This window comes from Nioella ostreopsis, assembly GCF_004000255.1.
GTDB classification, from domain to species: domain Bacteria; phylum Pseudomonadota; class Alphaproteobacteria; order Rhodobacterales; family Rhodobacteraceae; genus Nioella; species Nioella ostreopsis.
Genome location: NZ_RCIQ01000030.1, coordinates 1 through 41,253 on the forward strand (window position 1 = coordinate 1; position 41,253 = coordinate 41,253).

Sequence of the window (41,253 nt, forward strand, 5' to 3'; positions counted from 1 at the left end):
CAAACAAAACCCGCAAGCGCTTTTTTGCAGAAATATGAAGATTTTTCGCAAGAGTCGTGAAATCTTAAATAATTCAGATAGTTAGATCACAAACCACACAAGATGTTCCGCGCCAACGGGGCTTTCGATGCTGCTCTGCGGCATCAACCTGCCGACTCGCCTTCCAACATTTTGGGTTATCCCCCGACTTACCCCCAGTTTCTGGGATTCACCGGGGTGAATCAGGTCAGGATCGAGCGACTCGGCGGGTCATCCAGAGGGCGCGCATCGCCACGACCCCCACGGCAATCGCCAGATAGACCAACGATTGCACGGACCAGACCTTCTCCTGCATCACGAAATGCAGACCGCCCAGGATCACCGCCACATAGGACAGCCGGTGCAGCTTGTGCCAGCGCATCCCCATCCGGCGAATGGCGGCTTTGGTCGAGGTCAGCGCCAGCGGCACCAGCATCAGGAAGGCTGCCATGCCGATGGTGATATAGGGACGCTCCACCAGGTCCTCGGCGATCTGCCCCCACAGGAAGGACATATCCAGCGCCAGCCATGTCAGCAGGTGCAGGCAGACATAGCCGAACCCCAGCAGCCCGAAGGCGCGGCGGAACTTCAGCAGGTTCAGCCCGGCATAGCGGCGCAAGGGCGTGACCAACAGCGTGGCGATCAGGAATTGCAGCGCGATCACCCCAAGCTCATGCTCCAGCGCCTTGATCGGCTCCACCCCGAGCCCGCCATTGATGCCAAGCCACAACAGCCAGGCCGCGGGCAGGAACCCGAGGATATAGAGCGGCCATTCCGGCAGGCGGCGCAGGGTCTGGTTCAGGGTGTCGATCATGTCGGCGCCTCAGAAATACTCGGACAGGTCCATGCCCTCGTACATCGAGGCGACCTCATCCTCGTAGCCGTTGAACATCAGGGTCGGGATGCGCCGGGCAAAGAGCCCGCCACCGACGCGCCGCTCACTTGCCTGGGACCAGCGGGGGTGATCCACTTCGGGGTTCACATTGGAATAGAAGCCGTATTCGCGGCGGTTCTGCATGTTCCAGGTGGTGGGCGGTTCCTCATCGGTCAGAGTGATGCGGACGATCGACTTGATCGACTTGAACCCGTATTTCCACGGCACCACCAATCGGATCGGCGCGCCGTTCTGGTTGGGCATCGGTTCGCCATAAAGACCGGTCGCCATCAGGGTCAGCGGGTGCATCGCCTCGTCCAGGCGCAGACCCTCGCGATAGGGCCAGTTCAGGATCGGGCTGCGTTGGCCGGGCATTTCCTCGGGCCGCACCAGCGTTTCAAAGGCCACATACTGCGCGCCCTCCTGCACACCGACGCGGGTCAGCAGATCGGCCAGTTCGAACCCGTTCCACGGGATCACCATCGACCAGGCCTCCACACAGCGGAACCGGTAGATGCGCTCTTCGATGGTCATGCCCTCCAGGATCTCAGCCAGCGAATAGACACCGGGATTGTCGACCATGCCATCAATCTCGATCTGCCACGGGTCGGTGGTCAGCATATGGGCATAGGCGGCGGGGTCGGTCTTGCCGGTGCCGAATTCGTAGAAGTTGTTGTAGCTGGTGATCTCTTCGAAGGTATTGGGTTCCAGCGCCTCCTGCGCGCGGGCCTGCCCGCCAATCAGACCGGCCCCCATCACCGCCCCAGCGCCCGCCATCAGTTGACGGCGGTTCATGAACAGACCCTTGGGGGTCACGTCCGCATGGGTCAGGTCGTTTTTCCAGCGATAGGCCATTTGGTCCTCCTGCATTTGCTTGCCGCGACACTGCCAAAGAGATGGTGCGCAACAAAGCGAAAGCAGCGGGCCTCACGGCATTGTTGGAATGTCGTGACCACGGGGAAAAACTTCGTGCATCGGGCGTGAGGTGCCATCGGCCATCACCAGACGCACATGGCGCCGGCGCATCAGGCGGGGTTCGGCAACCCCTACGGAATGGGCGATTGTCTCGACTTCCTTGATGATTCCCTTGGCATATCGTGCCACCCGATCCTCTTTCACTTCGACCACCAGGCCCTTCTGAAAGCGCGGATTATGGGTGGTGATCCCGGTCGGGCAGGTGTTTTTGTTACATTTCAACGCCTGGATACAGCCCAGCGAGAACATGAAGCCACGGGCGGATGTTACAAAATCGGCCCCTGCCGCCAGCGCCCAGGCCACATCGCCGGGATTCACCAGCTTGCCGGAGGCCACCAGCCGGATACGATCCTTCAGCCCATGCCGGTCGCGCAGGTCAGAGACCATCAGCAGGCTTTCACGGATCGACATGCCGACAAGGTCCATCAGCGGCATGGGCGAGGCCCCGGTGCCGCCTTCCCCGCCATCGAGCGTGATGAAGTCGGGGGCGCTGTCTTCGCCACGTTCTATGATGAGGGCGAACAGGTCCTCGAACGGCTCGGCCCCGCTGGCAACCGTCTTGATGCCGACCGGCTTGCCGGTGACCTCGCGGATATGGGCGATCATGTCCAGCAGGTCGCCCCAGTCGTCGATCTCTATATGTCGGTTCGGCGAAAGACTGTCCTCGCCAGGAATGATGCCCCGGATCTGCGCAATCTCGGGCGTGATCTTCTCGGCCGGCAGAATGCCGCCCTTGCCGGGCTTGGCCCCCTGGGCGAGCTTCAGCTCGAACATCTTAACAGCGTCATGGGCGGCCATCTCTCGCAGCTTGTCGTCGTTCAGGCTGCCATCGGGATTGCGCACCCCATATTTGGCGGTGCCAATCTGAAAGACGATGTCGCAGCCGCCCTCAAGGTGATAGGGCGACAGCGCGCCCTCGCCGGTGTTCATCCAGATCCCGGCTTTCTTCGCCCCCCGGCTCAGCGCCTGCACCGCCGGTTTCGAAATCGCGCCATAGCTCATGCCCGAGATGTTGAAGAACGACGGCGCCATATAGGGCTGCCGCGCCGTGGGGCCGATCATCATCGGCTCGGTCGAGGCATACTGGTTGTCCAGCGGCGGAAAGGCGGCATTGACGAAAATGGCCGTGCCGGGAATGGTCAGATCGCGGGTAGACCCGAAGGCCAGCGTGTTGGACCCCCCATCGGCGGCGTGGCTAACCCAATGTCGCTGTGCCCGGTTGAACGGCAGTTCTTCCCGGTCCATGGCAAAGAAATACTGCCGGAAGAATTCGCCAAGCGCCGTGAACAGCCCCCGGAACCGGCCAATGACCGGGTAGTTGCGCCGGATCGCGTCATGGGTCTGGGTCCGGTCATAGATCGCCAGCACAAGCACCACCAGCACCAGCACCCCCACGATCAGCAGAAAGACCTGCGCCAGAAGCTCCACAAAGGTGAACATGCGACCAATCCTTTTCCTCGGGCAAGACCGGCGCAACTCTGCACGCGCTTCAAAGGGGTTTCAATCGCGCAGGACCGCACACGCAAGATCACATGTTCACCACGAAGTCGTGATTGGATTTTGCAAAACGTCGTGGCTTAGGGCGAATATCCGCGACGACAAGCCCTGTTTTTAAGGGTTTTTCCAGAATCCCGAGTCATCCGGCGCGCCATTGCCCGCGTATCTCCAGTCACATTCAACCTGACAGGAGATCATCATGATCCGTCGTACTTTCCTTGCTACCACCGCTGCAATCGCGCTGTCCACCACCGCCTTTGCCGGTGGCCATTCCATGGATATCGTCGATACCGCCGTGGGCGCGGGCACATTCAATACTCTTGTGGCTGCCGTACAAGCCGCGGGCCTGGAAGAAACCCTGCGTGGCGAAGGCCCGTTCACCGTCTTCGCACCCACGGACGAAGCCTTTGCCGCCCTTCCCGAGGGCACTGTCGAAACCCTGCTGATGGAAGAAAACCTCGATCAGCTGGTCGCGATCCTCACCTATCACGTGGTGCCCGGCGCAGTCATGTCCGGTGACCTGTCCGACGGCATGATGGCGACCACCGTCCAGGGTGGCGAAATCGAGATCGGCACCACGGACGGCGTGACCGTGAACGGCGCCAATGTGATCGCAGCCGATATCGAAGCCTCGAACGGCGTGATCCACGTCATCGACGCGGTGATCCTGCCAACGATGTAAGCCATTGGGCCCGCCTCCACCGGCGGGCCCTTTCCATTTCCGACTTAAGGGAGGACAGACCCTTGAACCGCCGTCAATTCTTCGCCACCACCGCAGGGGCCGCCGCCGCAACGCTGGCCAGCCCCGCGATCCTTTCCGCACAATCCGCGACCATCGTCGACCTCGCCGTCGCAACGCCCGACCTGTCCACACTGGTCACCGCCGTTCAGGCGGCGGGCCTGGTCGACACGCTGTCCGGCCCCGGCAACTTCACCGTCTTCGCCCCCACGAACCGCGCCTTCGAGCATCTGCCCCATGGCGTTCTGCAAGGCCTGCTGCATGACATCCCGGCGCTGACCAATGTGCTGACCTACCATGTGTCGGCCGCCTACTACCCGGCCTCCGCCATCCTCGGCCAACGCGGCCGCATCCCCACCGTTCAGGGCGGCTATATCAGCGCCAACGGGCAGGGTCATGGCGTGGTCCTGAACCATTCCGCCACCGTCACTACCGCTGACGTGATGGCCTCGAACGGGGTCGTCCACATCATCGACGCCGTGCTTCTGCCAGGCTGAGACCGTCCCCAACGGCTTACGGCAGAAGAAAGCGCCCCCGGAGATCTCGCTCCGGGGGCGCGGACATGCAGCGTTTCACCGGCCAGGGTCATCCCGGCCACTTGGCTCACATCGGCTCCGACCTTCACCAGGATCGATCACAGCCAGACCAGACGCGACCCGATAGAGCCGCAGGTCAAACCTCTCGATCAGACAATGCCCGCTATGCGGACTTTGCTGCCGTCCGGCAATTCTCCTTTAAGGCCCGCAAACGCACGTCCGCTGCTACGCTGGCGGTATTTCAGCTATGCTTCGATAGTGGGAATTCCGGACGCTTCCGCTTGCTTGAAGTAATTGTCAGCCCCCCGACTTTCAGCGGGCAGGCGCAGCACTGCATCGCAAATCGAAAGCAAGCGTTCCGATATTGGGTAGAAGATCTCCTCATTAAGATCGTCCACCGGCGTCTTGCCCCAGCCGAGCGCTATACAGGCTGCGCGACCCATTCGCCGATCATTGGAATATGGCCGGCTTCGAAGAACGGCCAAGATGCGTTCTCCAGCGTGCGTTGGTTCGCCGCCATTTTTCCGGATCGTCCCCGGTCCCTCAGCGATAGGGGCCTGAAATCAATATCAGCATGACGCGCCCTTCCTTTGAAGTTGTTCGATTACGATGTGCTGGAGAAGGATGATCGTCTTGGCATCGCGGATGTCGCCGGTGTGAATCATCTCCATGGCTTCGCGTAGGGGGACTTCGATCACCTCGATGTCCTCGCCTTCGGCGTATTCCCCTCCGCCCTCGGCCTTCTGATCACCCAACCGGTAATTGCCTTTGAAAAAGGCCAGGTACTCCGTGACGGAGCCAGGACTCATGTAAACGTCGTACAAGTGGGTTAGGGTATCGACCTGGAAACCGGTCTCCTCGATCAACTCGGCTCGCATTCGCTCTTCCGGTTCGGCGCCATCGAGTAGACCGGCAGGTGTTTCCACAAGCGACTTCAACCCGCCGTTGAGGAATACAGGCAGTCTGAACTGTCGGGTCAAAACAACACATTCAGTTTCAAGGTTGTATAGCAGGCACGTCGCCCCATTCCCGCGATCATACGTTTCGCGTGTTTGCTGCTGCCACTCACCACTTCTCCGGCGCACCTCATAGCGGAATTTGGTCAACTTGCCCCAATCATCGGATAGAACTTCCTCCGAAATGGGCCGGAATGTCTCGTCACTTGTCATGCAGCTTGCTCCTTCTCGTCCGCGCAGATATCGTGCATAAGTGTGCAGAGTCAAGAAAAGTCGTGCAATGCTGAGCCATGAACGCAAAACCCATCTTCTCTCGATACTGTCTGAAAGCGGCAGCATCGTCGCAAAGGAAGTCAGCCGAAATTTAGGCGTGTCAGAAGATACGATCCGACGCGATCTGCGCGAGCTGGCAAAGGATGGGCGCCTTAAGCGCGTGCACGGCGGAGCGGTTCCCAACGCTCCTGCGCACGCACCCTTTTCGCGTCGGGTCGGCCTTGCCACACCGGAAAAAACCGCCATCGGAAAGCACGCGGCTGCGATGGTGGGCACTGGCCATGTGGTTTTTGTCGATGGAGGAACGACCGCGCTTCAGCTGGCGCGTCACCTCCCAGAGACGTTGAACGCGACGATCGTCACCCATAGCCCGAATGTGGCGCTGGAACTGCTTAACCACGCGAATCTGGAAGTCGAGATCGTGGGTGGCAAGCTCCTTCGTCATTCCGTTGTGACCGGCGGTGCGGCCACCATCGCTTGGCTGGATCGCTATCGCCCTGACATCTGCTTCATCGGTGCGACCGGCCTGCACCCGGATCAGGGCATCACAACGGGCGTGAGCGAAGATGCCGAAGTCAAGCGCGCGATCATTGCTAGATCAGGTTCAGCACTCATCCTCGCATCGTCGGAAAAATTTGGCGCAGTCTCTTCTTTCGAGATCGCGGGGTGGGATGACGTAGACGGCTTGATTGTCGCGGAAGATGCCAAGGCGAGAGCTAATGAACTCTTTGCCCACCTCGGATGCGAGATACATTGCGGCGAGAAATCTTGAAGATATGAAGAGCGGACATTCATCCAAGCCGCAGCATTGGTCAAGTTGGGCTCAAACCTCCCATTCCCAAAATCAAAGGCCCCGCCGAAGCAGGGCCTACTCAAAAGTCTGTTCAATGCACCACGGCGTCATCCGGCTTGGGCCGGGTCGAGGCTGACACCCGGTCGCCCACGATCAGCCCGTCGGCCCCGGCGCTGACATGCACCGTATCGCCGTCCTTCACCTCACCGGCAAGGATCATCTCGGCCAGCTGGTTCTGCAGGGCGTTCTGGATCACCCGCTTCAAGGGTCGCGCCCCGAAGACCGGGTCATAGCCCTCATCCGCCAGCCATTTCCGCGCGCCATCGTCCAGATCCAGCGTGATCTTGCGATCGGCCAGACGCTTTTCAAGGCGACGCAGCTGGATGGTCACGATTCCATCCATGTCGTCCCGCGTCAGGCGGTCGAAGATGATGGTCTCATCCAGACGGTTCAGGAATTCCGGCCGGAAATGGGCGCGCACGGCATCCATCACGTCCCGCTTGGCGGCGGAACTGTCGGCCCCGTCGGGCAGCTGGCTCAGCGCCTGCGCGCCAAGGTTCGAGGTCAGCACGATGAGCGTCTGCTTGAAGTCCACCGTGCGCCCCTGCCCGTCGGTCAGCTGACCGTCATCGAGCACCTGAAGCAGCACGTTGAACACATCGGGATGCGCCTTCTCGACCTCGTCGAACAGCACCACCTGATAGGGCCGGCGCCGCACCGCTTCGGTCAGCACGCCGCCCTCGTCATAGCCGACATAGCCCGGAGGTGCGCCGATCAGACGGGCGACGGAGTGCTTCTCCATGAACTCGCTCATGTCGATGCGCACCATCGCCTGGTCGTCGTCGAAGAGGTATTCGGCCAGCGCCTTGGTCAGTTCCGTCTTGCCCACGCCGGTCGGCCCGAGCATCAGGAAGCTGCCCAAAGGACGGTTCTCGTCATTCAAGCCCGCCCGCGCCCGACGCACGGCATTGGATACGGCACGCACGGCGGTTCGCTGACCGATCACGCGCTTGCCGATTTCCTCTTCCATGCGCAGCAGTTTCTCGCGCTCGCCTTCCAGCATCTTGGACATGGGGATGCCCGTCCAGCGCTCGACGACACTGGCGATCTGTTCGGGCCGCACGGCCTCTTCGACCATCAGGTCATTATCCTGCTGTTCCGACTCCGCCAGTTGCTTTTCCAGCTGCGGGATGACACCATAGGACAGCTCCCCGGCTTTCGCCAGATCGCCCTGCCGCTTGGCCTGATCGAGCTCCGCCCGCGCATGGTCGAGCTTCTCCTTCAGCCCACGGGCCGATTCGAGCTTGTCGCGCTCCGCCTGCCATTGCGCCGTCATCTCTGCCGATTTCTGCTGCAACTCGGACAGATCCTTCTGCAGCTTCTCCAGCCGGTCCTTGGACGCGGTATCATCCTCTTTTTTCAGCGCCTCGGCCTCGATCTGCTTTTGCAGAATGTCGCGGTCGAGCGCGTCGAGCTCCTCGGGCTTCGAATCCACCTCCATCCGCAGACGGCTGGCGGCCTCATCGACAAGGTCGATGGCCTTGTCCGGCAGGAAGCGGTCGGTGATGTAGCGGTGGCTCAGCTGCGCGGCGGCCACCAAGGCAGCGTCCGAAATCCGCACGCCGTGGTGCAGCTCGTACTTTTCCTTGATCCCGCGCAGGATCGACACGGTGTCCTCCACCGTCGGTTCTTCCACCACAAGGGGCTGGAACCGGCGGGCAAGCGCCGCATCCTTCTCCACATATTTGCGGTATTCATCGAGCGTCGTGGCACCCACGCAGTGCAGCTCGCCCCGTGCCAGCGCCGGCTTGATCAGGTTCGCCGCATCCATCGCACCATCGGTCTTGCCCGCGCCCACAAGCGTGTGCATCTCGTCGATGAAGAGGATGATTTCGCCCGCCGCCGCCGTGATCTCGTTCAACACGGCTTTCAGCCGCTCCTCGAACTCACCCCGGTATTTGGCACCGGCGATCAGCGCGCCCATATCCAGCGCCATCAGCGTTTTGTTCTTCAGGCTTTCGGGCACGTCACCATTGACGATCCGCAAGGCCAGACCTTCCGCAATCGCCGTCTTACCGACGCCGGGTTCCCCGATCAGCACCGGGTTGTTCTTGGTCCGGCGGCTCAGCACCTGCATGGCGCGGCGGATTTCCTCGTCGCGGCCGATAATGGGGTCGATCTTGCCCTCGCGCGCCGCTTCCGTCAGGTCGCGGGCGTATTTCTTCAGCGCCTCATAGCTGTCTTCGGCCCCGGCACTATCCGCCGTGCGGCCCTTGCGCAGGTCGTTGATCGCGGAATTCAGCGCCTGAGCATTCACGGCGCCTGCATCCAGCGCGTCCTTGGCCTTGGATTTCACCATGGCCAGCGCGGTCAGAATGCGTTCGACGGCCACGAAACTGTCGCCCGCCTTTTCGGCCAGCTTCTCGGCCTCGGTCAGCACCTTCACGGTCTGCCCGTCCATGTAAAGCTGCCCGGAATCCCCGGTCACCTTCGGAAGCTTCGACAGCGACAGGTCGACCGACTCCGCCACCCGCTTGGCGTTGCCGCCCGCCCGGGTGATGAGGTTCGAGGCCATGCCCTGATCGTCGTCAAGAAGTGCCTTCAGCAAATGTTCGGGAACCAGTTTCTGATGGTCTTCCCGTTGTGCGATTGTCTGCGCGGCCTGAAGGAACCCGCGCGCGCGGTCGGTGAACTTCTCCAAGTTCATGCCTAGTCTCCTTTTCAAAGCGCCTGACTGTGACCCCGCCCGGTATCCGGCACGAGGGCCTTTTGCAGGCCTTGTCAGGTAGATGGGGAGGCACACGCCCCATCACAAGATCGCGACGAAGGATTCATTTTCGAAAAATTCTTCCCATTTCTTTTGAACCGGGCGGCCACCTCGCCCGACACATGACCATAAGCCATACCCGGAACCTCGCCATGACCCGCATCGCCCTGACCCAAGTCGCCTATGACGCCCGCCGCGCCTGCTTCCATGCCCGCGCCGTGCTGGACGACCGCGCCCCGGTCGACTGCCGCTGGCACGGCCCGCAAGGGGCCGCGTTCTCGCGCATCGCCTCCGGTCTCTCGCAGGCCGCCCTCCGCCACCGGCGGTAACAGTTTCCCCAAGGCGCAGCCGCCTGCCCCCCGTCCCTCAATGGCTGCGCCCTCAGACAGGATGACCCCCGTCCCTCAAGGTCTCCTGCTGCCCGGCCCGGTCGCTTCCCCCCGTCGCGACCGGGTCGTTTTCTTTCCAAATTCCCAACGGGTGCGCTAGACTGGGCCATGAACCGCCTGGATCAGATCCGCTCCCAGACCCGTCCCGCCTGGATTTTCGAAGGTCAGGCGCAGCATCTTGGCATCCTGTTTTTCATGCTGGCAGGGGTGTATCACCTGCTGCCAGAGCCCACGGACGCACATCGCATCCTGCTGCTGACCCCAAGGGGATGGGCGCTGACCTCGGTCTGGCTGGCGGTCGCCCATCAGGTCGTGGTTGCCATCGGCTTCCGCACGGAACTGCATCTGCACCTGCTGACCCGCCTCTTTGGGGACAAAGCCTTCGCGACTTGGGCAATGATCTTCCTGCCGCTTCTGGCGTTGCGCCCGCTGACGGTACTGGCCGCGGGGCTATCAGACACCGGCAGTCTGGGCCTGTGGCGTCCGGGCGAGATCGTGATCGGCGCGGCGCTTCTGATCCCCGCGGGCTATGCGCTCTGGTCCACCTTCCGCTATTTCACCCTCGAACGCGCTCTCGGCGCCGATCATTTCTATGATGAAATCGCAGAGATGCCGATGGAAACGCGCGGCGCTTTCGGCTGGACCCCGAACGCCATGTATGGGCTGGCTTTCCTCGGCCTCTGGGGCATCGCGCTGCTCTGCGGCTCCTGGGCCGCGCTGGTCGCGGCTGCCTTCCAGCACGCCTATATCTGGGTCCATATGTACACGGTCGAAGGCCCTGACATGCGCCGGATCTACGGGGTTGAAGACAAGGCGGCAGAAGACTAGTCAGGCGCAACGCCCCAGATTGCGAGGATCCCCCGATGCGTGATGACCGCCTGATCGCCGCCCTTGACGTGCCCAATGCCCTGCAGGGGATGAAACTGGCCGAAGAGATCGGCGATGCCGTCAGCTTCTACAAGATCGGTCTGGGGATGCTGACCGGCGGCGGGCTGGCCCTGGCCAATGAGCTGAAGCAAGAGCACGGCAAACGCATCTTCCTCGACATGAAACTCTTCGATATCGGCGCAACGATTGAAGCCGCCGTGCGCGGGCTGGCGCAGTTCGAACTGGATTTCCTGACCGTCCAGGGCGATCCGCAGGTGGTGCGCGCCGCGAAAGAGGGCGCAGCGGGCAGCGGCCTCAAGATCCTCGCCGTCACCGTCCTGACCTCGCTCGACCGGGCCGATCTGGACGCCAACCTGATCAAGCCGGGCGATGTGCAGGAGATCGTGTTGCAACGCGCCGCGAATGCGTTCGAGGCCGGGGCCGATGGCGTCATCGCCTCGCCGCATGAGGCCGCACTGATCCGTGCCCTTCCGAATGCCAAAGGCCGCCTGATCGTCACCCCCGGCGTGCGCCCGACAGGATCGGCCAAGGGCGACCAGAAGCGCGTGGCCACCCCGGCGCAGGCCATCACAGACGGGGCCGATCATATCGTGGTGGGCCGCCCGATCTGGACGGCAACGGACCCCCGCGCCGCGGCACAGGCGATCCTCGCTGAACTGCCCTGACCCAACCCCGAGCCGAGGGGCGGAGCTCCCGCAGGCGAGATATCGTCTTGCGCCGTCAGGCGCGCAATCTGGTCAGGTTCAGTTCTCGTTGATGTCGTGGTCGAAGGTCTTCACCTGATCGCGATAGACACCAAGGAACCTGCGCAAGAGCAGCCAGACCACCAGCGACACCACCGCAAAGCTCAGCAGCAAGACCGGGATTGACCCGGCCAGAAACGCCGCCGGTGCGCCGCCGATCAGCAGGATCAGCGCGATGATCCCTGCGCCGATGCCGAAACCGAGCAGCACGAAGGTGGGCAGGATCACCTCGCCGAAGGCCAGCAGGATCGCCAAAGCCCCCCAGGCCCACCAGGTGTTCCAGATATCCATCAGCTCCGGCCCTTCAGCATCTGGAACGCCTTGCCAAAGGCATCGGCGGCATCGGCGGGCACGACGATGGTCTGCGTTCCGTTGCCCTGGGCAATCTGCCCCAAAGCCTCGACCTGTTTCAGCGCGATCTGGTATTGCGCGGCCTCCAGCCCGTTTTCAGCGATCGCAGCCGCCACGGCACGGGTGGCATAGGCTTCCGCATCGGCAAGGATCTTGCGCGCCTCTGCGGTTTTCTCGGCCTCGTACAGTTCCGCATCGGCGTTCAGCTCGACCGCGCGCTTGCGGCCTTCGGCCTCGGTCACCTGCGCGCGGCGGGCGCGCTCGGCGTTCAGCTGTTGCAGCATCGCGTCACGCGTCGCCTGATCCAGGTTCACGTCCAGCAGTTCGGCGCGCGTCACCTCGATGCCCCAGTCATCCACCGCCTGTTCGACGCTGTGCTTGATCTCGGAAATCAGCTGATTGCGGTTCGACTGAACCTCGTCAAGGTCCATCTTGCCGATCTCGGCCCGCACGATCCCCGCCACGGTCGTGGCAATCGCAGCGTCAACATCGCGGATCCGGTAGACCGTCTTTTCGGGTTCGAGAATGCGGTAGAACACCGATGTTTCGACCTGCACCAGAACGTTGTCTTTGGTGATTGCGTCCTGCTGCGCATTGGGCAGCTGCCGTTCCAGGATCGAGATCTTGTGCGCCACCCGGTCGAGGAACGGCACGATGAAGTTGATCCCCGGCCCCAGCACCGACCGCAACCGCCCGAACCGTTCGACAACGAATTTCTGGCTTTGCGGCACGATGCGAATGCCAAGGTAAATGCAGAGAATGATGAACCCTGCCAGCAGCAGGATCACAAGATTGCCGCCCAGAAGGGCGTCGAGAATGGCTTCGATATCCATGGTATTGGTATCCTCGTTCTTCATACGCGGAACTATGCAGTCGGGTTGAAAAATGGTCTAGGGCGTATGTGGGCCGGTTTGGCCGCAAGAACAAGGCCGATTTGAGCAAGGCCCGGTCAGGGCCAGCTTGTGACGGCCCCGTGCCGGAGCGCAATTGCGACCCAAACCACACCCCCTTGTCAGAGGATGGCAGGCACGCTGATGCAGTCCTTTAGGGACATTTCAGGCCACAGCCTTCCCAGCCAGCTTCGCAACGATCCGCCCCGGCACCTGCCGCGCGCTCATCGCGCGGGGATAGGGCAACTCCTCCATCTCCGGCACGTCGCCATAAAGCGCCTCGAACTCGGCGTAGTTGTCGAAAGCCCTACGCGAAACGTTGTCGATAAACGTCTCCGCAGGGGCGCCATTGGCGAGGATGATCTCGTGTTCCTCGGTCTCGATATGGAAGACCGTGTAAGTCTCGCCCATTTCGGCCAGAGGCACGCGACGGATGGTCGTCCCGTTCACCAGCGCCCCCGCGTGGCAGATCACGCCCTCCACCAGCATCCCGTGATCCGCCGTCACCGTCAGGTCGGAATGCGGCACATCCTTTCCCAAAGACCTGGCAGCAAACCGCACCGGCATCAGCCGTTCGGCAGGACCGAACCGGGTCATAACCGTCTGGCGACCGATCCATTTGATGCGTCGGATCTGCCCGTCCGCCGTCAGCACCTCATCGCCGATCCCCAAGGCCTCGACAACAACGCAACCGGACCCTGTAGCGATTTCGGTCCCGGCCCAAAAGCAATGCGCAAGGTTAGACTTCACCAGCATTGTCGCGGACACGCTGTCCGGCCAATCTCCTGGACTCGGGTCCGTTCCTGACGTCTGCGTATCGTCAAGCGATACAAAGATGTAGTTCGAAGAATTGCTAGTACTTTGAAACAGAAAGATCCGTCCGACCGGCGCCCCGTCGTAATACCCCTGGTAGACCCAGTCACCGATCAGAAGCGTGTCGGAATAGGTTTCACCGACTTCAAACGTATCGGCGACCGCCCCGCCCAGTTCGGTGAACTCCGGATCCTGCGGCTGAATGATGTTCGAGCTGGGTGTCAGAGTTCCGCTGACAAGATCGCCGCTAAGTGAGAAAAACATGTAGGAATAGGCTTGGAACGGCATGAAACCCCCCGAAAATAGGTTACTTCCCCTGCACTATGGCGGACCTCCCCTGCTCGCACAACCTCAGATTGACCCTTATGCCATTACTGCCCGGATCAGCAAGAGTAGGGTGGGCAGTTCTGCCCACCGCCCCATCGGTAGGCGTAAGGTGGGGCACCTTACCCACCAATTCGCCCGCAAGCGGCGCGCTTTATCTCTCCGCCCTGAACACCCTCGACACTGCGCGAGACCCAACCAATCGCCTCCCCGGTGGGCGGTGAGGCAGGACTGTCGCGCCGGTGGCGCGGCGTATGACTGCCGAACGCGATTCCGCGGCGGCTTCGCCTTGACTTCGAGCAGGGGTTTTGGACCGACTGTCGCTCTCACCCGCCCCCTGCTTTGACCCGCGGTCTGGCCAGGCCCGGGCCGTTTGGCTGGGTGCCCAGGACTCCCGCCAATCCCGGTTTTGTCTGCACAGGGGGTGTACGGGGGGTGTACGCCTGGTGCACGGGGGACACCCCCCTGTTTTCGGGGTTCCCGACCCCCGCCATCCATGCTTGTCTGACGCACAAGGAGGATCCCATGAACGGTGCCCAATCCCTTGTGAAAACCATGCTGGCCAGCGGTGTTGACGTCTGCTTCGCCAATCCCGGCACGTCCGAGATGCATTTCGTTGCGGCGCTGGACAGCCACCCGGACATGCGCTGCATCCTGTGTCTGTTCGAAGGCGGAACCTCTGGCGCTGCGGACGGGTATTTCCGCATGTCGGGCCGCGTTGCAGCCACCATGCTGCATCTCGCGCCGGGGTTTGGGAATGCGTTTTCCAACCTGCACAATGCGCGCAAGGCGGGCAGCGGCATTGTCAATATCATGGGCGAACACGCGACCTATCACCTGGCCTATGAGAGCCCCCTCAAGGGCGATACCGAAGGCATTAGCCGCACCATAAGCCATTGGACTCGCAGCTCTCTTTCCTCGGCCGATGTGGCAAGCGACGGGGCAGATGCGATCCGCGCGGCGCGCTCGATGAACGGCCGGATCGCCACGATGATCCTGCCCGCCGACACGGCCTGGGGCGACGGCTCCGCCCCGGTGGCAGCCGCCGCTCCGCCAGCGCTTCACCGCCCGTCGGATGCGGCGCTTGATGCGGCGGCCGCAGCTCTGAAAACCGAAGGTGCAGCCCTGCTTCTGGGGGGTCAGGCCACCCATGGCCCGTTGTTGCATCTGGGGGCACAGATCGCACAGGCGGCAGGATGCCGGATCATGACGCCCCTGCACAGCCCGAGGCTGGAGCGCGGCGCCGGAACGCCCCCGGTGGAACAGCTGCTCTACCCCGTCGATGCCAATGCCGCGCTGCTGAAGGACGTCCGCAGCCTCGTCGTCTGCGGCACCCATGCGCCGGTGAATTTCTTCGCCTATCCCGGCAAGCCCTCACTGCCCACCCGCGCCGACATCCATGTTCAGGAGCTGGCAGATGCCACCATGGATTTAGGCTATGTTCTGAATGGTTTGGCCGACAGGCTCGGGGCACGGTCCGAGACTGTGGAGCCGGTCGACCTAGCCCTTCCCGACCGCCCCGACGGCCCCCTGACCCCGGCAAGCGCGGGGGCCCTGATCGCGCGCGTCATGCCCGAAAACACCATCGTCGTGAACGAGGCCGTGACCTCGGGCGCGCCCATTGCCGATGCGACCCGGACTGCGCGGCGGCATGACTGGCTGATCACCATGGGTGGCGCCATCGGCCAGTGCCTGCCCTGCGCGACCGGGGCCGCCGTGGCCTGCCCCAACCGCAAGGTCATCGCGCTGACGGGCGACGGGTCGGCCATGTATACGCTGCAATCACTGTGGACCATGGCGCGGGAACGGCTGGATGTGACGGTGATCGTCTTCGCCAACCGGGGCTATCAGATCCTGCGCGGGGAACTGGCGGCCATGGGGGTCACGCAAGTGGGCCGCAATGCGCAGGCGATGTTCGATGTGGACGACCCGCTGCTGGACTGGGTGGCGCTGGCCAAGGGGCACGGCGTCGAAGGCACCCGCGCGACCACGGTGGACGAGATGGAAGCCGCACTGGAGGAGGCCATGGCGGCCAAGGGACCGCGCCTGATCGAGGTGGTGATCTGAGGGGCTACTCCACCGGCGGCATCACCGTCAGGAAGGTCTCGCCGTTCCAGTTGAGCGCCTCGAAGCAATAGCCCGCGCTGCTGACTCCGCACCAGCCGCCGTCCCGGCCGATCAGCAGAACCGGCTCTCCGTCCCAGTCGATGATCTGCCAGCCACGCGCCTGCCAGTCGAACACACGGTCCTCCACAAAGGCGAACAGCGCACAGCCGCCCGACCCGCAATAGGGTGACAGCGGCGTGGCCGAACATTCGAGATAGCTTGTATCGACCAGAGTTTCCGGGCGGCCATCGCCGGTCAGGTCTACCTCCATGACGGCCCGCTCGCCGACATGCAGGTAGCCTTCTTCCCAAAGGGAACAGTCCCGAACGGCTTCGGTCAACAGGGCGTCTGGCGTTTCCTGTGCCGAAACCTGTACCGGGCCGACCAGCAGAAACACGATGGCAATATGGGCTTTCACAGACGAATCCTTTGCTCGGAGATGCCCGCAGAATAGCCTCGTTTCGAGTCCACGCAAATGGCCCGGATCAGGCCAGTTCCGGCAGGCCCTTCACAACGCCTTCCTGCACCACATCCGGGTCGTAGGCCTTGCGGGCGAAGACCTCTCGCACCATGGGCTCGAACACCTCAAGCGGTTCATAGTCGTAGTCCGGGTCGAACGACGACTGGTCCCACCGTTCGCAGAAATCGGCGCAGCTTTGCCAGCAGGGGTGATCCTTGAACCGATCCCGCGCGTCCTTGTCCCATCCGTAATGGTGGCCGTAATAGAACATCTGGAAGATGCCGTGATGTTCGACGGTCCAGGCGACCTCATCCCGCACGAAGGGGCGGATCACCTCGGCGGAAAACCGGTCGTGGTTCTGCGGGGCGAGCCCGTCGCCGATGTCATGCAGCAGCGCGCCAACGACCCAGTCGATATCGGCCCCTTCACGCAAGGCGCGGGTGCCCGATTGCAGCCCGTGTTCCAGCCGCGTGATCTGGTAGCCTTCCAGCGAAACCTCGCCCTGGCGGCGCAGCTCGTCCAGCACTCTGTCGGCGGTGAGCGCGAGATAGGGTTTTTCCAGCTCGGCCAGCATGGCGTATTCTTCCTTCGTGCCGTCCTTCATCTGGGTGAAGCTGACCTTCTGATCGGTTGTCATCCTGCGATCCTCCTAAAGCATCTTCTGGGCGTAGAGCCCGACCTGTCCTTCGGCCCCTGCCGTCAGCGCCGCCGACTGCGCCGCCAGAACCTCATCATAAAGCGCCAGCGACGCGGGGTCGAACAGCCGCGCGGGCGGGGCCACGTTGATCCAACCCTGCATCTCATCCTTGCCGCGCACAAGCATCGCATAGTCGCGGGTCAGATCGGGCTGGCGCACCTCGGGCGTGACATAGCGGATGGCCATGCCGATGCGCCGGTCGTCCGACATGTTGGGGCCGGAGGCATGGAAGGTGCGGCCATGATGGAACGACATCTCGCCGGGTTTCAAAGCGCCAAAGACGGCCTCGTCCTCGTTGATGCCCTCGATCTGCTGACCGCGCGACAGAAGGTTATCCTCGGCGAAGGTGTCTGCATGGGGCACGATGGCGTTCTTGTGGCTGCCGGGGATGAAGCGCATGCAGCCTGCCTTGACCGACACGTCCGACAGCGCCAGCCAGGCAGTCAGTTCTTCATCGGTTTCGCCCATGCCCCAATAGGTGATGTCCTGATGCCAGGACACGACCTTGGTTGTGCCCGCTTCCTTGATGAACAGCTCCACCGACCAGACCAGCAGGTTGGGACCGAGGATCGAGGACACCGCGTCGAGAATACCGGGGTCCGAGGCGATCCGGTGCAGAAGCGGAATGACCAGCTGGCCATTGACCCGGAAGAGCTGGTTCAGGTCATGACCGCCTGCACCGGCGGCATGATCGCGCTCCAGCGCCTCGACCTCGGCACGCAACGCGGCGGTTGTGGCAGTGTCGAAGGCCCGGATCGGGTGCAGAAACCCGTCGCGCGCGTATCGGGCGGTTTGGTCGGGCGTCAGGAAATCGGACATGGCAGATCCTATGTGTCACTCTCCCCGGCACGCTGCCGCGACGGCAAGTTCCCTGTCCTGTTCGATTCCGACGCCTGAATGGTCGTCTTTGGGCATCAAAGCTGTGGATGACCCAAGTTTTTCATTGTCAGATTGCGCTCTGCCGGGTTTCATGTGCCCCGTGCTGGATGGGAACATTCTGACATTCAAAAAGAACGGGGAGACAGAAATGGGCAAACGCGATGAACTGATCGCCAAATATGCAGACGACCTGCGTAACAAATGCGGGATGGAACCCGATATGGACCTGCTGACCAAGGTCACCATCGGCTGCGGCCCCGCGATCTACGACGCGGACGCATCGACGGTTGCCGGGTCGCAGCCCAGTGAGCTGGAGACCGTGAAGAAGAACTTCCTGATGAAGAAGCTCGGCCTTGCCGACAGTGACGACCTGATGGCTGCGATCGATTCCGTGATCGAAACCTATGGCCGGTCCGAACGTAACAAGTACCGCGCTGTCATCTACTACATGCTGACCAAGCATTTCGGAAAAGAAAGCGTCTACGGCTAAGCCGGGCGTGATTGGCTTCTTGGGCCCGCCCCAGTGGCGGGCCTTCGCATTTTAATAATTCATTGGACGAAGCTTTTATGGAACAGCGGATAAAACTGGCCATTGTCACCGGGGCATCCAGCGGCGTCGGGGCTGCAACGGCATCTCTGCTCGTCAAACACGGCTATCGCGTGGTGATGATCGCGCGCTCTGCTGACAGATTGAACGCGCTTGCCGGGTCGCTTGGGGTGCTGGCCATCGCGGCCCCGGCCAATGCGGCATCCGAAACGGAGATGGCGCCGATTGCCACGCGACTTCTTGCGGACTACGGCGCACCCGATCTGATCGTGAACAGCGCCGGTGCGGGCCGGTGGGAGCGGATCGAGGACACGACAGAGGCAGACGCCCGCGAGATGATGGATGCGCCCTACATGGCGGCCTTCGTGACGACGCGTGTCTTCCTGCCCGCCATGCTGGAACGTGGATCAGGCGTGATCCTGCACGTCAATTCCCCGGCCTGCATCGCCGCCTGGCCAACGAGCGTCGGCTATGCAGCGGCAAGATGGGCGTTGCGCGGACTGCACGAGGCGTTGGCGCAGGATCTGGCCGGGACGGGTGTGCGCAGTTGCAATGTGCTGTTCGGCAAGATCAGCTCGGACTATTTCGACAACAACCCGGGGGTGGAGGAAAAGCTGCCCAAGATGGACAGGACCATCCCCACGATGACGCCCGAGCAATGCGCGGAAAAGCTGGTGATGCTGGCGGATGCGCCCCGGCATCAGGCCGTCTTTCCATTCATGCTGAGTGTGAATGTCCTGCTGGCTCGGCTTTTTCCCGGCATCGCCCGCTGGCTGCTGCGCATGTGATCCGGTCCGAACCGGTTTGACTAAAATGCGGCGGGCAATTTCGTTGAACGGAATCGCGTTCTGGTTCTAGATACCCCTGTCCCGACCAGGATGGCGGACCCTCATAGAACACGTGCGGAGCGAGAAATTGCGCGTGGGTAAAGGAGGGTCCCGGGGGGTCGGGGCCCTCCTTCTTGTTTCAGAACAGCATCAGCACCACGGCGATGATCGTGCAACCGATCACCGGATAGCCGCCATCAATCCAGATCAGAGACTTGTCGCGGAAGCTGTAAAGCACGTTGTTCACCATCCAGGGCAATGCCACGAAGAGGCCAAGGCCAGCACCCACCATCACGCCGCCGCCGACCGTGGTGATCCCGGAGCTTTGCAAGATATGCCGGGTCATGCCCGCCACGAGCACCGACATCACGAAGCTGACGATATAGGGCAGCGGGCCGGCAGAGGCCCTGATCTGATCCTCGGTCAACCCGTTTGCGGCCATCCAGGGTTTGGACAGGGCCATGTACCAGATTGCTCCGAAGACCCATGCTGCGGCCCCGGCTGCCAAGACGTTCAGAAATTCCATTTGATCTCTCCCGTTGATCTGAAGAAATCATGCCACGGGCCGCGCGCAACCTTAAGCGGAAAAGCCGCCCATCTCGCAGATGATCCGCCATTCCTCTTCGGTCACGGGCTGCACGGACAGGCGAGAGTTGTTGGCCAGCACCATATCCGACAGGTGCGGGTCACCCTTCACATCGGCCAAGGTCACCGGCGTCTTGAACGGCCCCACGGCCCTGATGTCCACGCAGTCCCACCTTGGATCGTCGGTGGTGCTGTCGGGATGGGCCAGCGCACAGACCTCGACCACGCCGACAATCGCCTTCTCCTTCAGCGAATGGTAGAAAAAGCCCCGGTCACCCAAAGCCATTTCGCGCATGTTGTTGCGCGCCTGATAGTTGCGCACGCCATCCCATTGCTCGCCCGCATCCCCCCTGGCCACCTGCTGATCCCAGGACCAGGTGTTCGGTTCGGATTTGAACAGCCAGTAGCGCATCAGCCGATCACCTTGTTCCACGCCTCGATCCGCACCTTCTCGAAAAGGCCCGCCATTGCATAGGGGTCATTCGCAGCCCAGTCTTCGGCGCCCGCGCGATCCTCGGCCTCGATCACGACGAGCGAGCCGATCATCTCTCCGCCTTCGTTCAGGAACGGCCCGGCATGGGTCACGGGGGTGGATTTCAGATAGGCGATATGGGCCTCCCGGTTGGCCTTGCGGACCTCCAGATGGCCGGGCTTGTCGGTGCAGATCAGCGCGAAGAGCATTGGTTATTCCTGTTTCAGAGGGCGATTGAGAAGCTCTGCCATCACATCCTGCACAGAGACGCGCCCCTGACACAAGGCTGCAACCGCATCGGCAATGGGGGTGTCGAGTTCCGCATGGGCAGAGAGCTCCTGCGCCGTGGCAGCCCCTTCGACTGTGGCAGCAGGGTCCAGCGGCCTTGCGCCTGCAAGTGCCTGCCCGTGGCGGTAGTTGCGCGACTTGTCCGAGGTGCAGGTGAGCACCAGATCGCCAAATCCTGAAAGCCCCGCAAGCGTGTCGTCCCGCGCCCCGCGCAAAGTTGCAACGCGGCGCATCTCTGCAAAGCCGCGCGCCATCAGCGCCGCCCGCGCGCTTTCGCCAAGCCCGGCCCCCATGACCGCGCCCGCTGCAATGGCGATGACGTTCTTCAACGCCCCACCCAGTTCCGCGCCCACCAGATCGGTGCTGCGATAGAGCCGCAAGGCAGGGGTGGACAGCCTGTCTTGAAGCGCCTCACCAAGCGCATCGTCAGGCAGCGCCAGCGTCAGGGCCGTTGGCAGACCGGCAGCGATATCGACGGCAAAGCTGGGGCCTGTCAGCACGCCCGCATTCACACCGGGCAAATCGCGCGCGATCAGTTGGCACGGCGACAGGCCAGTCGCCAGATGAATGCCCTTGGCACAGGAAATCACGGTTGCGGCATGACCGGGCAGGATCGGCAGAACCTCGTGCAGTTTCTGGGTGGGGACAGCGATCAGCAGCACATCGGCTGTCAATTCGGAAATTTCGCCGGTCACGCGAAAGCCATCGGGGAAGCGGTGGCCCGGCAAACGGCGGGTGTTTTCGCGCGCGGCCTGCATGTCCTCGGCCCCGGCGCGGGCCCACAGCGTTACCTCGGCCCCGGCGCGGGCCAGCGTGATGGCAAGCGCCGTCCCGAACGCGCCTGCCCCGGCGATATCGACCCGGTTCATGCCTTGGCCCCTTTCTTGCCCGATCCGATCAGCGCCGGGCTTGTGCGGTCCAGCGGCCAGCGCGGGCGTGCCGACAGGTCCATCCCGTCGCGCTGACCTGCTCGGTAGGCCTCCCACCCGGCCCAGGCAATCATCGCGGCGTTGTCGGTGCAGAGCTTCAGCGGCGGGGCGAGGAAGGGGACGCCATGGGCACTTGCCACATCCTCCAATGCCGCGCGCAGGGTCTGGTTGGCGGCAACGCCCCCCGAGACGGCGAAACAGGTCAGGTCGGACTGGCCCGCCAAGGCGCGGCGGGATTTCTCGGCCAGCACATCCCTGACAGCCGCCTGAAACGAGGCACACAGATCGGCGCGGTCCTGCTCATGCAACCCGCCCTGATCCGTGACCAGCCCGTCACGGGTGCGCAGAACGGCAGTCTTGAGACCGGAGAAAGACATATCGCAGCCGTCGCGGTCCAGAAGCGGGCGCGGCAGGGGGAATCGTTTGGGGTCGCCCTGCAAGGCGGCCTGCTCCACCACCGGCCCGCCCGGTTGCGGCAGGCCAAGCAGCTTGGCGACCTTGTCGAAGGCTTCGCCCGGGGCGTCATCAATCGTGCCGCCAAGCCGGGTGAATTCGTCCGGCCCGTCTACGCGCAGAAATTGGCAATGCCCGCCAGAGACCAGCAGCATCAGGTAAGGGAAATCAACTCCATCGGTCAGGCGCGGGGTCAGCGCGTGGCCCGCCAAATGGTTCACGCCCACAAGCGGCACGCCAAGCCCCATGGCCAGCCCCTTGGCGCACATCACGCCCGACAGGACGCCACCGATCAGCCCCGGCCCGGCGGTCACCGCTATGGCGTCGATCTCGGCCAGGGTCACACCCGCCTGGTCCACCGCCTGCTCTACCATCAGGTCGAGCCGCTCCGCATGGGCGCGCGCCGCGATCTCTGGTACCACACCGCCATAGGCTTCGTGCAGGTCGGTCTGGCCGCTGACCACGGAGGACAGCAATTCCGCCCCATCCTCCACGCGCAGCACCGCCGCCGCCGTATCATCGCAGCTGCTTTCAATGCCAAGGATGGTCAGGCGGTCGGTCATGGCGGGTGTCGTTGCACAAGGGGTGCCCCGCAGGTAACACTCCCCCCGATGCCTGACAATGCCACCCCCCTGATCCTTCTGACGCGGCCCGCTGCACAGGCGGAGCGCTTTGCCGATCTGTGCCGCGACACGTTCGCGGAAAAGGCCGAGATCCTCATCGCCCCGATGCAGGAGATCGTGCTGCGGGACCTGCCGCCCGTTCCGCAGCGTGCCGCCCTGATCTTCACCTCGGAAAACGGGGTGAGGGCCTATCAGGCCGCTGGTGGAAAAGCGGGCCTAACCGCCTATTGCGTCGGGGACCGCACGGCGCGGGTCGCGGCGGAGGCCGGGCTTCAGGCCCTGTCCGCCGGGGGTGCGGCGGGCGATCTGGTGGAATTGATCCGCCGTGATGCCCCCGATGGCCCACTGATACACCTGCACGGAACCCATGTGCGCGGCGAGATCGCGGAACAGCTAGGCGCGGCGGGGTTCAACGTTGAGGGGCATGTGGCCTATGATCAACGCAGCCTGTCCCTGACCGAAGAGGCCCGCAGGGCGCTGACCGGTCCGCGCCGGGTGATCGTGCCGCTTTTCTCGCCCCGCAGCGCGGCGCTGTTCGCGGCAGAGTTGCCAGACGGGGCGACTGCCGAACCGATCTGCATCAGCGTGGCTACGAAAGCGGCGCTACCCCTTGCTTTGCAATCGGGCGCGTGCGTGGCCGATGCCCCCACCGGCGCGGCGATGCTCAAAGCGCTGGCGAGACAACTTAGCCCCTAGCCCTCGCAGGTGCGCCCATGCGAACCTATCTGTGACTCGGCGCTGCACCAGACGGGATTCTGTGGCGCATATTGAATAAATTGAAGGAAATAGATGGTGGCCGACCCGAACACGACCCCTCAGGAAACCGACGAAACCCAGGACGACGCCGCTCTGGAAGAGGCCAACACCGACGCCGATGAAACGGTGACGGATGCCGAGATCGTGGAAGACCCCGCCCCTGTCGAAGAGCCTTCCGTCGCGGAACCCGCCCCGAAGCCGACCGCTGCCGAACCGCGCCGCGGACCGGGCTTCGTGCCGCTGGTTCTGGGCGGTGTCGTGGCCGCCGGGTTGGGCTATGGCGCAGCTTTCATGGGCTTTGCGCCCGCCACGCAGGACACGGGCGCGACCGAGACGGCGCTGGCCGCAATTCAAACCTCGCTCGATGAGCAGGCCGAGGCGCTCTCGACCCTGACCACCCGCGCCGCCGCTTTGGAAGGACAGATCGAGGCCATCCCGCCCGCCCCCGAGGCGGTGGATCTTGGCCCGCTTTCCGAACAGATCGCTGCGCTTGGCACAAGGATTGACGCAACGGGCAGCCAGATCACCGGCCTGACCGACCGCATCGCCTATCTCGAAACCCTGCCGCTTGGCGAAGGCGGGGAAGGCGCGGACAACTCCGCCGCCGTGGCCGCTGCCGTGGCGCAGCTTCAGGCCGCGTTGCAGGAACAATCGGCAAGCCTGGCTGAACAACAGGCCGCGAATGCCGCGATGGCCGAGCAACTCGCCGCTGCAGCCACCGCCGCCGAGGACCGCATCGCCGCCGCCGAAGCCCGGGCCGAGGCCCGCGTGGGCAGTGCCACGGCACAGGCCGCGCTTGGCCAATTGCGCATCGCCGTGGCCACCGGCGCACCCTTCGCGGGCGCATTGGCCGATGTTGCGGACGGGGCTGGCGTGGATATGCCGGAGGCGCTGGCTGCTGCCGACGAAACCGGTGTTCCCACGATGGAGGAACTGCAATCGAGCTTCCCCGCCGCCGCCCGCGCCGCGCTGCCCATTGCGATTCGGGAAACCGCCGGCGAGGGCGCCATGAACCGCGTCACCGCCTTCCTGCAAAGTCAGGTCGGGGGCCGGTCGCTGGAACCGCAGGAAGGCGACAGCGCCGATGCGGTCCTGTCCCGCGCCGAGGCTGCGCTGCGCGATGGCGACCTGTCAGGAACCGTCGCCGAGCTGGCCTCCCTGCCCGCCGACGCGCAAGCGGTCATGGCGGACTGGACGGCGTCCGCCCAGATGCGCATCGATGCGATGGAGGCGATGGACAGCTTCGCCGCCGCGCTTGATGCCGCGAATTGAGGGGGACCGACATGCTTCTCTGGTCCGTCCTGAAAATCATTATCTTCCTGACCGTCGTGGTCGCGGCGGCCTTCGGCGTCGGTTACCTGCTGGAAACCGAGTCCATGCTACTGATCACCGTGGCAGGCCGCGAATTCGCGTTGACCCCCCTGTCGGGCGTGGTTGCATCCGTGCTGCTCTTGCTGCTGGTCTATGTGGCGCTCAAGCTGCTTGGCCTTCTTGTCGCCACCATCCGCTTCCTCAACGGCGATGAGACCGCCATTTCCCGCTATTTCAACCGCCGCGCCGAGCGGAAGGGCTATCAGGCCCTGTCCGAAGGCATGCTGGCGCTCGCCTCTGGTGAGGGGCGGCTGGCCATTCGCAAGGCGGAACGCGCCGAGGGCTATCTGAAGCGGCCCGAACTGACCAACCTGCTGGTCGCACAGGCCGCCGAAATGGCGGGTGACTCTGCCAAAGCGGCAGAAACCTACAAGAAATTGCTGGCCGATGACACGACCCGCTTCGTGGGCATTCGCGGGCTGATGAAGCAGAAGCTGGACGCAGGTGACACCGATACGGCGCTGAAACTGGCCGAGAAGGCCTTTGCCCTCAGGCCTCAACATCACGAAGTGCAGGACACGCTGCTGACCCTGCAGGCCGGGCACGAGGATTGGGCCGGGGCGCGCAAGACGCTTGCCGCCAAGCTCAAGGCCGGCGCCCTGCCCCGCGACGTCCACAAACGCCGCGATGCGGTGCTGGCCCTTGCCGATGCCCGCGACGCACTGGCCGAGGGCAAGATCGACACCGCCAGCAAAGAGGCCACCGAGGCCAACCGCCTGTCCCCCGATCTGGTGCCCGCCGCTGTCATGGCCGCCCGAATGGCGATTCAAGAGGGCAAGCCGAAAGTGGCCACCCGCGTGATCCGCAAGGCCTGGGACGCGGCCCCGCATCCCGACCTTGCCGCAGCCTTCGCCAACATCGAGCCAGAGGAAACCCCCGCCGCGCGCATCAAGCGCTTCCGCGTGCTGCTGGCCAAGCACCCCGCCGATCCGGAGGTCAAGCTGCTGGAGGCGGAACTGCAGATCGCGGCAGAGGACTACGCCGCCGCCCGCAAGGCGCTTGGCGACCTGCCCGAATCCACCCCCACGGCCCGCTCCCTGACCATCATGGCTGCGATTGAACGGGGCGAAGGCAGCGAAGACCGCGTGGTGCGCGGCTGGCTGGCCAAGGCGATCACCGCCTCTCGCGGGCCGCAATGGACCTGCGCGAGCTGCGGCCATGTCCATGCCACCTGGCAGCCGGTTTGCGAACATTGCGACAGCTTCGACACGCTGGCCTGGACCGAAGCCCCGCAAAGCGAGTCGGCCTTCGCCGGGACCGCCCAGATGCTGCCGCTGATTGTGGGGGCCCTGGAAGATCGCCGGGACGGTCCCGAAGTCGAAGACCGGGAGCCGGAGATCGTCGACGCCGAGCCGGTCGAAGACTCCGCCACCGAGGTCACGGAAGACATGGCGGAAGAAAACGACCCGCATGCCCCCGGCCATGTATTGCCCGACATGGGCGAAGTTTCCGATGACGCGGAAACGACTGAACAGGCGCGTACAGCCGCAAATTAGGACTGTTCAAGCGCGGGCAGGCTTGCTAAGAGCCAGCCCGCGTGCCGATGTAGCTCAGCTGGTAGAGCAACGCATTCGTAATGCGTGGGTCGGGGGTTCGAGTCCCTTCATCGGCACCATAAAATCAGATATATTTGTTTGAAATCAATAATTTCTGAAAAATCATAACAACTTTGACCACCCATGCGTCCACCTTTTGGTGCGCGCCCAAATGGCGCTGAATTGGTCGGTCAGTTCGATGTTTCCAGAATTTCTTCGAAATTTGCCAACGCAGACCGTAGATTCTCCATGATCTCTTCTGCCAGAACCTCGGGCTCTGGAAGGTTCTCGAGATCGGTCATTGACGCATCACGAAGCCAGAAAAGGTCGAGGCTTGCCTTGTCACGAGCCAGAAGCTCTTCCTGGTCAAAGGCGCGCCAGCGCCCATCGGGACTTTCTTCGCTCCAGGTCGGGCCGCGCTCGTATCGGTTCCGGGGATTGTAGCAGGACACGAAGTCCTCGAGGTGCGCATACGTCAACGGCTTCTGTTTTAACGTATGATGCACGTTCGTCCGGTAATCATAATACCAGACCTTGGAGGTCTGCGGGTCGGGGCTGGCGGCGCGGTTGTCGAAGAATATCACGTTCGCCTTCACGCCCTGCGCATAGAAGATACCCGTGGGTAGGCGCAGAATGGTGTGCAGATCCGTCGTCTGTAACAGTTTGCGCCGGATGGTCTCTCCTGCACCGCCCTCGAACAGGACATTGTCGGGCACGACCACGGCGGCCCGCCCTGTTGTCTTCAGCATCGTTCGGATGTGCTGGACGAAGTTCAGCTGCTTGTTCGACGTGGTCGCCCAGAAATCCTGGCGATTGTAGGTCAGATCGTCCGTCTCCTGCTCGCCTTCTGCATTGGTGAAGCTCATCGAGCTCTTCTTGCCGAAAGGCGGGTTCGCCAGAACGTAGTCGAAGGTCTCCGACGGCGGCGAGATCAGCGCGTCGGCCGGCGACACCAAAGTATCCCCCGTCATCTCGCCGATCCCATGCAGAAACATGTTCATCAGGCAAAGCCGCCTTGTCCCGGCGACGATCTCGTTGCCGAAGAAGGTGCCGTGCTTCAGGAACGCCTTCTGGTCCTTGTCGAGCGCATAGTTGTCCGGGTCGGTGAGGAAATCATGTGCGGCAAGGAAGAAACCGCCGGTGCCGCAGGCCGGGTCGGCGATGGTCTTGCCGGGCTCCGGGCGGACGCATTCGACCATTGCGCGGATCAGGGCGCGCGGCGTGAAATACTGCCCAGCGCCCGATTTCGTGTCCTCGGCGTTGCGCTCCAGCAGCCCTTCGTAGATGTCGCCTTTGACATCGGCCCCAAGCGTCACCCACTTGGTGCCGTCCACCATGTCGATCAGACGGAACAGCTTCGCTGGATCGGTGATCTTGTTTTGCGCCTTGGTGAAGATCTGGCCGAGCATGCCTTTCTGCTCGCCGAGCTTGCGCAGAAGGGTGACGTAATGCGCTTCCAGCTCCGCCCCCCGGCGCGAGGTCAGGCTGCTCCAGTCGTACCCTTCCGGGATGCCCACGTCGCGGCTATAGGGGGGCTTGGCGTATTCGTCCGCCATCTTGAGGAAGATGAGGTAGGTCAGCTGTTCCAGATAGTCGCCATAGCCGACGCCGTCATCACGCAGCGTGGTGCAGAAACTCCAGACCTTGGAGACGATGGGGGCGGTGGTCATGCGGGGGCTTTCCTTCTGGGCTTCTTGGGCGCTCTGGCACGGTTGGCCTTGATGCGTTCGAGCAGGGACGAGGCGGGTTCGTCCTCGGGGTCCTGGGGGACAAGCTGGCCGGAGAAGGCTTTTTTCAGGATGGATTGGCGCAAGGCGTCGGCGCGGGTGAGGGCGGCGTCGATCTCGGCCTCGAGCGCGTCGGCAGCTTCAAGCCGGGCGTCGAGGAGGCGGACGATTTCGGTTTGTTCGTCAATTGATGGAAGCCAGAATTCAAGTGCAAGGAACTGCTCTTGTTTAAGGTTTAGTCCGCTGTCGTTGATGCCGCTCTTGATCACTTCAATCCGCCGCTGAGTATCGGGAGCATTGAGATAGGCTTCAAGAAACTCTGGTAGAACCAGCGCGCCCAGATAGTTCAGCCGGTAGGCCTTGTCGCACAACATAAGCCGGGGTCTGGTGCTCTTGACCATACATGCCACGCCAACGCGCGTTCGCGGTCCTGCTCGCGTTATCAAAACATCACCCTGATTGAGTTCCAACCATTGTCGCGGCTGGAGGTCTTTCGGGAGTTCCTTGTTTTCCTGCGGTAAGAATTTCGCTGGCTGGATGGCAGTTGTCTTGATCACTCCCCAAGCATTATCAGCCTGTGATGCATGATTTTCGCATTTCGGGGACCATCCTTGCGCGACGTCCAAAACGACGTGGCCCAAAGTGATCCCGGAATCCGAAGCGAGATCAACGGGCCTCTTCGGCTTCGCGGGTTTCTTGCCCTTCTCGCCATCGGCGCGCCATGTGGCGAGGGCGTCTTGCCAGGCGTCGAGGGCGGCTTTGTAGCGGGTGTCCCGTTCGCGCTGGATACGGGCGAGGAGGGTTTTGGGGGCTTCCAGTTCGTCGGCGTTCTGCGCGCGCCAGTCGGCGGTCAGGCGGCCTTCGAAGGCGGATTTCAGCAGGGACTGGCGGTAGAGGCCGAGGGTGGTGCGCGCCGTTTGCAGGCTCTCGACCCCCTTGTCGATCTCGTCGAACATCGCCTCGATCTTCTCCACGATGCGGCGTTGTTCGTTGAGGGGAGGGATCGGGATCGAAACCGATTTTAGGGAGCTCTGTCCGATGTTCCTCATCGACATCTGATTGCCCGAGGATACCGCGCCCAACTTGCGCCGACCTTCAAGGCTACGCAAATAGACGAGGAGCCAAGGTTTCAGTTCAGTTGGTAGGTCGAGCCTTAACACTTTGTCGCTAAGGAACAGGTTTGGGTGGTCTTTCTTGACCATCACCACTGCGCCGACCAACTCAAGCGTGTTAGCCCGGGAGAACAGGAAGTCACCGGCCTTGATTGCAGTGTCTGGCGCTGGTTCGAAACTTCTTGGGAATGTCTTCGACTGAGAGGCGTCGAATGTGCCCCATGTTACCGCGCTTACCTTGATCACGCCCCGCTCATGCGCCAGCGGTGGGCGCTCTTCGCATTTGAGGTTCTTTCCTGCGGTTATGCCGAGGAGCAGCTCGCCAATTTCGGCCGTTGTCCATCCGCTCGGCAATTCCGTCATGCCGACAGCGCCTCATTCATCTCGGTCATGACTTCGTCCATGCCATCGCCAAAGAGCGCGTACATCTGCCCCATGCCGCCCTTGCCGTCAAAGGGGGCCATTTCCAGATCGTCGCGCTCGATGGTGAAGGAGGTGGCAAGGTGGTCGCGGATCATGCGCAGCCAGTCCATCTGTTCCTCGGTGAACTTCTCGCCCGCGCCGGAATGGCGGTTCAGCACCCAGTTCTGGAAGTTGCGCCGCACCCGCTCGGAATGGCGGGTGAGCGTGTCATCCAGCCCCGTGACCCGGCGGATCAGCGCCACCAGCGCCGTCAGGTCGCTGGCCGGGTTGCTGCCCTTGTAGTCGTCGAGATGCGCATAGGCGCGCCAGACGGTGAGCGGGGCGAGCCGCGGGCGATCCTCGGTCAGTTTCTTCAGCACGTCCTTGATCATGGCGAAGGTCACCTCGGACCGGCGGGCGGGGGTGTTGAAGTAGATCGACAGCGCCTCGATCTCGTCCCGGTTCTCGGTCAGGTATTCCTCGAACTCCTGCGCGATCTTTTGCGCGTTCTCGGCCACATCGCCCGCCCATTCCGCGCGCAAAAGCGTGTCGAGGTTGTCATGGTCGATGGTCTGTTCGTTGTCGCGGCGGACCCGGTCCATCAGGTTGATGAGCGGCCCGGTGAAGACGTTGGCGGCGTGTTTGATCCGTTCCTCGCGCGCGGCGTTCATGGCGGCGTCGTCGGGTTCTGGGTGGCCCGCGGCCTTGGCGTCGGCTTCCACCTTGTCGGGGTCGATGGCGTCGAAGAGGTCACGCACGATGGCGGTAAGGGATGTCCCGGCCTCCGCCCTGATCTTCTCCTGATCCTCGGCCCCGAGCTTGTTGTCGAGCCGCGACAGCCGGGCGGCGAGCGAACTGACGGTTTCCTCGGACCGGTCACCCATCATCAGCCCCATGGCAAGATCCTTGAAGGGGATCGAGGGCTTGGTGTCGAGCGGCTGGCTGGCGGTCTTGAGCGATTTGGTGACGCCGACGGCATCGACGATGACGTAATGGGTCTTGGCCTGGGCGGAGGGGGAGACCTTTTTCAAGTCATCGGGTTTGAGGACACGGGTGCCGCGGCCCTTCATCTGCTCGAAGTAGTTCTTGGACTTCACGTCGCGCATGAAGATCAGACATTCGAGAGGTTTGACGTCGGTGCCGGTGGCGATCATGTCCACGGTCACGGCGATGCGCGGGTAGTAATCGTTGCGGAAAGCGCTGAGCGAGGATTTCGGGTTCTTGGCCCCGTTGGTGATCTTGCGGCAGAAATCGTTGCCTTCGCCGAACTCCTGCCGGACGGTCTGGATGATGTCGTCGGCATGGCTGTCGGTCTTGGCGAAGATCAGGGTTTTCGGCAGCTCCTTGCGGCCGGGGAAGATCTCTGGCCACTTGTCGTGGAAAGTGCGTATCACGGTGCGGATCTGGTCGGGGTTGACGACAGATCGGTCGAGCTGGGTGGCGGCGTAGGCCTGTTCGTCATCCTGCGTTTCCCAGCGTCGCGCGCGGGTTTCGCGTTCGCGTTTCTCGACCAGCTGCTCGGCTTTCAGGGTTTCGCCGCCTTGGGTGATCTCGGTCTCGATCAGGTAGATTTCGTTGCCCACGTTTACCTTGTCGGCGACGGCCTTTTCGTGAGTGTACTCGCTGACGACGTTTTTCTGGAAGAAGCCGTAGGTTCGGTTGTCGGGTGTGGCGGTGAGCCCGATCAGGTAGGCGTCGAAGTATTCAATGACCTGACGCCAGAGATTGTAGATCGACCGGTGACATTCATCGATGACGACCAGGTCGAAGTATTCCGGCGGCAGTTTGGCGTTGTAGACGACTGGCAAGGGTTCTTTGCGGCGCCATTTCTGTTCGGCCGGATTCTCGTCCTCGGCGCCTTCGTTCAGTTCTTCGCCCTTGAGCGTGGCGTACATGCGCTGGATCGTGGAGATGACGACCTGGCTGTCGTTCGCGATGGAGGGCGATGTGAGGCGCTGGACGTTGTAGAGCTCGGTGAACTTGCGGTTGTCGTCGTTGGGGATGAAGGCCATGAACTCTTGTTCGGCCTGCTCGCCAAGGTTCTTTGTGTCGACGAGGAACAGGATGCGGCGTGCACCCGCATGTTTGAGCAGGCGGTAGACTTGCGTGATCGCCGTGAAGGTCTTGCCCGAGCCGGTCGCCATCTGGACGAGGGCGCGTGGCTTATCGGATTTGAGCGAGGTTTCGAGGTTCGTGATCGCCGTGATTTGGCAGTCGCGCAGACCGTCCGGGTTAAGACCCGGCAGGGCTGCAATGCCCGCGCGAAGGCTCTTTGGGGCCTGTGCCCAGGATCTCAGCGTTTCTGGGCGATGAAAGGTGAAGACCTCGCGCGACCGAGGATTTGGATCGCGGGCGTTGGTAAAGCGGGTGACCTGGCCGGTGCTCTCGTAGAGGAACGGGAGCGGCTCGGCATTCGTGACCCATTTCAGCTTGGCGTTTGCGTACCCCTCGGATTGCTCCTCGACCGAGGTCAGGCGGACCCCCCAGTTGTCAGGCTTAGCTTCGACAACGCCGACTGCTTGCCTGTCAGCGAATAGGACGTAGTCAGCAGGTCCAATGTCCGTCTGATACTCGCGGAGTGCAACGCCTTGGCCAACGCTGAAATCAAGCACATCTTTATCCTGCACATACCAGCCGGATGACCTGAGGCGTTCATCGATTTGGTCGCGCGCGATTTGTTCTGGTGTCTGATTAATGTCAGGTGGCACGGCTGCTTCTTGATACTTGCAGCGTTGAACATGACGCTCAGCCAGCAGGATTGCAATGTTGGGGATTCCTTTAAAGCCTTTCTAACGCAAACTTCCTGTCTTCATCGAAATTTCGTCGGCCAGGCTTTGGTACCGCCACTATTCCCCGCGACCTAGCTCGATAGTGAGTAACACCTAGTACGGAAAAAAGCCCGCGCCAGGGGCGCGGGCCAGGTGGGAAGGGAGAGAAAGGGAATGCCTCAGAGGTCTTCGCGTCCGACGGATTGCCCCTGCGCCTGCGCCGGACTTAGGCGCTGGAACGTCCCGCGTCCGAGGTAGACCCAGCTCATGCCCTCACTGGTGGCCAGGTAGTCGCGGGAATGGCCGCTGGTCAGTTCCGCCTGCGGATGGGCGGGCAGCACGACGGCTTTCATCAACCCGAGATAGAGCACGAAACCAAGCGGGAAGCCGATGATGAAAGCGTACTGGGAATACCAGGCTGCGATGCCACCAGCGATGACCCAGGCCAGCAGCCCCGCGATGTTGAAGCCACCCGCGTAACGGAACTGGCCCTGCGGGTTGTAAAGCTCGGGCACGTTCAGCCGCCGCTTGCGCAGCACGTAGTAGTCCGCGACCATGATGCCGCCAATGGCCGAAAGAAACGCCCCATAGTAGCCTAGGAAGACAAAGAGGTTGTTCAGAATCTCCCATGGGAAGCACAGCGTGCCCGCGATCCCGGCGAGCGCCACGCCGGTCTTGTAGTTGATGACCCGAGGCGCGAGGTTGATGAAGGTCAGCGCCGAGGGGATCAGGTTGGCGGAGTTGTTGGTGGACCACTGCGCCAGTACCACCAGCGCCAGCAGTACGACCAGGGCCAGTCCCTCGCCCTCGCCCTGAATCACCTCGATCGGGTTCCAGTTGCCGGTGGCGATGAAGGAAACGGCCCCAAGACCCGCGATCAGCGCCTGCGTCACCGGCAGGGCGACAAGCTGCGCGAGGAAGACGTTGCGGTTGCGATCCACGAAGCCGCTGGCCCCGGCGCGCGTTTTGACGAAACGGGTGAGGTTGGGAATGTCGATGGCTAGCGTCGACCAGAACCCCATGTTGGCTATGAAAAGCACCAGCAGCGACATCTCGCCCGAGCCTTCGAAGGTCCAGATGTTGATGCCGTTGGTCTCGGCCACGCCTTCAAGCGTGAAATACATCCAGATCGAGATGCCGATGATCGCGGGCGCCGCCAACGAGGCAAGACGCTCGACTGATTTGATGCCCATGGCCGTGTTCAGCACCTGCACAAGCCCGAAGAGCACGTACCAGATCACCCAGTTGTCGAAGCCGAGGAAATATTCCCCAATCCCGTTCAGCGCCAACGCTCCGAGGTAGGTCTGGATGCCGAACCACATCGCCGCAACCAGCCCGCGCGACATCGCGGGTAGATGCGTGCCGTGAATGCCGAAAGGCGCGCGCAGGTAGACGGCGAAGGACAGACCGTGTTCGGTGCCGATATCGGCAGTCAGCACCATGAAGGCACCGATGACCACGTTCGCCAGCATGATCACCAGGATCACGGTGGACAGCGGCATGCCTCCGTCGATGCCCGCAGCCCCAAGTGAATAAGTCGCGATGATGACCGCGATGCCGACCCAGATCCAGGCATAGCCGATCAGGCCGATGGGCCTTTGTTCCAGAAGCGTGGGCAGGATGGATTCCTCCAACAACCCCGTGCGTTCATGCTCCGCTTCGCGGATTTGCTCTGTCATCGTCATGTGTGATTGTCCCTGTTGTGTGTCATGTTGAACATTTCGGCACCCCCTATTTTCGAGGGGGTCGCCCCGAACCGCTCACGGAAGCATCTGGAAAAATGCGGCAGCGAGACGAACCCGGCCGCCATGGCGGCGCCCATGGGTGAGATGTTGGTTTCCACCAGCAGGCGGTGGCCGTAGTCCAGCCGAAGCTGCCGGTAATACCTGGCGGGCGTCATGGCGAAGGCACGGTTGAACAGCCGCTCCAACTGACGCCGGGAACAGCCGACCTCCCCTGCGATGGCGTCGAGGTTCATGCCGGTTTCAAGATTGGCCTGCATGATCTCGATGGCCCGCACCAGCTTGGGGTTGCGGCTGCCCGCCATGAAGGCGATCGAGCTTCGCTGGTCGGTGCTCTGGCGTCGGGGGGCGCCATGCAGGCACATATCCCCGACAACTGCCGCGAAGCCCGGCCCATAGTCGCCCGCGATGCGGGCCAACATCATGTCGGTGGCCGCCTGCCCGCCGCCGCAGGTCATCACCCTGCCGTCGATTTCATAGATGCGCGAGCTGCTCGTCAGGTCGGGGAACAGCTCGTGAAAGCTGTCCCGGTTCTCCCAGTGGAGGGTGAAGCGCTTGCCGTCCAGCAGGCCGAGACGCGCCAGGGTGAAGGCCCCCGAACAGATCGCCCCGAGAGAGCCGCCCGATCGCAAGGCCCCGCGCAGGGCCCGCATCACGCCCGGCGAGGCCGCCTCCTGCGGTTCGGTACCAGAGCAGATGACTATCTCGGGGCGGGGCGGCAGATGATCGAGCCCCAGATGACGGGCCAGCTTCATATCACAGGAGCTTTCCGCCGCCTCCCCTTCGGCCACGATGTGCCAGCGGTAAAGCTCCTTGCGGGACAGCTGGTTGGCGATCCGAAGGGGGGCGATGGCGCTGCTAAGCGCCAGCATGGTGAAGCGCGGTAGGATTAGGAAGTGGATGTCTTGGGGGGGGCGGGTCTCCGGCACCTCGAAGAAGGCGGCGCCACGGGGAACGAAGCAGCGCCTGGATATGCGGTCCACAAAGCTCATGTCCCAGCCTCCCCCCCCGCGCCTTACAGCCTGGCCTCGATGACCTTGCGCCGCGCTTCCGTCGCGACGAGATCCACCGTTTCGGCGTCGAGATCGAGTACCACCCCGTAGACATCGCGGGCCCGCTCCGGCGAACAGAATCCGTCGAGCACATCGTCCAGCACCTTGTGCGGATCGCGCTCCAGCGGGCTGCCGTAGCCGCCGCCGCAGGGGCTGTAGTAGACCATCACATCATCCTTGCGGACGTCCTCGCCATGGAATTTCGAATGCATCTGGCGCGGCGGTTCGGCAGTGGCGGCATTGTAGATCTCGCACTTGCCGGCAGCGCCCTCCGTGCCGCCGAAGACCCCCCAGGGCACATTGGTGTGGCGTTCGCTTTCATGGGTGATGATCCCGTCGGTCAGCATCCGCTGCGCCTTGACCACGCCGATCCCGCCCCGATATTTGCCCGCGCCGGGGCTGACGTCGTCGCGCAACTCGTAGCGTTCGCAGATCATCGGAATGTGCATCGCCAGGTCTTCCAGCGGGTTGTTGCGGGTGTTAGCCATCAGGTTGTCGATGGCGTCGGGCCCATCAGAGCCTGGGCGCCCTCCATAGGCGCCCTCGTTCACCTCCAGGAACACCCAGTAATCACCGCTGTCGCGCACCCCCGCATAGGAGGCGAAGGAAATACTGGCCGAGGACCCGGCGATGATTTCCTCGGGCAGGACCGGGGCCATGGCCTTCAGGATCAGGTCGATCATGAAGTTGCACTGGGTGAAGCGCGCCTCGGCTGATGCCGGGGCGATCGGGTTGAAGATAGTGCCTTCGGGCGCGATCACGCTGATCGGGCGGAAGGATCCCTGGTTCGACGGCACCCGCGTGTCAGAGGTGGCCGTATCGAGCAGGAGCTTGCGGAAGGCAGCAAAGGCTGCGACCTTCGTCGAGCCCTCGAAGGGCACGTTATAGGCCGTGGGCGTCTGCGGGGCCGATCCTGTCAGGTCGACCTCGATCCGATCACCGACCACGCGCACGCAGACTTTCACTGGCAGGGTCTGGCCTCGGTTGCGCCCGTCATCGTCCAGCCAGCCTTCGGCCCGGTATTCGCCGTCGGGAATGGCCGCGATGCGCTGGCGCAGCATCCGTTCGGAATAGTCCATCAGCTGGTTGCAGGCGTCGAAGACAAGCTCCTTGCCGTAGCGGTCCAGCAATTCCTGGAAGCGCTTGACGCCAAGCCGGGCCGAGGCGATCTGCGCCTCGATGTCATCGACCAGCTGCCGCGCGGCTCGCGAGTTGTTGCGGATGAAGTTCCACATTGTCTGGTTGCGCTGACCCTTGCGGTAAAGCTTGGTGCCCGCAAACAACATCCCCTCGGCATAGACGTCCGGCACGTCGATGATCAGCCCCGGCGTTGCGGCCCCGATGTCGATGTGATGCGCGGTGTTGCCTGCGAAGGCGACCAGCTCGCCCTTGTGAAAGATCGGGATCACGATGGCGAGGTCAGGCGTGTGCGAGGCCCCGCGATAGGGATGGTTGTGGACGACCACGTCGCCCTCATACCACTCACCGTCATCGAGCGTGTCCTCGATGCCCTGAAGGTAGCCGGGGATCGACCCGATATGCATGGGCGTAGATTCCGACTCACAGAGCGTGTTGAAATCGAGATCGAAGAGCCCTGCCCCCAGATCCTCGGATTCCCGGATGATCGAGGAAAAGGACATGCGAAACAGCACATGGGCCATTTCCTCGGCGATGGTCTCGATGGAGCCGCGGATCACTTGAAGCGTGATCGGGTCGATGGTGCTTTTTGCCTGGATGTTCATGGTGCTGTCCTCCCTCAGGCCTTGCTCAGCCGAAGGCTGCCGTAATCCTGAACCTCGGCGGTGTAGCCGGGCGGCAGGAGCGTGGTGGAATTGTGCTGGATCAGGATCGCCGGGCCTTCGACACGCGCGCCTGCGCCCAGTTTCCCGCGATCCAATCGGGGGGTCACATGGGTCGAGCCGTCATCGAACACGGTTTCGCGGTCGTAGAGGAAGGCATCGGCCACATCCGTGGGGCCCGCCTTCGCCAGCGGGGTCAGTTCAAGGTGACGCGCCGCGGCCGACGCGATGACGCGCACGTTGTAAAGCTCGACAAGGCTGTCATCGAAGGAATAGCCGTAGTCCGCCTTATGCTGCGCGTGGAAGGCGGCGATCACCTCGGCCTTGCTGTCGACCGAAAGGCCGCCCTCGGGCATCGGCACCCGCAGTTCGAACCCCTGCCCGTGATAGCGCACCTCGGCGATCACCTCGAAGGCCTGGTTCGCGGCATCGATCCCGTCATTGTCGAGATCGGCCCGGCCCATGGCCACAAGATCGCGCACCGTTGCGTTGACCCGGGCGATGGCCTCTTCCCCGGCGTGGAAGAGGTTGGTGATGACGGACCGCGTGTGTTCGTATTGCAGGTCGGTGCCCAGAAGCCCCATCGCCGCCGTGATCCCCGGCGCGATCGGCACCAGCACATCTCGCGCCGACACCAGCTCGGCCAGTGCCACCCCGTGGAAGGGCCCTGCCCCGCCGAAGGGCATGAGGGAAAACTCACGTGGGTCGTAGCCACGCGCAACGGAGTTCGAGCGGATCGTCAGCGCCATGTTGTTGTTGACGATCCTGATGATCCCGAGCGCCGCCTCGGTCACGCTGAGACCAAGGGGGTCGGCGATCTTTTCCTTGATCGCCTTATGCGACAGGGACGGATCCAGAGGCAGGTCGCCGCCGAGGAACTTGTCGGCGTCCATACGGCCGAGCACCACCTGCGCGTCGGTCACCGTAGGTTCCGTTCCGCCGCGATTGTAGCAGGCTGGCCCCGGTTCCGACCCCGCGGAACGCGGACCGACGTTGAAGCCGCCCGCCTCGTCGAGATAGGCGATGGATCCGCCCCCTGCCCCGATGGTTTCAAGGTCGATCATCGGCGCCATGACGGCATGGCCCGACACCACTGTGTCGCGTGGGTTCTTGATGCGCAGCTGCCCACCCGCGATGGTCGAGATGTCAGCCGAGGTGCCGCCGATATCGACGGTGAGGATATTGTCTGTCCCGGCAAGGCGGGCCTCGGAGAGCGCGCCCAGTACTCCACCCGCCGGGCCACTCATCAGGATGTTGACGGGCTTGCGGGCGCAGCCTTCGACGGTAGAGATGCCGCCATTGGACTGGATCACGCGCAGCTTGGCTGGAATGCCACCGGTGCGCACCTTGTCTTCGAGGTTGCGCAGGTACCAGGCCGATTTCGGCCCGACAAAGGCGTTCATGGCCACGGTAGAGAAGCGCTCGTATTCGCGGATGACGTTGGCCACTTCGGACGAGATCGAGACATAGGCGTCAGGGATTTCCTCCAGCACGATGTCGCGGGCGCGCTTTTCATGCGTGTCGTTGAGGAAGGAGAACATGAAGCCGATACAGACGGCCTTGATTCCGCGCTTGCGGAAAAGCGCACAGGCCTCGCGCACGGCGTCTTCATCCAGGGCCACCTCGACCGCACCGGTCGGCGGCAGGATGCGTTCGGCAATCGCGATCCGGTTGCGCCGCTTGACCAGCGGGCGGTTCTGCCACGGCACCTCGAAATGCAGTGAAAAGTTATGAGGGCGTTTGTGGCGCCCGATATGCAGGATGTCGCGGAACCCCTTGGTGGTCAGCATGCCCACATCGGCGCCGTTGTGCTCGATCGTGATGTTGGTTGCGACCGTGGTGCCGTGGTTGATGACCTCGATCGCGGTCTTGTCGATCCCGGCCAGATCGCAGATCTGGTGGATGCCTTCCACCACCCCGATGGACTGATCCTTGAGGGTGCTTGGCACCTTGTGAAAGAATGTGCCCTTTTCGCATTCGAGCACGAGGTCGGTATTCGTGCCGCCCACATCAACGCCGATACGCGCCATTGTTGTTCTCCAATTTCTCCCTGGTCCACCGGGGCGCGCATCGCCCCGGTGGTTGGTGTTTCAGATCAATCTTTGTTGACGGTGTTCAGGTATTCGACGCAGGTATCGACAGTTTCGACATCGCCGAACTTGGCGTCGATATCGAAGAGGTTCCAGGCCACTGCGCCTGGCACACGGTCCCCGATGCATTCCTTGACAGCAATGGTGCGGAAGCCGTCGGCGATGCCGTCGCAGATCGTCTGGCGCACGCAGGCACAGGCGGTGACGCCCGTCACTAGGATCGTGTCGACACCATTGGCGCGCAGGATGCCGCCAAGCTCTGTACCGTGGAAGGAACTGGCCCGTTTCTTGAGCAGCGTGTATTCGCCGTCAGCTGGCGCGATGCGACTGTCGATGGCCCAAAGCTCTTTGTCGGCCAGGTCGACCACGTCCACCGGGATCTTGTTGTGCCACAGACCCATATCGGTGAAGGGCGCGTTGCGGTCGGTGATCTCGTAGGCGGTCGTGACGTGGATCACCGGGTGGCCATTGGCGCGGCAGGCTTCTAGAAGGCGCTGCATGCCCGGGATGATCTCGTTGTCCATCTTCTCCTGGTCGCAGGTGAAGGGGTTGCCGGGGCGCGTCCAGGCATTGGCGAGGTCCACGCTGACCACGGCCGGCTTCTTGCCGAACCCGACCCGACGCTGGAAGCCGCGCTGCTTGTACAGCTCGGACGCGGCCTCGAACGCTTGCGTCAGTGACTGGTCGAGTGCTGCAAGATCTACATTGCTCATCTTCTTGTTCCTTTGATGTCTCAATCTGGTATCCGCCCCGGCTGAGCCTTTTGTTTTCGGGAGAAATCAGGCGCACGACGGATGTCCCGACGCCAAGGTCACCCGCTGTAGATCGATAAACAATCGCCGTATTTGCATTTATTATGGACTCTTTTGCATCAATCCGGCATCAACGCTTATCCAACAGAAAACTAAGGGGGATTCCCGCCTCATGAGCGCCCAACCGCAAACGCGCGATCTCGAAGCCTTCAACGCGGTGGCTGTAGAGCTCAGTTTTCGTAGGGCGGCGGAGCGGCTGGGCATCGATCAAAGCGCGCTTAGCCGCCGAATCCGCGCGCTGGAAGAGCAGCTCGGCTATCAGCTCATACGGCGCACCACCCGCGAGGTGTCGCTGACGGCGGCAGGCGAGGTCTTTTACGAACGCACCCGCATGATCACCGCCGAACTGGCAACTGCGGTCAAGGCCGGTCGCATCGCGGCCGACGGCAAGAAGGGGGCCCTTCGGATTGGCTACATGTCCTTCGCGGCCATCGACCTGATGCCCTCGATCGTTCGCGAATTCACCCGCCGCTATCCCGATATCGAGCTGGAACTGAAGTACATGCGCACTCAGGGCCAGAAGATCGAGCTGTCGCGCAACACGATCGACCTGGGCTTCATGCTGGGTCCCTTCAGGCACCCCCAGTTCGAGACCCGCCAGATTGGCGAGGAGCGGCTTGCCGCCATCCTTCCGGTCAACCACCGCCTGTCGACGCGCAGCCATGTGACCCTGGCCGAGCTTGCGTCCTACCCGATGGTTCTGGGCAGCATGGCGGAATGGGACTTCTTCCGCTGGTTCATCGAGGACGTGTTTTCGCGCGCCGGGCACCAGATCGACATTCGCTTCGAGGCCTCGAACGCGCTTGGCATTCTTGGACTGGTCGGTTCGGGCCTTGGCGTGTCGGTCTACGCCGAAGGTATCGCGCGGTTCCAGCCACGGACGATCGTGACCAAACCCATCGCGGATTGCGATGCCTCGATCAGCACGCTTCTGTGCTGGAACAGGGCCTATGCCACGCCTGCGCTGCGCAACTTCGTCGAGATTGCCGAGGCCTTTGGCCAGACCACCGGCTGATCCGCTTCTGGCCGCCGAGATGTCATCGCAAGTCGCAACCAATTGCACAATTGCAGAGTCCTGATAACGCAACACATCGGAGAAGGGACCGATGCCCAACAAGCTCGGCTCTCTCGGCCTCATTGCAAGCTCTGCCTCTTTCCTGGCGCTCTCGAAAGCTCAAAGGCGCCCAGCGCCATTGGTTCGAGGTCGATCCTTAGGGAACCAGAAAAGGCGCCGGACGTGATCTGGCACCAACTGGAAGGCGACAGCATATACTCAAAGGGCAGAGAGGCCGCTCTTCAGCCCCGGGCATGAATTCGAGCATGTCATGCCCGGTCATCATCGTCACCCGAACCATCTCAGGCCCTAGCTATCGACGATGGTCGCCTCGGTTGCCG

The 41,253-nt window shown here is 62.7% G+C and carries 38 protein-coding genes and 1 tRNA gene; 14 read left to right on the plus strand and 25 right to left on the minus strand.

Annotation, left to right across the window (positions count from 1 at the left end; genetic code table 11):
- Positions 1–226: 226 nt before the first annotated feature.
- From msrQ to EP237_RS20535, 3 genes are all read right to left on the minus strand, one after another.
- Complete coding sequence (msrQ, locus tag EP237_RS20525; protein WP_127562698.1) at positions 227–832, minus strand: protein-methionine-sulfoxide reductase heme-binding subunit MsrQ; 606 nt, start codon at positions 830–832, stop codon at positions 227–229.
- Between the two features lie 9 nt (positions 833–841).
- Entirely contained in the window at positions 842–1,747 is a 906-nt protein-coding gene (gene msrP, locus EP237_RS20530; RefSeq protein ID WP_127562699.1) for a protein-methionine-sulfoxide reductase catalytic subunit MsrP, read from the minus strand.
- Positions 1,748–1,819: 72 nt separating this feature from the next.
- The gene (locus EP237_RS20535; RefSeq protein WP_127562700.1) at positions 1,820–3,307 is read right to left on the minus strand and encodes an FMN-binding glutamate synthase family protein; all 1,488 of its coding nucleotides are present in this window, start codon (positions 3,305–3,307) and stop codon (positions 1,820–1,822) included.
- 256 nt (positions 3,308–3,563) lie between these two features.
- Between EP237_RS20535 and EP237_RS20540 the strand changes: the two genes are divergently transcribed.
- Both EP237_RS20540 and EP237_RS20545 read left to right on the plus strand, forming a co-directional pair.
- The gene (locus tag EP237_RS20540; protein ID WP_127562701.1) at positions 3,564–4,046 is read left to right on the plus strand and encodes a fasciclin domain-containing protein; all 483 of its coding nucleotides are present in this window, start codon (positions 3,564–3,566) and stop codon (positions 4,044–4,046) included.
- A gap of 62 nt (positions 4,047–4,108) precedes the next feature.
- Positions 4,109–4,600, plus strand: coding sequence for a fasciclin domain-containing protein (locus tag EP237_RS20545; RefSeq protein ID WP_206052335.1), 492 nt, complete (start codon positions 4,109–4,111; stop codon positions 4,598–4,600).
- Between the two features lie 284 nt (positions 4,601–4,884).
- On the opposite strand, the gene EP237_RS23360 is transcribed toward EP237_RS20545, so the two are convergent.
- Together EP237_RS23360 and EP237_RS20555 are read right to left on the minus strand one after the other, a co-directional pair.
- Complete coding sequence (locus tag EP237_RS23360) at positions 4,885–5,082, minus strand: hypothetical protein (protein ID WP_206052336.1); 198 nt, start codon at positions 5,080–5,082, stop codon at positions 4,885–4,887.
- Between the two features lie 126 nt (positions 5,083–5,208).
- A complete protein-coding gene (locus EP237_RS20555; RefSeq protein WP_127562702.1) occupies positions 5,209–5,808 on the minus strand; it encodes an NUDIX domain-containing protein in 600 nt (199 codons plus the stop codon).
- Between the two features lie 67 nt (positions 5,809–5,875).
- Between EP237_RS20555 and EP237_RS20560 the strand changes: the two genes are divergently transcribed.
- Positions 5,876–6,640 (plus strand): DeoR/GlpR family DNA-binding transcription regulator, encoded by a 765-nt coding sequence (locus EP237_RS20560; RefSeq protein ID WP_127562703.1) that lies wholly within the window; start codon positions 5,876–5,878, stop codon positions 6,638–6,640.
- A gap of 112 nt (positions 6,641–6,752) precedes the next feature.
- Here the strand turns inward: EP237_RS20560 and clpB are convergent, their stop codons facing one another.
- The gene (gene clpB, locus EP237_RS20565; protein WP_127562704.1) at positions 6,753–9,368 is read right to left on the minus strand and encodes an ATP-dependent chaperone ClpB; all 2,616 of its coding nucleotides are present in this window, start codon (positions 9,366–9,368) and stop codon (positions 6,753–6,755) included.
- Between the two features lie 182 nt (positions 9,369–9,550).
- Here clpB and EP237_RS20570 point away from each other — a divergent pair, with 182 nt between their 5' ends.
- From EP237_RS20570 to pyrF, 3 genes are all read left to right on the plus strand, one after another.
- Complete coding sequence (locus tag EP237_RS20570) at positions 9,551–9,757, plus strand: hypothetical protein (RefSeq protein WP_127562705.1); 207 nt, start codon at positions 9,551–9,553, stop codon at positions 9,755–9,757.
- Between the two features lie 168 nt (positions 9,758–9,925).
- A complete protein-coding gene (locus EP237_RS20575) occupies positions 9,926–10,645 on the plus strand; it encodes a methyltransferase (protein WP_127562706.1) in 720 nt (239 codons plus the stop codon).
- Positions 10,646–10,680: 35 nt separating this feature from the next.
- Positions 10,681–11,370 (plus strand): orotidine-5'-phosphate decarboxylase, encoded by a 690-nt coding sequence (gene pyrF, locus EP237_RS20580; RefSeq protein ID WP_127562707.1) that lies wholly within the window; start codon positions 10,681–10,683, stop codon positions 11,368–11,370.
- Positions 11,371–11,448: 78 nt separating this feature from the next.
- On the opposite strand, the gene EP237_RS20585 is transcribed toward pyrF, so the two are convergent.
- From EP237_RS20585 to EP237_RS20595, 3 genes are all read right to left on the minus strand, one after another.
- A complete protein-coding gene (locus EP237_RS20585) occupies positions 11,449–11,739 on the minus strand; it encodes an NfeD family protein (RefSeq protein WP_206052337.1) in 291 nt (96 codons plus the stop codon).
- Positions 11,739–12,632, minus strand: a complete 894-nt coding sequence (locus EP237_RS20590; RefSeq protein WP_127562733.1) for an SPFH domain-containing protein — start codon at positions 12,630–12,632, stop codon at positions 11,739–11,741. Before EP237_RS20590 ends, EP237_RS20585 begins: the two co-directional genes overlap by 1 nt.
- A gap of 222 nt (positions 12,633–12,854) precedes the next feature.
- Positions 12,855–13,790 (minus strand): Hint domain-containing protein, encoded by a 936-nt coding sequence (locus EP237_RS20595; protein ID WP_127562709.1) that lies wholly within the window; start codon positions 13,788–13,790, stop codon positions 12,855–12,857.
- A gap of 561 nt (positions 13,791–14,351) precedes the next feature.
- Between EP237_RS20595 and EP237_RS20600 the strand changes: the two genes are divergently transcribed.
- Positions 14,352–15,893 carry an acetolactate synthase large subunit gene (locus EP237_RS20600; RefSeq protein ID WP_127562710.1) on the plus strand — a complete coding sequence of 514 codons (1,542 nt, stop codon included), beginning with the start codon at positions 14,352–14,354 and terminating at the stop codon, positions 15,891–15,893.
- 4 nt (positions 15,894–15,897) lie between these two features.
- Here the strand turns inward: EP237_RS20600 and EP237_RS20605 are convergent, their stop codons facing one another.
- From EP237_RS20605 to EP237_RS20615, 3 genes are all read right to left on the minus strand, one after another.
- Positions 15,898–16,350: a hypothetical protein gene (locus EP237_RS20605; protein WP_127562711.1), complete on the minus strand. Its 453-nt coding sequence runs from the start codon at positions 16,348–16,350 to the stop codon at positions 15,898–15,900.
- Between the two features lie 67 nt (positions 16,351–16,417).
- On the minus strand, positions 16,418–17,029 hold the full coding sequence (locus EP237_RS20610; protein ID WP_240661719.1) for an HD domain-containing protein: 612 nt from the start codon (positions 17,027–17,029) through the stop codon (positions 16,418–16,420).
- Between the two features lie 12 nt (positions 17,030–17,041).
- Positions 17,042–17,908, minus strand: coding sequence for a phytanoyl-CoA dioxygenase family protein (locus EP237_RS20615; protein WP_127562712.1), 867 nt, complete (start codon positions 17,906–17,908; stop codon positions 17,042–17,044).
- Positions 17,909–18,116: 208 nt separating this feature from the next.
- Here EP237_RS20615 and EP237_RS20620 point away from each other — a divergent pair, with 208 nt between their 5' ends.
- Positions 18,117–18,458: a DUF2853 family protein gene (locus EP237_RS20620; protein WP_127562713.1), complete on the plus strand. Its 342-nt coding sequence runs from the start codon at positions 18,117–18,119 to the stop codon at positions 18,456–18,458.
- Between the two features lie 62 nt (positions 18,459–18,520).
- Positions 18,521–19,303 (plus strand): SDR family NAD(P)-dependent oxidoreductase, encoded by a 783-nt coding sequence (locus EP237_RS20625; protein WP_164744786.1) that lies wholly within the window; start codon positions 18,521–18,523, stop codon positions 19,301–19,303.
- A 178-nt stretch (positions 19,304–19,481) separates the two neighbouring features.
- On the opposite strand, the gene EP237_RS20630 is transcribed toward EP237_RS20625, so the two are convergent.
- The 5 genes from EP237_RS20630 to tsaD are packed head-to-tail and all read right to left on the minus strand — an operon-like array spanning position 19,482 to position 22,632.
- Positions 19,482–19,868 carry a DUF1761 domain-containing protein gene (locus EP237_RS20630; protein WP_127562715.1) on the minus strand — a complete coding sequence of 129 codons (387 nt, stop codon included), beginning with the start codon at positions 19,866–19,868 and terminating at the stop codon, positions 19,482–19,484.
- A gap of 51 nt (positions 19,869–19,919) precedes the next feature.
- A complete protein-coding gene (locus tag EP237_RS20635) occupies positions 19,920–20,339 on the minus strand; it encodes an EVE domain-containing protein (protein WP_127562716.1) in 420 nt (139 codons plus the stop codon).
- The gene (locus tag EP237_RS20640; protein WP_127562717.1) at positions 20,339–20,608 is read right to left on the minus strand and encodes a YciI family protein; all 270 of its coding nucleotides are present in this window, start codon (positions 20,606–20,608) and stop codon (positions 20,339–20,341) included. The genes EP237_RS20635 and EP237_RS20640 overlap by 1 nt, the downstream gene beginning before the upstream one ends.
- Before the next feature lie 3 nt (positions 20,609–20,611).
- The gene (locus EP237_RS20645) at positions 20,612–21,556 is read right to left on the minus strand and encodes an NAD(P)H-dependent glycerol-3-phosphate dehydrogenase (protein ID WP_127562718.1); all 945 of its coding nucleotides are present in this window, start codon (positions 21,554–21,556) and stop codon (positions 20,612–20,614) included.
- Positions 21,553–22,632, minus strand: coding sequence for a tRNA (adenosine(37)-N6)-threonylcarbamoyltransferase complex transferase subunit TsaD (gene tsaD, locus EP237_RS20650; RefSeq protein ID WP_127562719.1), 1,080 nt, complete (start codon positions 22,630–22,632; stop codon positions 21,553–21,555). Before tsaD ends, EP237_RS20645 begins: the two co-directional genes overlap by 4 nt.
- A 48-nt stretch (positions 22,633–22,680) precedes the next feature.
- Between tsaD and EP237_RS20655 the strand changes: the two genes are divergently transcribed.
- From EP237_RS20655 to EP237_RS20670, 4 genes are all read left to right on the plus strand, one after another.
- On the plus strand, positions 22,681–23,388 hold the full coding sequence (locus EP237_RS20655; protein ID WP_127562720.1) for a uroporphyrinogen-III synthase: 708 nt from the start codon (positions 22,681–22,683) through the stop codon (positions 23,386–23,388).
- A gap of 96 nt (positions 23,389–23,484) precedes the next feature.
- The gene (locus EP237_RS20660) at positions 23,485–24,720 is read left to right on the plus strand and encodes a COG4223 family protein (protein WP_127562721.1); all 1,236 of its coding nucleotides are present in this window, start codon (positions 23,485–23,487) and stop codon (positions 24,718–24,720) included.
- An 11-nt stretch (positions 24,721–24,731) separates the two neighbouring features.
- Positions 24,732–26,315, plus strand: coding sequence for a heme biosynthesis protein HemY (locus EP237_RS20665; RefSeq protein WP_127562722.1), 1,584 nt, complete (start codon positions 24,732–24,734; stop codon positions 26,313–26,315).
- Positions 26,316–26,358: 43 nt separating this feature from the next.
- A tRNA-Thr gene (locus tag EP237_RS20670) sits at positions 26,359–26,434 on the plus strand.
- Between the two features lie 111 nt (positions 26,435–26,545).
- Here the strand turns inward: EP237_RS20670 and EP237_RS20675 are convergent.
- From EP237_RS20675 to EP237_RS20710, 8 genes are all read right to left on the minus strand, one after another.
- Complete coding sequence (locus EP237_RS20675) at positions 26,546–28,024, minus strand: type I restriction-modification system subunit M (protein WP_127562723.1); 1,479 nt, start codon at positions 28,022–28,024, stop codon at positions 26,546–26,548.
- Positions 28,021–29,556: a restriction endonuclease subunit S gene (locus EP237_RS20680; RefSeq protein WP_127562724.1), complete on the minus strand. Its 1,536-nt coding sequence runs from the start codon at positions 29,554–29,556 to the stop codon at positions 28,021–28,023. Before EP237_RS20680 ends, EP237_RS20675 begins: the two co-directional genes overlap by 4 nt.
- On the minus strand, positions 29,553–32,207 hold the full coding sequence (locus EP237_RS20685) for a type I restriction endonuclease subunit R (RefSeq protein ID WP_206052338.1): 2,655 nt from the start codon (positions 32,205–32,207) through the stop codon (positions 29,553–29,555). The genes EP237_RS20680 and EP237_RS20685 overlap by 4 nt, the downstream gene beginning before the upstream one ends.
- A 335-nt stretch (positions 32,208–32,542) precedes the next feature.
- Positions 32,543–34,048 carry an NCS1 family transporter gene (locus tag EP237_RS20690; RefSeq protein ID WP_127562726.1) on the minus strand — a complete coding sequence of 502 codons (1,506 nt, stop codon included), beginning with the start codon at positions 34,046–34,048 and terminating at the stop codon, positions 32,543–32,545.
- Positions 34,045–35,097 (minus strand): GlxA family transcriptional regulator, encoded by a 1,053-nt coding sequence (locus tag EP237_RS20695; protein ID WP_127562727.1) that lies wholly within the window; start codon positions 35,095–35,097, stop codon positions 34,045–34,047. Before EP237_RS20695 ends, EP237_RS20690 begins: the two co-directional genes overlap by 4 nt.
- 23 nt (positions 35,098–35,120) lie before the next feature.
- Positions 35,121–36,899, minus strand: coding sequence for a hydantoinase B/oxoprolinase family protein (locus tag EP237_RS20700; protein WP_127562728.1), 1,779 nt, complete (start codon positions 36,897–36,899; stop codon positions 35,121–35,123).
- A 14-nt stretch (positions 36,900–36,913) separates the two neighbouring features.
- Positions 36,914–38,986, minus strand: a complete 2,073-nt coding sequence (locus EP237_RS20705) for a hydantoinase/oxoprolinase family protein (protein ID WP_127562729.1) — start codon at positions 38,984–38,986, stop codon at positions 36,914–36,916.
- 65 nt (positions 38,987–39,051) lie between these two features.
- The gene (locus EP237_RS20710) at positions 39,052–39,759 is read right to left on the minus strand and encodes an isochorismatase family protein (protein WP_127562730.1); all 708 of its coding nucleotides are present in this window, start codon (positions 39,757–39,759) and stop codon (positions 39,052–39,054) included.
- 211 nt (positions 39,760–39,970) lie between these two features.
- On the opposite strand from EP237_RS20710, the gene EP237_RS20715 reads away from it, so the two are divergent.
- A complete protein-coding gene (locus tag EP237_RS20715) occupies positions 39,971–40,873 on the plus strand; it encodes a LysR family transcriptional regulator (RefSeq protein ID WP_127562731.1) in 903 nt (300 codons plus the stop codon).
- Positions 40,874–41,253: the final 380 nt, after the last annotated feature.

Bases quoted from the DNA above. Each gene is read 5' to 3' on its own strand.
- EP237_RS20690 (WP_127562726.1), bottom strand. From the start codon at position 34,048: ATGACGATGACAGAGCAAATCCGCGAAGCGGAGCATGAACGCACGGGG.
- EP237_RS20710 (WP_127562730.1), bottom strand. From the start codon at position 39,759: ATGAGCAATGTAGATCTTGCAGCACTCGACCAGTCACTGACGCAAGCG.
- EP237_RS20630 (WP_127562715.1), bottom strand. From the start codon at position 19,868: ATGGAATTTCTGAACGTCTTGGCAGCCGGGGCCGCAGCATGGGTCTTC.
- EP237_RS20535 (WP_127562700.1), bottom strand. From the start codon at position 3,307: ATGTTCACCTTTGTGGAGCTTCTGGCGCAGGTCTTTCTGCTGATCGTG.
- EP237_RS20540 (WP_127562701.1), top strand. From the start codon at position 3,564: ATGATCCGTCGTACTTTCCTTGCTACCACCGCTGCAATCGCGCTGTCC.
- EP237_RS20695 (WP_127562727.1), bottom strand. From the start codon at position 35,097: ATGAGCTTTGTGGACCGCATATCCAGGCGCTGCTTCGTTCCCCGTGGC.
- EP237_RS20655 (WP_127562720.1), top strand. From the start codon at position 22,681: ATGCCTGACAATGCCACCCCCCTGATCCTTCTGACGCGGCCCGCTGCA.
- EP237_RS20645 (WP_127562718.1), bottom strand. From the start codon at position 21,556: ATGAACCGGGTCGATATCGCCGGGGCAGGCGCGTTCGGGACGGCGCTT.
- EP237_RS20620 (WP_127562713.1), top strand. From the start codon at position 18,117: ATGGGCAAACGCGATGAACTGATCGCCAAATATGCAGACGACCTGCGT.
- EP237_RS20640 (WP_127562717.1), bottom strand. From the start codon at position 20,608: ATGCTCTTCGCGCTGATCTGCACCGACAAGCCCGGCCATCTGGAGGTC.
- EP237_RS20570 (WP_127562705.1), top strand. From the start codon at position 9,551: ATGACCATAAGCCATACCCGGAACCTCGCCATGACCCGCATCGCCCTG.
- EP237_RS20575 (WP_127562706.1), top strand. From the start codon at position 9,926: ATGAACCGCCTGGATCAGATCCGCTCCCAGACCCGTCCCGCCTGGATT.
- EP237_RS23360 (WP_206052336.1), bottom strand. From the start codon at position 5,082: ATGGGTCGCGCAGCCTGTATAGCGCTCGGCTGGGGCAAGACGCCGGTG.
- EP237_RS20600 (WP_127562710.1), top strand. From the start codon at position 14,352: ATGAACGGTGCCCAATCCCTTGTGAAAACCATGCTGGCCAGCGGTGTT.
- pyrF (WP_127562707.1), top strand. From the start codon at position 10,681: ATGCGTGATGACCGCCTGATCGCCGCCCTTGACGTGCCCAATGCCCTG.
- EP237_RS20680 (WP_127562724.1), bottom strand. From the start codon at position 29,556: ATGACGGAATTGCCGAGCGGATGGACAACGGCCGAAATTGGCGAGCTG.
- EP237_RS20585 (WP_206052337.1), bottom strand. From the start codon at position 11,739: ATGGATATCTGGAACACCTGGTGGGCCTGGGGGGCTTTGGCGATCCTG.
- EP237_RS20700 (WP_127562728.1), bottom strand. From the start codon at position 36,899: ATGAACATCCAGGCAAAAAGCACCATCGACCCGATCACGCTTCAAGTG.
- msrQ (WP_127562698.1), bottom strand. From the start codon at position 832: ATGATCGACACCCTGAACCAGACCCTGCGCCGCCTGCCGGAATGGCCG.
- EP237_RS20715 (WP_127562731.1), top strand. From the start codon at position 39,971: ATGAGCGCCCAACCGCAAACGCGCGATCTCGAAGCCTTCAACGCGGTG.
- EP237_RS20560 (WP_127562703.1), top strand. From the start codon at position 5,876: ATGCTGAGCCATGAACGCAAAACCCATCTTCTCTCGATACTGTCTGAA.
- tsaD (WP_127562719.1), bottom strand. From the start codon at position 22,632: ATGACCGACCGCCTGACCATCCTTGGCATTGAAAGCAGCTGCGATGAT.
- EP237_RS20615 (WP_127562712.1), bottom strand. From the start codon at position 17,908: ATGTCCGATTTCCTGACGCCCGACCAAACCGCCCGATACGCGCGCGAC.
- EP237_RS20705 (WP_127562729.1), bottom strand. From the start codon at position 38,986: ATGGCGCGTATCGGCGTTGATGTGGGCGGCACGAATACCGACCTCGTG.
- EP237_RS20595 (WP_127562709.1), bottom strand. From the start codon at position 13,790: ATGCCGTTCCAAGCCTATTCCTACATGTTTTTCTCACTTAGCGGCGAT.
- clpB (WP_127562704.1), bottom strand. From the start codon at position 9,368: ATGAACTTGGAGAAGTTCACCGACCGCGCGCGCGGGTTCCTTCAGGCC.
- EP237_RS20610 (WP_240661719.1), bottom strand. From the start codon at position 17,029: ATGACAACCGATCAGAAGGTCAGCTTCACCCAGATGAAGGACGGCACG.
- EP237_RS20590 (WP_127562733.1), bottom strand. From the start codon at position 12,632: ATGGATATCGAAGCCATTCTCGACGCCCTTCTGGGCGGCAATCTTGTG.
- EP237_RS20555 (WP_127562702.1), bottom strand. From the start codon at position 5,808: ATGACAAGTGACGAGACATTCCGGCCCATTTCGGAGGAAGTTCTATCC.
- msrP (WP_127562699.1), bottom strand. From the start codon at position 1,747: ATGGCCTATCGCTGGAAAAACGACCTGACCCATGCGGACGTGACCCCC.
- EP237_RS20675 (WP_127562723.1), bottom strand. From the start codon at position 28,024: ATGACCACCGCCCCCATCGTCTCCAAGGTCTGGAGTTTCTGCACCACG.
- EP237_RS20635 (WP_127562716.1), bottom strand. From the start codon at position 20,339: ATGCGCTACTGGCTGTTCAAATCCGAACCGAACACCTGGTCCTGGGAT.
- EP237_RS20665 (WP_127562722.1), top strand. From the start codon at position 24,732: ATGCTTCTCTGGTCCGTCCTGAAAATCATTATCTTCCTGACCGTCGTG.